We start from the raw sequence: 54654 nt of genomic DNA on the forward strand, positions 1-54654 counted from the left end.
TTTTTTGCCCTATTTTTATTTTGTGGCTTCGGTCATGGGGGGTTGTGTGCTGGCCGGTTCCGCCAAAATAGATTCGTTGTCGCCCCCGGGTTGGCGCGGCCGACCCAGTATTCCAGAGGCAGTCGTCGCATACGGAGAGGCCGCGGCGTACTGGATGCCCCGCTTTCGCGGGGCATGACAGTTGTGCCGGAAGCTCGAACTCAGGCTACGCCCGCGCGCGCCCGTTGGCTTTGCCAACAGCGACGCCGTTGAGCTTCTTCTTTTTGGCGGCCTTCGCACCCGCCTTCTGCGCTTTGCGCTCCGTGCGCTCCTTCACCTTGGCGCGCTCGGCCCGCGCCTCGGCGCGCAGCTTCTTGCGCTTCTTCTCGCAAGATTCGCACTTGCAGCCGATCGGCTTCAGGTAGGCTTTGAAATAATCGGTGCCGTAGTCGTAGTTGATCTCATCGCCCGGCTCGATGTTCTTGATGGCGCGGATGAAGACCTTGCGCTCGCGCGGCCGGACGTCGGATTCGGCGTTGGGCCGGCACGAATGATTGATGTAGCGCGCGAGGTTCTTGCGCACCGAGCCGTCGATGGTCCAGCGGCCGTTGAGCTCGAACAGGTATTTGTTCTCTATGTCGTCGTGCTCGGGAATCCGGGAGTCCAGGATCGGTCCGTAATAACGGATGATCCGGGTGCCCTTCTTGATCGGCTTGGTGGCGAAGAGGCCGAGCCCGGTTTTCGAGCGGCCGACGCGATAAGGTTTGTTCGACGAGGTGGCTGGCATGATCACGAAAAACGAGGACGCGAACGAGGCTGAAAGAGCCCAAGCGAAGCCGCTCTTCTAGAACGATTCCGCGCCGCTGTCAGGTGCCTGTCGAGACTGTTTGAACCTTGCCCACAATCAAGACGTCTGATGGTACGGAGTTCCCGCTCGGTCAAAGGCGTCGTCATGTTCCGCATCACCACCGCAGCCATGGCCATGTTGCTGATGTGCAGCGGTCTCGACCGCGCCGACGCCCAATCCCTGGGCAGCCAATATAGCTCGACGGCCCCGAAGGATTGCCGCCAGATCGGCAAGTCCAGCGAGCTCGACGGCAGCACGACTCGGGTCTGCAAGGGCAAGGATGGCCTCGTGGTCCTGATCGCCGAGGACGATCTTCGCGAAATCGTCTCCGTCGGCCGCAATCGCAAGGCCGCGGCCGAGGAACCGGCGGCAAAAGTCTGGTTCGCTCCGTTCAACTCGTCCGAGATCACCGTCGAATGGCGCACCGCTGGGGCCAAGCCGTTTGCGATGATCCAGCGCTGGCACATCGCCGATGGCACCGATCCCGACAAGCAGGGGCGGCCGAACACCAAGGCCATGCTGATCGTGACCCGGCTGCCACCCGGCCCAGTCTGCCACGTCGCCTATGTCGACGCGATCGCCAACCCGAACGCCAATGAGCTCGCGCGCAAGGCCGCGGACGAGTTCGCCCGCAGCTTTACCTGCGGCAAGGACGAGGTGAAGATCATCGGCGCACGCGGCCGCGCGGTCGAGCTCGCGACGATGCGCTAGGCTTTCGTCTTGGCGCGACCACCGCAAAGGTTGCGTTCGTCCCGGCTGAATCAGGGACCCGGCGGCTTCCCCGTCACGGGCGACATCAGCATCGCCTCGAGCAGGCGTTCAGGCGTCGTCCCCTCGGGCAGGCGGCCCAGAATATCCTCCAGCCGCCCATCGAGCAGCAGCATGGTAAAACCGTGTACCATCGACCACGCGCGCGAGATCGCGGCGCCCTGATGGAGCGTCAGCGCGTCGCCGCTGATCTGCTCCTGCCGCATCATGCCGACGGCATTGGCGAGCCCGGCGAAGGACGCCTCGGCGGCCTCGTGCAGCGACGGCCTGGAATAGTCGAGGCGCTCGGTGCGGAACATGATGCCGTACATGCCGGGATGAGCCTGGGCATAGGCAACATAGGCCTTCGGCCGCGCTAGCGCGCGCTCGAGCGGGGTGGCGGCGGCGTCGCAGGACGACGCCATCGCCGCATTGAACTGGCGGAAGCCGACTGCAGCGAGCTCACTGAGAAGCCCGGTGAGGTCGCCGAAATGATGGGTGGGCGCGGCGTGTGAGACGCCCGCCTCGCGCGCCACCGCGCGCAATGTCAGGCCGGCGAGCCCGTCACGCTCCAGCACTCGTTCGGCGGCCTGGAGCAGCGCCTCGCGTAGCGCGCCATGGTGATAGGGCGCCTCGGCCTTGACGCTCGCCGGCCGTCGGGCGGGACGCGCCGGCGCGCTCGCCTTCTTTGGGGTGCGCGCACCGCGCGCGGTTTCTGTCCTGATTTCTCTCTTGCCCATGCGCCAGCTATAGGACGCAATATTGACAGTGTAAAGATTTCACTTGACCAAGCCCCCTCGCACGGCTATTTGATCTTGACGATGTAAAGATAAGGAAGGATATGCCGTGCAGCAGGACGCCGTTGCCGAACGCCGCCACAACCTCGGTCCGATCCCGTTCGAAGCCGACGCGCCCTTCCTGAAAATCGTCGGTGAATTGCCCCGCGAGCTGAACGGCACGCTCTATCGCAACGGCCCCAATCCGCAGTTTGACTCGCCTGGCGCGCACTGGTTCGTCGGCGACGGCATGCTGCACGCCTTTCGCCTCGAGAACGGCCGCGCCAGCCATCGCAATCGGTGGGTCCGGACGCCGAAATGGCTGGCCGAGCACGATGCCGGCCGCGCGTTGTTCGGCGGCTTCGGCCGCAAGCTGCCGGATGCCCCAACGAACCTGACCGACGGCGGCGTTGCGAATACCAACATCATCTTCCATGCCGGCAAGCTGCTTGCGCTGGAGGAGTTGCATCTGCCGACCGAGATCGAGCCCGGCACGCTGGCGACGCGCGGCTATCACAATTATCAGGGCCGCATCGCCGGCACCTTCACCGCGCATCCGAAGATCGATCCTGTGACCGGCGAGCTGGTGTTCTTCGGCTACAATGCCGCGGGACCGCTGACGCCCGCCCTCTCCTACGGATCAATCGATGCGTCCGGCAAGGCGACGCGCTTCGAACGATTCGAGGCGCCCTATGCCAGCATGGTGCACGACTTCATCGTCACCGAGAACCATGTGTTGTTTCCGATCCTGCCCATCACCGGCAGCATGGAGCGCGCGATGAGCGGGCGGCCTCCCTATGCCTGGGAACCGGACAAGGGCGCCTATGTCGGCGTGATCAAGCGCAAGGGCAGCGCAAAGGACATCGTCTGGTTCCGCGCTGAAGCCTGTTACGTCTTCCACGTCATGAATGCGTGGGAGGACGGTAACCGCATCATCGCCGACGTCATGCAGTTCGAGGAAGCGCCGCTGTTTCCGCATCCCGACGGTCGGCAGACCGATCCGGAGAAGTCGCGCGCCCGCCATTGCCGCTGGACGTTCGATCTCTCAGGCGACACCGACCGCTTCCAGCAGACCTATCTCGACGATCTCACCGGCGAATTCCCGCGCATCGACGACCGCCGCGCCGGATTGAAGAGCGGTCACGGCTGGTACGCCTGCGCCAATCCGAAGCTGCCGATGTTCGGCGCGCTGTCCGGCGTCGTCCATGTCGACGGTCATGGAAGGCGTCTCGGCCATTACCTGCTGCCGGTCGGCGACACCATTTCCGAACCCGTCTTCGTCGAGCGGTCGCAGGATGCCGCGGAAGGCGACGGCTGGCTGCTGGCGGTGGTCTGGCGCGCGCGGGAAAACCGCAGCGACCTCGCCGTGTTCAACGCCACGGATGTCGAGGCCGGTCCCGTCGCGCTGGTGCAACTCGGCCATCGCGTGCCCGACGGTTTTCACGGCAATTGGGTCGGCGCGCGGTAGCTCTCCTCTCGACATCGCTGATGTCACCAAAAAGGTCTCTCATGCATATGCCCTCGATCGCCGCGGACCGCCTCGCTGTCCTGATCCTGGTCCTGATCTGCGCCGGGATCACGCTCCAGATGATCTGGCCGCGGCGGGGCGGCCAAACCATTTTCAACGGCGGCATCTTGCTCGCCTTCGTCCTTTCGATCGCCTGTGCGTTACCTGTGCTGTCGCACCTGCCCTGGGCCGGATTCATCGACGGGGTGGCCGACCAAGTCGTTGCAACACTTCAGTTTTTAGAAGTCGCTTACGTCATTTTGACACTGTAAAGATTTTGCTTGACCCCGCCTCGCTCCTGACTTATTGATCTTTACACCGTAAAGATAAAGCCAGACCGAGGCGGACCATGGCGATTTTCCTGATCCTCGCGCCCTACGGCGCTTTCACCTTCCTGATGCTGATGACATCGGCCACGATCAGCGTCTTCGTAGCCTCGGCAATCTGTCTCGCTACCGTCGCGATCGATGTCGTGCGCGGCCGCTCGGTGAAGATCCTGGCCGTGGGCTCGGCACTGCTATTCGCCGCGATCGGCCTCCACCTCGCGCTGTTCGACCCGGCGCTCGGCACGCTCGGTGTCAAGCTGTCGGTCGACATCGGCATCTTCGTCATCTCGCTGGGCTCGATGCTGGTCCGCCGTCCCTTCACGCTGCAATACGCGCTCGAATCCGTGCCGGCCGAGATCGCGGCAATGCCCGGCTTCCACTATGCCAATTACGTCATCACCGGCGCTTGGACCGCGGCTGCGCTGCTGATGGCGGCCGCCAATCTCGTGCTGCTCTATGTCCCCGGCCTGCCGCTCTGGTCGAGCCTTGCGGTCGCCTTCGCCGCCCGCAATAGCGCGATCTACTTCACAAAGTGGTATCCCGAATATCGTCAGATCAAGTACGGTGCGCCGGCCAGCGCAATGCCCAACTCCCGCTGAACAGGATCGACGATGAAGGACGTATTCGCCCGCCTCGCCTCCGACCTCTTCTCCGCCATCGTCTTCCTGGTCATCTATCTCGTTACCGACAACGTCGTCCTGGCAACGTCGGTGGCGATTGCCGGAGCGATCGCGCAGGTGATCTACGCGCGCGTCAAGGGGCAGCAGCTCAATTACATGACCTATGCGAGCGTCGCGCTCGTCGTCGTGCTCGGCACGGTCACGCTGCTGACCAACGATCCCCGCTTCATGCTCGCAAAGCCCTCGATCGCGCATTTCGCGATCGGCGCCATCATGCTCAAGCGCGGCTGGATGCTGCGCTACATGCCGCCGATCGTCGCCGAGACCGTTCCGGAATATGTGACGGCTGCAGGTTATGCCTGGGCCGCGCTGATGTTCGTGATCGGCGCCGGCATGATCGCCGTCGCTTCCACAGGCGATCTGAAGCTGTGGGCGTTCTACATCACGGTGGTCGCGGGCGGCGCCAAGATCCTCGCCTTTGCCGTGCAATATGTCGTGCTCCGTCTCATCGTCACCAGCCGACGGCGCGCCGCCGCCCGCGCCTGAATGCCTCCAACGGAGCGTTAGGCGCGGGCGGCGAGTTGCGCTATACGCTCGGCCGGGACTGGTCCGCGGATCGTCGCGGTCCGCCGGGATCTTGGGAGACGCGAATGGCCGTCGACGGCAACTGGACTCTGACCCTGACGACACCCATGGGCGAGCGTAAGGCGACGCTGAGCCTGACGGCTGCCGGCGGCACGCTCACGGGGACGCAGGGTGCAGAAGGCGATACAACCGAGATTTTCGACGGCACCGTCAGCGGCGATGCGGTCAACTGGAAGGTCTCGATCACCAATCCGATGCCCTTGACGCTCGAATTCATCGGAACCGTCTCCGGCGACAGCATGAGCGGGGAGATGGGCATCGGCCCGATGGGCAGCTTCCCGTTCACCGGCACGCGCGCCTAAGCCGCGCGGCAACCGTGCGCGCGCTCGGTCTCATCGCGGCGACGATCCTGTGTTTCGCGACACAAGCGGCGCGCGCGGACGATGCCGAACCGGCGTGGCGCGCAAGCGCGCTCGCCATGGTACCGGCGGGCTATTTCGCCGGCGCGGCCTATCGAACCGAAGGTTCGACCGGCTACCTCGCCGTCTATGCGGCCTCGTCGAACGATCCGAAGTCACCTGCAAGCGTGTTCGTCGCGCGCCAGGCTCTCGTGGTCGCGCTGACGCCGGATGCGACGCGCGCAGTCTCGGCCGAATTGAAGCCGCGCAGCGGGCCCGATCCCGAAAACGACGACACTGAGTTCGCAAAGCTGCACGCCGATCTCGCCGCCAAGCGCTCAACGCTCCCCGACGGCACCGAGCCCTGCGATCTCGGCGCCTGGTCCGTGGACAAGGATCCTGGTGGCCTCAACGTGCGTGCCGAACCATCGATCAAGGCGCGTGTGCTCGGCACGCTTCCGCCGCCCTACCGGCTCAAGCTCGGCAGCAGCGAGAACACGCCCGATGGCGGCTGGCTCACCGAATTCCGCATCATCGGCTTCAAGAGCGGCTGGTTTCTGATCGAAGGCGCCAAGCCGCCGGGCAAGGACTACGAGGACGACAAGAAATATCCGCGCAGCGCGCCAAAGCCCTATGCCGGACGCGGCTGGGTCGCCTCCAACAAGGTCGGCGCGTCCTACGCGAATGGTGCAACGCGCATGGGCGGCCTGTTCCAGGCGCCGTTCATCGATGCGAAGTGGATGCCGGCCCAGCGCGAGCTCGGCGGCCCGATCGACACCGATGGCGGGCCGAAGCGCATCCTTGCGTGTAGCGGTCTCTGGGGTCTGGTCGAGAGCCAGGACGGCGTTCGCGGCTGGTGGCGCGGGCTGTGCTCCAACCAGGTCACGAATTGCAGTTAGCACGCCAAGGCATCCGCATCGTCATGGCCGGGTTTGTCCCGGCCATCCACGTCTTCCTCGCCGCACCAAGAACGTGGATGCCCGGGACAAGCCCGGGCATGACGATCGTGGTGGGATGCATGCACAATCACTCGCACGCAGGTGCGAGTGAGGCAGCTAGCCCAGATTCAGCTCCTTGAAGAAGTCATTGCCCTTGTCGTCGATGATGATGAACGCCGGGAAGTCGACGACCTCGATGCGCCAGATCGCTTCCATGCCGAGCTCGGGATATTCGAGCACCTCGACCTTCTTGATGCAGTGCTCGGCGAGGTTCGCCGCGGCGCCGCCGATCGAGCCGAGATAGAAGCCGCCATATTTCTTGCAGGCCTCACGCACGGCCGGCGCCCGGTTGCCCTTGGCGACCATCACCATCGAGCCGCCGGCGGCCTGGAACTGATCGACAAAGGAGTCCATGCGACCAGCAGTGGTCGGGCCGAACGCACCGGAGGCGTAGCCCTCGGGCGTCTTGGCGGGGCCCGCGTAATAGACGGGATGGTTCTTGAAATAGTCCGGCAGCGGCTCGCCCTTGTCGAGCCGCTCGCGCAGCTTGGCATGCGCGGAATCGCGCGCAACGATCATGGTGCCGGTCATCGAGACCCGCGTCTTGGTCGGGTACTTCGAGAACGTGGCCAGGATATCCTTCATCGGCTGGTTGAGGTCGATCTTGACGACCTCGCCGCCGAGCGACTGCTCGACCTCAGGCAGATACTGCGCCGGGTTGTGCTCGAGCTCTTCGAGATAGACGCCGTCCTTGGTGATCTTGCCGAGCACCTGGCGATCGGCCGAGCATGACACGCCGAGCCCGATCGGCAGCGAGGCACCGTGACGCGGCATGCGGATCACGCGCACGTCGTGGCAGAAATATTTTCCGCCGAACTGCGCGCCGACGCCGAGCGACTGCGTCATCTCCAGGATTTCCTGCTCCATCTCGATGTCGCGAAACGCGTTGCCGTCGGGCGAGCCGTGGGTCGGCAGCGCGTCCAGATAGCGAGCCGACGCCAGCTTCACCGTCTTCATGCAGAGCTCGGCCGAAGTGCCGCCGATCACGATGGCGAGGTGATAAGGCGGGCACGCCGCGGTGCCCAGCGTCAAGACCTTCTCCTTCAGGAAGGCGAGCAGCCGGTCCTTGGTCAGCACCGAGGGCGTGGCCTGGAACAGGAAGCTCTTGTTGGCGCTGCCGCCGCCCTTTGCCATGAACATGAACTTGTAGGCGTCATCGCCTTCGGCGTAGATCTCGCACTGCGCCGGCATGTTGTTGGCGGTGTTCTTCTCCTCGTACATCGACAAGGGCGCGACCTGCGAGTAGCGCAGATTGCGGCGCAGGTAAGCATCGCGCGCCCCTTCCGACAGCGCCGCCTCGTCGTCACCATCGGTGATGACGTTGCAGCCCTTCTTGCCCATGATGATCGCGGTGCCGGTGTCCTGGCACATCGGCAGCACGCCGCCGGCGGCGATGTTGGCGTTCTTGAGGAAGTCCAGCGCGACGAACTTGTCGTTCGGGCTCGCCTCGCCATCCTCCAGGATCGCGCGGAGCTGCTTCAGATGACCCGGCCGCAGATAGTGGTTGATGTCGCCAAAGGCCGCTTCCGACAGGGCCCGCAACGCCTCACGCGACACCACCAGCATGTCTTTCCCCAGCACCTTCTCGACCCGCACGCCCTCGGCTGTGATCTTCTTGTAGGGCGTCTCGTCCTTGCCCAGCGGAAACAGCGGCGTGTGCTTGTAAGGCGGAACGGGCTTTGCGGGGTCGGGGAAGGCGGTGGGAGCGTTCATGGGCTGGAATCTCAGGGTTTTGGGGCCCTCGCATGGGCCCCTTTCATAGAAGCGTTCTAAGCTTTTTTGCCGCAAAGGGAAGGCGCTCTGGTGCGGTCGGGCATCCCGATTCGGCGCATGGGAGCTATTTTCGGCGGCTGTCGGCGGACACCAGGCCCTCATGATGCCAGTGAAGACCCTGGGTGCACCCCTTGCGCTACGCGCGGGACGACGATTGAATGCGCCCGCTAAGGGGCTTTTCATCATGACATTGAACTTGCACGTCCGCGGCGCGATCCTGGTCGTCGCCGCCATCACCGGCCTTGTGACCCTCGCCTCTCCGGCCCGCGCGGACCGCTGCGATGACAGCGCCAAGGAGCTGGCGAACCAGGTCGATCGTCTCAAGGTGAATTTCCGCGCCGCCAACGTGGTCTACCTGACGCACCCCGCGGCCAAGGAATTGTCCGTGGCTTGCCGTGGCGACAAATATTCGATCGAGCTCTATGCCAAGGGCGATCGCAAGCCCAAGCCGGAGTTCTTTGCGCTGGTGGGGTCGATGGCGGCGATCGTCTTCACCGTGACCAAGGACGATACGACGACGGGCGCGACACGGTGCCTGAAGCGGATGGGACTCTTGCGCGGCGACAAGATCAGCATGCGTTACCGGCGTCTCAACATGGAATGCACCCGCACCAAGACGGATGCGTCCATCGCGATCACGCGCGGCAAGGACGAATAGGCGGGGCGACCCCGCTTTTTCCACGCACTCCGTCATTGCGAGCGAAGCGAAGCAATCCAGGCTGTCTCTGCGGTGACAGACTGGATTGCTTCGTCGCAAGGGCTCCTCGCAATGACGAGGAGAGGTCCGAGAGCGCATCCCACCGCACCGGATCCCTTGCATTTTAACGATTGGCTTGAAGGAAATTTCGCTCCTCGCGGCGCAGGGTCAATTGTTTCCATATGTGAGGATTTGTGGATGAGCGTTTCTACCGTTGCGCCGCCGCCGATCGCGATCGTGGTGCCGAGCTACGACACGACCAAGCAGCAGGACGATCAGATCAAGACCAAGGACAACGACCCGACCTATAAGCCGCCGCCGCCCGCGCCGCTGCCGCCGGGTCAGGGTACGCGGATCGATCAGCTCGCCTGATTGGCCGCGTCGAAGATGAAATGCCCGATCCGGTCGATCGGGCTTTTCGCGTGTCCGGCCGCATCTTCGCCGGATAGCGGTACCAATATCGTGCGCGGCTACCCTGAGACCTGCGCATGATCGCAAGACTACTGTTGCAGAGCACGATCACCACGGCCGCCATGGGCGCGCTGCTGTTCGCGTCCGCCGGGACCCTGCATTGGCCTTCGGCCTGGGTGTTACTCGCGACCTCCGCCCTGCTCGGCCCGCTCGGCGGCTGGTGGCTTTACCGGGTCGACCCCGCACTGCTCGCCGAACGCCTGCGGCCAGTCCTGCAAAAGGATCAGCCCGCTGCCGACAAGGTGTTCATGACCGTCTTCGTCGTCACGATGCTGGTCTGGCTGGCGGCGATGGGGCTCGATCGGCGTACGCTATCCTCCGACATGCCGATGACGCTGCAGATGCTCGGCCTCGCCCTGTTCCTGCTCTCGACGCTGTTCATCCTCTGGGTCTTCCGCGAGAACTCGTTTGCGGCACCCGTGGTGAAGCTGCAAGCCGAGCGCGCGCAGCGCGTGATCTCGACGGGACCTTATGCCCATGTACGCCATCCCATGTACAGCGGCATGATCCTGTTCTTCGCCGGCGTGCCGCTGCTTCTGGGCTCATGGTGGGGACTTATGATGGTGCCGCTGTTCCTCCTATTGTTTGCCATCCGCATTCGCATCGAGGAGCGCACGCTGCGCGAGGGCCTGCCGGGCTATGCCGACTATGTGACACGCGTGCGCTATCGCCTGTTTCCTGGCGTATGGTGAGCGCGCAACACCCCCTCGGCACCTCCGGACCGGCTAACCATCCAATTCGCGGTAGCGGCGGAAGATGCCCTGCTCGTTGAAGGCAATGCGGCGGCGGCTTTCGAGATAGGCCTTGATGTTCGGCCGCGTCGCGACGCGCCCGTGCAGGCCGACGAGGCCCGGGATATCGGCCTCGAACGCCTTCATCCGCATCGGAAACGCATAGCGTAGTCCCGCGACGAGCTGGAACAGCGAGAGATCGAAATGGGTCAGCTTGCGGCCGGTGACATAGGCGCCGCCATTGTCCTGAAGGAGCTGCTCGAAGTAACCGAGATATTTCGGCACGCGCTCGCCCCAGAAGTCGGCGGTGCGCTTCTTTGCCGGCGGTTTCTGATCTTCGTAGTAGAGCGAAGGCCCGAGCGGGTGATGGGTGTCGTGAATCTCGACCACGAAATCGGTGATCGTCAGCTGGAGCTGATGCACCCAGAGTTGACCCGCCTCCGACTTCGGGGCGAGGGCGTGGCGGGCGCCGAGATAGAGCAGGATGTTCGCGGTCTGGCCGATGACGAGCTTGCCGGCTTTGAGGAACGGCGGCGCAAAGGGCGGCGTGCCCTTGTGCGCGTCCATCATCTTCATCATCGCAGCTGTGCCGCGTGGGCCACGCGCCACGTCGACGTAAGCCGCGCCCGCCTCCTCCAGCGCCAGCCGCACATATTCACCGCGGCCCTGGATCTCGGGCCAATAATAGAGCTCGTATTTCATGGAAACTGTCCGTGATTGCGTTGCGGCAAGTCTAGCACGCAACCACGAACTCCATGCCGGTGGCGAGAGTTCCGCGCCTCAATTCGACGCGAAGCAATACAGCAGGCCGTCGCCGCCGGTGCTCTTCAGATCGGCCTGCGAGCAGCCGCCATCGGGACCGCGCGAAGGATGCGAGCTGTTCCACGATTTCGACGGCTCGTCATCGCGCAGGCCTTGACGGTCGGCGTGGCCAACGACCGCCGCGCCTTGCGTGCTCGACGTCCAGTTCTTGCAGGTCTTGTCGTCACCCGCGGGAAATGCGCTGCCGTCGGCTTGCGAACCCGTGAGAATGTCGTGCCGGTTCGGCGTGTCGCCGCGGCCGTTGATGACCTCGCCCTTCTCGCTGAGCGCGGTCTGCTTGGTGAGGTTGTTGGCCGCCCCGTGCAGGTCGGCAACGTCCTTGGCGATCACAGCGCCCTTGGCGTTCTGCCACGGTCCCTTGCCGATGCGGTCGCGCGCGTTGACGGCCGGCTTGCCGTCGGCCGCCTGCGTGGAGAGATAGGCGCGCCAGGTTTTGCTGCCGGCGCCGCCGGCCTGGGCCAGCTTCTGGCACTGCGCATCGGCCCCCTCCAGACCGCCGAGATCGGCGCCCTTGCCCGGCCCGTTGGAGGTGACGAAGAACGTCATGCCGGCCGATTGCGCCTGCGCCGATGGCGCCGCCAGCAAGGCCGCAGCGAGCGCGAGGCCTGAAATCGTCACGGTTCTCTCAATGCGGATCATCCTGTCCTCCCTTTGTGTTGTCGTTGGCCGCCAGATTTCAACCCGACGCAGGCCCACTTATTCCGATGCCGCGATGCGAGACGCCCAAAGAAAATGGCCAAATGCAAGAAGCACGATGTCCTGGTTTTTCATGTCGTCTGCGATCAGTTGGTCAGCGGGATCGCCGACGATTCCCAGCCGCTTCCCGACTGCCATGTCGATTAATTGCTTCCCGGGACAAGGGTGCCGGGCGAGCATACCCAATGGGCCGATCCTCAAGTGATCGTCCAGGGTAGGACGCGGGGGACTGTGGCGGGACCGTTCAGGGCGGTATCCGCGATCACATCGGGGCTGCGCAGGGCGCGGCACAAGGGGGAGATCGTCATGCACCGGACCACCATCCGCCCAATCACGACAATTGCCGGCCGTGCCACCCTTTGCTGCCTTGCCGTCGGTCTTTCCATCGGTCCGAACTGCGCCTTGGCCGCGGAACTGCTCAAAGCCCGACTTGCGCAAAACCTCGGACCGATCTCCGGCATTGCGATCGTCGCCAAATCGAAGGGAATCTTCGAAAAGAACGGACTGGACATCACGGTCTCGAACTTCACGTCCGGCAAGCAGTGCCTGGACACGGTGATCGGGGGTGGCGCCGACGTTGCGACGACGGCCGAGGCGCCGGTCACCGCTTCGGCGATGGCAAACCAGCCCATCGCGTTCGTCGCCGGCATGGAATATTCCGATCTCAAGACGCTGGTCGCGGCCAAGGCCGGCATCAAGACCAAGGAAGATCTTCGCGGCAAGCGAATAGCCTTCACTGCCGGCACAGGCAGCGAGGTTTACACGGCGACCTTGCTGAAGTCGGTGGGATTGACGCCCAAGGATGTCACCCTCGTCAATCTGCGGCCGCAGGAGATGCTGCCGGCACTTGCAGCCGGAAGCATCGACGCGTTCGACACCTGGGAGCCCCACGTCGCCAACGCGAAGAAGGCCCTGGGCGAAGCCGTTACTGAGGTCGATACAAAGGGCACCTACTCCGAGACGTTCAATATCGTCGTCATGAAGTCCTATCTGGACGCCAACCCCGTGCTGGTTGAGAAATTCATCGCTGCACTGATCGATGCCGAGATCTGGATGAAGGCACACCCGGATGAAGCAATTACGACAGTGGCGGACGCAGTCGGAATGAAGCGGGACGAACTCGCCCCGATCTGGGCCGACTATGTTTACCGGGTGCGTCTCGATGACCGGCTGATCGAGATTCTGAAGACCCATTCCGCATGGCGCCTCGAGAGCGGCAACCATCCTCCGGGAGCGGCGATGCCCGACTTCAGCAAGATCATCGTCACCGAGCCACTGAAAAAGGTCGACCCCGCACGCGTCACCCTGTCGTGGAAATAGGCACCCGCGCGGCCATGCAGGAAGCCACTTCAGCGGGACGCGATATTGCCATCCGCGCTGGCGGTCGCGCTCGGCGGCCGAATTCAGTTCGGCTTCGCCGCCTCAATATTCTGGTCGGGGCGCTTTCGCTTCCCTTGTTCATTGGGCTCTGGGAACTGATCTCCCGTTCGGGGACCGTCAACATGGTGCTGTTTCCACCGCCGACGGTGGTTGCTGCGGCCGTGCTTGAGTGGATACGAAGCGGACAGTTCTTTAGCGATCTGTTGGCCAGCCTCTTTCGCGTGACCACGGGATTCATCATAGGCGGCGCGCTCGGCATCCTGCTCGGTGTTCTCACCGGCCAATTCCCCGTTATCTCGAGCTTGCTGTCCCCGCTATTCCATATCTTGCGGCCTATTCCGCCGATTGCGTTCGTGCCGATCGTCATCCTCTGGTTCGGTCTGTCGGAGGCGGGAAAATTGTTCCTCGTCGTATGGGGCGTATTCTTCACGGTATGGCTTTCGACTCACATCGGCGTGCAGAAGGTCGACCGTGGTCTAATTCGGGCCGCGTTGATGCTCGGCACGCCCCGACGGCAGATGCTGCAGGAGATCGTACTGCTGGGCGCGCTTCCCTACATTGTGGTCGGGTTGCGCACCGCCGTCAGCATCTCCTTCTACACGCTTGTCGCGGCTGAACTGGCCGGCGCTTTCGCCGGCATTGTCTACAGGATCGAGATTGCGCAGCAGAATTTGCAAACGGGCCAGGTCATGGGCGGGCTCGCAGCGCTCGGGTTGATGTCGTTCATAGCCGACCGGCTGTTTGCGGCTCTTGCCGAACGTATCGTCTGGTGGCGCTGATGTCGGGATCTCGATCGGGTATGAAACTGGTGCTGGCAAGTTCGCCTGCCTCCGTCGAATCGGCGCGGAAACAACCGGCCATTCAAGTCTCGAACCTGAGCATCGTCTTCGACACCAAGCGCGGGCAAATCATCGCGGTCGATCGCGTTTCGTTTGACGTGGCGCCTGGCGAGTTCGTTTGCATCGCCGGTCCCTCCGGCTGCGGCAAGTCGACGGTGCTCAATACGATCGCCGGGCTGAAAGTGCCGTTCGAAGGCGAGATCCTGGTCGAGGGCGCGCCCGTCTACAGTCCGCGTCCCGATGTCGGCATGGTGTTCCAGCAGCCGCATCTCTTTCCCTGGAAGTCCGTCCGCAGCAACATCGCCCACGGTCCCAGGATGCTCGGGAAGTCCAGGACGGAAGCGTATGCCATCGCCGACGATCTGATCGCGATGGTCGGCCTCAAGCGTTTCGCCGACGCTTACCCGAACACGCTGTCCGGCGGCATGCAACAGCGCGTGGCGATCGCACGAGCGCTGGCCAATCAGCCCCGTGTGCTGCTGATGGACGAGCCCTTCGGGGCGCTCGACGCGCAGACCCGCGCGGTGATGCAAGACAATCTGCTGGCGCTGCGCGACCGGATCAAGGCGACAATCGTATTCGTGACGCACGACATCGATGAAGCCATCGTGCTGGCCGACCGCGTTCTCATCATGAGCGCGGGACCCGGCCGCATCCTGCGCGAAGTCGCGGTCAAGCTGCCGCGCCCACGGTCGAGTTCTGTCATGGTCGAGCCAGCTTATCTGTCGCTCAAGAAGGATTGTCTCGACGTCATCCGCGCGGAAGGGTTGCGGGCGTTCAATCAGTCGGACGCGGACTGACGACGCGGAGCCCGCGGGTCTGAGGCGACGCAGCGGGCTGGCATGGTTCTTGAATAGTCGATGCCGGGTCTCACCTGCGGAGCCGGCCATGCACAGGGCGAACAGCGCGATAGCGGCAGGTGTGATGCTCGCGGAGTCGGACGATCTCGTCAGACCGCTGCCCGGCTTGCTGGATGGTCTCAACCGGGCTGATTGCAATCGCTTGCGTGCGATCGGACGCGAAAAGATCCTGGAAGCCGGCCAACTGGTTTGGTCTCAGGGCGACGCACAGGCCGGGATCTACCTGATCAGCGAGGGACGCATACGCAGCTACTATGCTGCACCGTCGGGGCGGGAAGTCACGCTCGCCTATTGGTTTCCCGGCAACTTCGTCGGAGGGCCCGACATATTCGGGACGGGCCCGCACATGTGGACATCGGTTGCGGCCGAGCGCAGCCGGTTGACGTTCATGCCCGGACCGGCGCTGCGGCGGCTTGCGCTGGAATGGCCGACGATTGCCGTCGCCTTGCTGGATGCCCTGGCATTCAAGGCGCGATGCTATTCGGCGATGGCCCAGATGCTGGGGACGCGCTCGGTGACCGAGCGGTTGCACAGCCTGCTGATCTTCCTGTCGCATGTCTACGGCGTGAAGCGCGACAACGAGGTCGTCGTCGGCATGCCGTTCACCCACGGTGATCTCGCCAACCTCATCGGATCCACCCGCCAATGGGTGACCGTGCAACTCGCGCGGCTCCAGGACGAAGGCGTGATCAGATACGAAAGATCCGTGATTTCGATCCTGGATGTTTCTACGCTCGGGCAGGCAATGGGATAATGTCCGCCCTTTAGCCGCCAGACTTCAATTCGAATGCCGATCCGTCTGCGCCAGCCTCGAATCGCCGTGCCAGTCCGATCAGCGCGCGATCGTGCCAGGCCGGCGCCAGCAGGGTCACGCCCATGGGCATGCCGTTTGGCAATTTCGCATTCGGAACGGCGACGCCGCAGAGATCGAGTAGATTGGCAAAGTACGAGTAGTAGCCCAGACGATTGTTGAGGGTGATCGGATCGCGATGCATCTCCTCAAGTGTGAACGGCCGCGGTGCAGTCGGAACCACCAGGGTGTCGATGCCGGCAAAGATTGCTTCGGCGTCGCGGCGAAGCCGGTGCAGCCGGTGAATGGCGCCAAACGTGTCGATCGCCGAATAGCCGGCGGCTGAGCCCAGCACGGTCCTCGTGACATCAAGCAAGGAGCCGGATTCGACGTCGATGAGCGAAGCGATGGCGGAGTGCCGCTCCGCGACCCAGGGACCGCTGAACATCAACTCCCCGGCCTGGCGGAATGGGGCGAAGTCCACCTCGATCGCCGTTCCTCCGATATGAGCAAGACGTTCGCAGGCGCTCTCGTAGAGTTCGCCGCATTCCGACATGCCGAAGCATTCGAGATCTGCTGGCGCAACGCGGCCGAACCGGAATGATGCCGCCGCCCCGTTGGCGGGGAAAAAGGTTCTGGGCAGGCGGCTGTAGGGATCTTCGAAATCAAACCCTTCGATGATGTCGAGGATTGCTTCGCCGTCGCTGACGGTATTGCAGAATACCGACACGCAATCGATCGTCGGACAATTCGGCACCAGGCCACGTGATGACACCAGCCCAACGGTCGGCTTAATTCCGACGACGTTGTTGAATCCGGCAGGTATGCGCCCCGAGCCGCCGGTATCGGTGCCGAGCGCAAAGGCGACGTGCCCGGCCGCCACGGCGACCGCGGAGCCGGAACTGGAGCCGCCCGCAACATAGCGCGCATCGGCAACCGACGCGCAGGGGCCATGGGGCGAGCGCACGCCGGATAGGCCTGTGGCGAACTGATCGAGATTGGTCTTTCCGAGGCAAATTGCGCCGGCTGCGGTGAGACGTTCGACGCTATGAGCAGAATGCCAGGGCGTGTAGCTGAACGCCGGACATGCGGCAGTGGTCGGCATTCCCGCGACGTCGATATTGTCCTTCACACCAAATGGAATGCCGAGCAGCGGAAGATCCTCGCCCGTCCGCGCGCGCGCCACCAGCTTATGGCATTCTTCGAGTGCCTCCTGCCGCGGACGAAGATAGATCCAGCAATTGCGGTCGCGCTCGGCCTCGATCCGGTCATACGCGGTTCCGATCGCCTCCAGCAGCAACGACGAACTCCTGGCAATGCCTTCGTAGTTTGTCCTGAGGCGCGCGACACACTGGCTCACGGAATATCTCCACATCCAACCGGCAGGCGCGAAATTGCGGCAGCGCTGCGCGGCCAACAAGCAATTAAGTGCTTCGCCCAAATGGCCGCCTGACCGGAAACGCGCCGCTCAAACAAAAAGGGCGCCGTGCCGAAGCACGACGCCCTCGTTTGTCGCTATACGCGCGATCAGTTGGTCTGCTGGATCGCCGACAATTCCCAGGCGCCGCCCGGACGTCGGGCAAAGGTCCAGACTTCGGTGGCCTCGCCCGGCTGCTCGCTGCCGGCGACAATTGCGCCGGTATTGCGATCGAGCGTCTTGTCGGTGAGCGCGAAGCGCAGCGCCACCGTTGCGTAATCGGTCTCGCCTTCGCGCCAGGCTTCCGCGAGGTCGCCCTGCAGCAGCTTCACGCCGCTGACCTTGTTGACGACATTGCGCGCGCGGTTCTGGCCAAGGTCCTGCTCGAAATAGGAGACCATTTCCGGCGTCGCCAGCGTGTGCAGCTTGGCCACGTCCTCATTCGACCACGCGGTCTGGACATCGCCGAGCAGGCGCTCGAACGCTTCATAGTCGTCCGGCTTGATCTCGAGCGGCGCGTTGTTGGCACCGAAGCCGAAGCCGCCGCCAAGACCGCCACCAAGGCCACTACGATTGTTCGCCTGCGGTCCCGGACCGGCACCGGCGTCAGCGTTGGCATAGGCCGCCTGCGGGGTGTGGCGGCGCTGCCACCAGGACATCGCCAGCCGAACCACGACCACCACGAGCACGATCTGGATGATCAGGCCGATGATCGACGAGAGGCCGCCGAGCCCGCCGAACAGGCCACCGCCGAACAGCATGCCGAGCAGGCCCGCGCCGAGGAACCCGGCCGCAAGGCCGCCCAGGAAACCGCCGCCGCGGCCGAACAGGCCGCCGCGCGCAGGTGCGGCGGCAGCCGAATTCATGCCTGCGCCCGGCTGGGTGTAGGTCCGATTGAACTGCGAGGTCGAGCCCGGCGCGGTCGTGGTCGACGGCGGGGCCGAATAGGTGCGCGAACCGCGCGAACCCGACGACATACCGCCACCGACGCGCGCGTCGGCGGACGAGATCGCCAGCGCAGTCGGCAGCGCAAGCGCCAGCACGACGGCAATCGTCTTGAAGAGACTGCGGGAGCGTTGCGAGAAATTCATGTTGGTTTCCCAGATCCCCGGCATGGGGACGTGCCCCTAAGATGGGCAGCCTTCCGTAAAAAGGAAGCCACTATCGGAACTTATGGCTGCGGCCCTCAGTCGCGGGGATGTGGCAAAAGCCCATCTTTGGCGGCAGCTTGGCCGCGTGTGCGAAGGAGCCGCGGTCGCGGGTTACCGGCGCTTTTGCGACAGCAAATTCCGCTTTTCCGTCGTCATCGCGTTGAGGCCCTTACCCCGCCTTCGCCATCGTCTCCTTCACGGCCGCCACGAGCTGGCTGAGCGTGAACGGCTTGGGCAGGAAGTCGAACTGCTGGCCTTCGGGCAGGCTCTTCTCGAATGCGTCTTCGGCGTAGCCGGAAACGAAGATGAACTTGATGTCGGGGTTTTTCTCGCGCATCGCCTTGAGCAGCGTCGGGCCGTCCATCTCCGGCATCACGACGTCGGACACGACGAGATCGATTCCGCCGCTCTGCTCTTCCAGCACCTCGAGCGCCTCGACGCCGTTCTCGGCCTCGACCACGGTGTAGCCGCGCGAGCGCAGCCCGCGTGCGTTGAGCGCGCGCAGACCCTCCTCGTCCTCGACCAGGAGGATGGTGCCCTGTCCGGTGAGATCGGTGCGGGGCTTGGCGTCGGCTGCGGACGCCGCCTCCTTCGCGGCACCATTGCTGGTGCCAACGACCGGCGCCGGCTGCTCGACCTGCACCTCCGGCTCGGCATGATGGCGCGGCAGGAAGATGTGGAAGGAGGTGCCCTGCCCCGGCTCGGAGTCCACGTAAATGAATCCGCCGGTCTGCTTGACGATGCCGTAGACGGTGGAGAGCCCGAGGCCGGTGCCCTTTCCGACCTCCTTGGTCGAGAAGAACGGCTCGAAGATCTTGTCGCGGATGTCGGCGGGAATGCCGGTACCGGTATCGGCGACCTCGATCCGCACATAGTCGGCGGCCGGCATGCCCTTGTAGGCCAGCCTGGCCGCTTCCTCGGTGGTGACGTTGGCGGTGCGGATGATCAGCTTGCCGCCGTCGGGCATGGCATCGCGCGCGTTGACCGCGAGGTTGACGATGACCTGCTCGAACTGGGAGACGTCGACCTTGACCGGCCAGAGATCGCGGCCGTGGATGGTCTCGTGCTTGACCTTCTCGCCGATCAGGCGACGCAGCAGCATGGCGAGATCGGAGAGCGCATCGCCCAGGTCGAGCACCTGCGGCCGCAGTGTCTGCCGGCGCGAGAACGCCAGCAACTGCCGCACCAGCGTGGCGGCCCGCGTCGCGTTCTGCTTGATCTGCATGATGTCCTGGAACGACGGGTCGGTCGGCTTGTGCGCGTTCAGCAGGAAATCGTTCGCCATCATGATGGCGGAGAGCACGTTGTTGAAGTCGTGGGCGATGCCGCCGGCGAGCTGGCCGACAGTCTCCATCTTCTGCGACTGGTTGATCTGGTTCTCCAGCGCGCGCCGCTCGGTGGTCTCGAGCATGTGCACGATGGCGACTTCGGCGTCGTTCTCGGCCGCATCCACCGGCGTGACGAAGAACTGGCCCCACCGCTCTCTGGTTCCTTCGAGCGCCACTTCGACCGGCGCGACGTCGGCCTGGCCCTCCGCGGCCTGGTTGATGGCCGCGATCAAAAGATGCCGGTCACGCGAATTGACCGCACGGAAGATCGACTTGCTGGCGCTGTCGAGCCCCAGTGCCTGCCCCAGCTTGGCGTAGCGCGCATTGGCGCGCACGACATTGCCGCCGCGGTCGACCGTCGCGATCGCCATCGGGGTATGGTCGAAGAAGCGCATGAAGCGCACTTCGGCGGCGCGGTCGGGATCGCTGCGCTCGTCGCGGGCACGGCTGATCACCAGCGTGCGCGACGGGCCCGGCGCGCCGTCGGCGCCAAAGGCGAGCTTGTGATAGAGCCGCACCGGCATGGTCTTGCCAGTACGCATGCGCAGGTCGATGTCGAAGACTTCCGTCTTCACCTCGCCCGGCACCGCGACGATCGCCGTCAACAGCGAAGCGCCGTCGCCGGAGACGATGTCGGTGAGCTTCAGCCCGCCCGAGCCGATCTCGGCAAGGTCGTAGTCGAGCCAGTTCGCCAGCGTCGCATTGACATAAGCGAGCTCGCCGGCCGGATTGACCGAGAAGAAACCGCAAGGCGCGTGATCGAGATATTCGATCGCGTGCTGGAGTTCCTGGAACACGTCCTCCTGGCGCTCGCGGTCGCGGGTGATGTCGGCGATCGACCACACCGCGTATCTCGTCTCGCGCTTGCCGGTGCCGAGGGGCCGCACCCGCATGCGCAGCCAGCGGCCCTGGCTGCCGTCATTGCCGGAGATGCGCACCTCTTCCTGCTGCCGCTTGCCTTCGCGCGCGGCTTTCAACAGGCGGAACACCGCCTCGGAGACGTCGGGGTTGCCGATGAAGACGCGCTCCACGGGGCGCACGTCCTGCGGGCCGGCGGCGCCGGTCAGCGTCAGATAGGCCGCATTGGAATAGACCACATGGCCGCGCGGGTCGGTGACGGCGAGGCCGTCGAAGGCGTGGTCGGCGATGCGCCCCATCACGGGATCGTCGAGATTGCGGTCGACGAAGCGGATGATGCCGGCGGCGAAGGCGAACAGGTTGAAGAGGCCGACCATCGCCAGCACGGCGAGGATGCCGAGGATATAGGGCTGGGCCTGCGCGCGCCCGAGCGTCATCAAGCCGACGGCAACGGCGACGAGGCCGGCGGCCACCAGCAGCACCAGCGCAATGCTGCCCGAGCGCGGCGACGGCTCGTGCGCCGCAACGGGCTCGCGTGTGAGGTCGTGTTCGGTCTCGGCAGTCATCTCAAGCTGGCACAGCCTGTCGGCAGAGAATCAACGCGCTACAGGGCGCGCAGGGTCCTCCCTGCCTGAATCGGACCCGCAGGCGCAAGGGCAGCAGGGGCGAAAGGTACGCTGATTCCCAGATTACGGCCATTTCCAGTACTTTTCAGGGGTTTTATTGCCGGCTGGCACCAAATCCGCTCTTCAGACGCATGACGTAGCCGATGACTTCGGCGACCGCATGGTAGTGCTCGGTCGGGATTTCCTCGTCGATCTCGACGGTGGCATAGAGCGCGCGGGCGAGCGGCACGTTCTCGACGATCGGGATATCGTGCTCGCGCGCGATCTCCCGGATCTTGAAAGCGAGGTTGTCGACGCCCTTGGCGACGCAGATCGGGGCCGACATACCGCGCTCGTAGGACAGCGCGATCGAATAGTGGGTCGGGTTGGTGATGATCACGGAAGCCTTGGGAACCGCCGCCATCATGCGCTTCTTCGAGCGCTGCTGGCGCAGCTGCCTGAGCTTGCCTTTGATGTGCGGGTCGCCTTCGGACTGCTTGAACTCTTCCTTGATCTCCTGGAGCGACATCTTTTGCCGCTGGAACCAGCTGCGATACTGGAAGAAATAGTCGCCGATGGCGATGATCGCGAGCGCCGCGACCACCGCGCCGAGCAGATGAATGGTCAGGCTGGTGGAGGCGCCGAGCAGGGCGGCCGGATCGAGCCTGACCATCGCCTCCATGCGATGCCGTTCCGGCCACAGGATCGTGGTCATGACCGCGCCGAGCACGATCAGCTTGCCGAGACCCTTGAGGAAGTTCGCCGCCGCTTGCTTGCCGAATATGCGCTTGAGGCCTTCGGCAGGCGACAGCTTGCTGAATTTGGGCTTGAGGGATTCGGCCGACCAGACCAGGCGGTGCTGCAGCATGTTGCCGGCAATTGCCGCCAGCACCAGCATCAGCAGCGGCACGCCCATTGACGCGAGCACAGCGACTTCGATCTGCTGCATCAGGGCGAGCAGCGCCCTGCCGTCGGTCTTGATCATCCAGGAATTGGCGAGCAGGTTGCGCATCGGCGCCAACAGCCCGCTGCCGACCGATCCCGAGAAGCTCGAAACCACGAGCGTGGCGCCCGCGATCATGAACCAGGTGTTGATCTCCTGACTCTTGGCGACGTCACCGCGTTCGAGCGCCTCTTCGAGACGTTTTTGCGTCGGGTCTTCTGTTTGACTCTCTGGATCGTTGTCTTCCGCCATCGATCACCCGGTCACTTGAGTGGCATCATCTGGTGCATGACACCGATGAAATAGTCGAGATAGGTGCCCATCATCGCCGTGAGCACGACGGCGAGCACCAGGAAGCCGGCGAAGATCGAGAGCGGCACGCCGACGAAATAGACTTGCATCTGCGGCATCAGCCGCGCCAGCACGCCGAGCCCGATGTTGAAGACGAGGCCGAACACCAGGAATGGTCCGGAAAGTTGCAAGCCCAGGCGGAACGCGGCGGCAAAGGCGCGCGTCGCCAGCGCGGCGACATCGCCGCTCGACACAGTCTCGCCCGGCGCGAAGATCGTGTAGCTGTCGTTCAGCGCCGCGATCACCAGATGATGGCTGTCGGTGGCGAACAGCAGTGTCACCCCCAGGATCGTCAGGAAGTTGCCGACGAGCACGCCCTGCTGTCCCTGTGTCGGATCGACCGAAGTGACGAAGCCGAGCCCCATCTGCTGCGCGATCACGGCACCGGCAACCTGCAGCGCCGATAACGTCACCCGCGCGGTCGCCCCCAGCACGATGCCGATCACGATCTCATGCAGCATCAGGACCAGCAGCGGCGCGATCGAGCCCATATCGACCTGATAGGCGTTGCGATGCAGCGGCAGGATGATCAGCGTGAGCAGCAGCGCGATCGACAGTTTGATCCGCGTCGGGATATTGGTCTCGCCCAGGCCGGGCAACAGCATCACCATCGCGCCGACCCGGGCAAAGGCGAGCATGAAGGAGGCGGCAAGCGCCGGCAGCAGCGAGACGTCGATGCGCATGACGGGCGCATTGTGCCTCAGCCGCCGATGATTCGCGACGATATCCGCAGCATGTGGGAATGCAGTGCGTCGGCCATGAACGGCAAGGCCAACAGCATTGTGGCAAAGATGGCCAGGATCTTCGGCACGTAGATCAGCGTCTGCTCCTGGATCTGCGTCAGCGCCTGGAACAGCGACACGACGACGCCGACCACGAGGCCGACCACCATCAGTGGCGACGACACGATCACGATGGTCCAGATCGCATCACGCGCGACGTCGAGGGTTTCCGGTCCGGTCATTTCGCAGTTCCTTTGTCTTATTCCTCGCCTCCCATCGCTCTTGCGAGCGATGCGAAGGTCTATCCCCGTCATTGCGAGCGTAGCGAAGCAATGCAGACTGCCACCGCGGAAGGATTCTGGATTGCTTCGCTGCGCTCGCAATGACGGTTGGGGCGGGCGCGAGCGCCAAAAATCAGATCGGCATCTTCATGATGTCTTCATAGGCCGCGATCACGCGGTCGCGGACCGAGACCAGTGTGGACACGGCGACGTCGGTGTCTGCGACCGCCGTCACCACGTCCATCACGTTGGCCTTGCCCGCGGCCATCGCCACCGTCTGCGCATCGGATTTGCGGCCGGACTCCAGGACGCTGCCGACAGTGTCTTTCAGAAGAGAGGCGAAGGACTGCCCGCTCGGCTCGCTGCCCTTGCCGGCACCGCTGTTCTCCAGCACGCGAGCGAGGTTTGCATAGGCGTTGGCGGCAATTGTCGGTGTTGCCATGGTTCAAATGTCCTGTTCAGCTCTTGAGGATGTCGAGGGTGCGCTGGATCATCCGGCGCGTCGCGCTGATGATGTTGAGATTGGCCTCGTACGACCGCTGCGCGTCGCGCATGTCGGTCATCTCGACCACCGAGTTCACGTTGGGATATTTGACGTTGCCGGTCGCATCCGCCGCCGGATTGTTCGGCTCGTATTTGGTACGGAAATTGGACTGGTCGGGCTTGATCCTGCCGAGGGTGACGACCTGCGCGTCGAGTGTACGGTCGAGCGCAGAGGAGAAGGTCGGCACCTTGCGCCGGTAAGGATCGCCGCCGGCGGTCGGCGCCGTCGAATCCGCATTTGCGATGTTCTCCGAGATCACCCGCATGCGCCCGGCCTGCGCCCGCAGACCGGAGGTCGCGATCGCCATCGAGCGGGCAAAGTCACTGCTGTCATTCGCCATGATGCGCTTCCTCTAGCTCTAGCCTTTGCCGATCGCGGTCTTGAGCAGGTGCAGGCTCTTCGAATACAGCGAGGTCGCCGCCGCATAATCCATCTGGTTGCTGGCGGCCTTCATCATCTCCTCTTCGAGATTGACGGCGTTGCCCGCGGGGCGGGTCTCAAAACCCGCATTCCTGTTCTGGTCGAATCCGGAGGCCGCGCCTGACGGCGCCATGTGGGAACCGCTGGTGCGGGTGAGCTTCAAGGGCCCCATCGAACCCGTGACGGCGCCGGCTTTGTCCAGCTTCGGCTCGACCAGGTCGCGCGGCCGGAATTTGGGCGTGTCGGAATTGGAGACGTTCTCGGACAGGACGCGCTGGCGCTCCTGGTGCCACTGCATCTTGGTGCGAAGCGCCGAGAGCACCGGAAGATCGTTGATGGACATCGTTGCGGCTCCTTCCGCCTCGCAGGACCCATGGTCCGAAGCTAGGCAGAATTTGCCGCCTGTATGGTTAACAGCTGGTTAAGGAGATCGCAGGCAGTTGTTCCCCGCCGGGACACCGATGCGTGTACCCCGTGATTCTACGCCTCCAAAAGCGGCATTAACCCAACCGCTTGGCGGCGCATGCACAGGCCAAGAAGTCGTTTTGGATCGAGCGATTCATGGGTTATTAAGAGTTGGGGACGGCAAAACTTGCCGTGGGACGTTAAGAAATCGCAGTTTGGGGTAACGTAAGCCGGTGGTTGGCGCATCTGACCACTGGCCCGAGAAAAGCGCCATTTGTCGGGGACAAGTATGCAAGGCAGCCCTATCACCTTCATCGTCGCGTTCATCGTCGTTCTGGCGTTGATCGGCGTCGCTGCATGGCTGGTTCGCCGATTCGCCACCAGCCGGCTCGGCGCCAACACCCAGCGCGGCCGGATGCCCCGGCTCGCCGTGATCGATGCCGCCGCGGTCGACGGCCGCCGCCGTCTGGTGCTGGTCCGGCGTGACAATGTCGAGCATCTTCTGATGATCGGCGGCCCCACCGACATCGTCGTCGAACCCAACATCGTGCGCGCAGCGCCCGGCCGCGACCAGCTCCCGCAGCGCCCCAATGCGGCCGAGCCGCCGCGTCTCGCGCCGATGCATGATACCAGCAGCTGGGCCGACGAAGCACCGCGGCCCGAGCTGCTCGATCATCCCGAACCGCAAATGCCCGAGCCGCCACCGCGGCCCACGCGCCCTTCCTTTGCCGACGAAGTGCGCCGGCCGGCTCCCGCGCTGGCGGAACGCCGCAACGAGCCCCCACTCGCAGGCTTCGCGTCCGAGCCGATCGCGCCGCGCCCCGAGCGCGAGCTGCGTCCAGAACCTATTCCGCCGCGCGTTGCGCGCAACGAACCCCCTCTGATGCCGCGTCCGCCGCGCCAGAGCGAGCCGATGAAGGCGCCTCCAGTGCGCGCCGAGCGCCAAGCCGCGCCACCTCCGCCCATGCCGCAGGCTCCACCCGTTCCGCCGCCGGCGCCCGCTCCGGCGGCGCCATCGAGCGCCGAGCAGAATCTCGCCGAGATGGCCCAGCGGCTCGAAGCTGCGCTGCGCCGCCCCGCCGGCGAGACGCTTGCCCCTCCGGTCGCCCCGGAGCCCCCGGCCGCTCCTCCGCGTGTGGCCCGCAGCGAGCCGTCGGCACCACCGGCCCCTTCCGCAAAGCCGGCTCCGGAAAAGACCAGCTTTGAAAATCTCGAAGACGAGATGGCCTCGTTGCTCGGCCGTCCGAAGCCGTCTTCGTGAGGCTGCCGGCCCTCCCGCGTAGAGTTTTTTTTCTTTCTGTCCTGATCGGCGCGGCTTCGCTCGCGATGCCGGCGCATGCGCAGGACATCAGCATCAATCTCGGCGGCGGCGGCGCTGGCGGTGGCGGCGTCACCGAGCGCGCGATCCAGCTGATCGCGCTGCTGACGGTGCTGTCGATCGCACCGTCGATCCTGATCATGATGACGTCGTTCACGCGCATCGTGGTCGTGCTGTCGCTGCTGCGCACCGCGATGGGCACCGCGACCGCCCCGCCGAACTCGGTGATCATCGCGCTGGCGATGTTCCTCACCTTCTTCGTGATGGGGCCCGTCCTGCAAAAATCCTACGACGAAGGCATCCGTCCGCTGGTCGCCAATCAGCTCGGCGTCGAGGACGCGCTTCAGCGCGCCTCCGTCCCCCTGCGCGGCTTCATGCAGAAGAACGTGCGCGAGAAGGACCTCAAGCTGTTCCTGGATCTGTCCGGCGAGCCGCCTCCCGCCACTCCCGACGAGCTCGGCTTACGCATCCTCGTCCCCGCCTTCATGATCTCGGAACTGAAGCGTGCCTTCGAGATCGGGTTTCTGCTGTTCCTCCCCTTCCTGATCATCGACCTCGTCGTCGCGTCCGTGCTGATGTCGATGGGCATGATGATGCTGCCGCCCGCGACCATCTCGCTGCCGTTCAAGCTGATCTTCTTCGTGCTGGTCGACGGCTGGTCGCTGGTGGCAGGGAGCCTGGTGCAGAGTTACGGGGGATAGCCGGCCTGGGGAGCGGTCACCGCCGCCCCCATCCCCTCTGACCCAAGGCTTGTAAGCCGACACTTCAGCTTACCAGCGCAAGGCGGAAAGGCTACCACCGTGAGCGCGTTCGGCGGTTCGTGACATACCGGAATATGCTCAGGTTGCGCATTCAACGGGCCGTTGATATGATGGTTATCATTCATTGATCCGAAGCGGCTTATGACCAGCAACGTCGAAAACCGTCCGCTCGCTCGAGTCGTGCCGCTCGGTCTTCAGGTCGCCGTTCTTGCTGCGTTGTCTGCGAGTGGCACGTTGGCCACCAACATTCTGTTGCCTTCGCTACCGAGTATCGCCGTCGCTGTAGGCGTCTCCAGCGCTCAGGTAACGTCAGCTATCACCATATTCCTCGCCATGTTCGCGGTCGGACAACTTGTTGTCGGTCCGTTGTCGGATCGTTTCGGCCGGCGCGTACCCGTGATGATCGGGTTTGCTGTATTTTTCGCAGGTAGCATATGGTGCGCTTTAGCCAATGATTTGGCGGCACTATTGATCGGTCGCGTTGTGCAGGCCGGTGGCGCGTGTGCCACGTCTGTCCTTTCGCGAGCTATCGCAAGAGATCTTTTTCAGGGCGAAAAGCTAGCGCGCGTGCTCACTTTTGTTATGATTGCGATGGCAGCGGCGCCCGGATTCTCGCCCCTGGTCGGTGGCGCGCTGGATCATTTTTTTGGCTGGCGTTCAGCATTTGTATTCGTCGGAATCTTCGCCGTCGTCGCCGCTTCGGCATTTCTTGCGGCTTTCGGAGAAACGCACCACGCGCCACGCGCCGCGTTCGATTCCTCGACGATCGCCAAGAACTACTGGTCGCTATCGACTGACCGCCGTTTCGTGGTTCCTGCCGCAACTGTTAGCCTCATCTTAGGTGCGCTGTTTGCAATGTTTTCGGCGTTGCCGCGTGTCTTGATAGAAGGCCTCGACTTCACACCCATGCAACTCGGCCTGTTCTTCGCAGGCACTGTCATGATCGTCTTTAGCGCTGGCATTATCGCTACAAAAATTGTTCCGCACCTTGGTCTCGACCGATCGATTTGCATCGGCCTCGCGCTGGCCTGTGTCGGTGGCGGCATGGTGTTGGTATTCGCGCTTTTCGACGGGCGCTTTTTGCCATTTCTTGTCGGCGCATGCGTATTCCTGCTAGGCATGGGCATGGTCAATCCGCTCTGCAGCGCGCAAGCTCTTTCGCCATTCGGCGATCGCGCCGGTGCTGCCTCGGCCCTTTTGGGTTTCTGGCAGATGTTGGCCGCGGCACTGGGGGTATCGCTTGCGGCAGTGATCGCAAGGAACCCCATGATCGGGCTTGGTCTCGTGCTAGTGCTTGCCTCGACCTTGGGCTCGGCAATTTATCAGGTGCGGGTAAAACTCAACTGAGCCCGTTAAGATCGCTTGCTGGCCCTTAGCTGCTTCCCTGTTTCTACGCCCTAAGGTGTTTCTCACAATGGGCCTGGAGCCCTCAGCCGATTAGCAAAGGCAAACGGGCCATGTCCGGTCTCGAAGACTGAACGGGCGGCCACCTCTGCGCGGATTGTTCGTGTTTATGAGTACGCGCCCCTGAGCGATAGTCTCGGGCCCCTGCCCATCACTGCCAGGAGCTTGCTCAGCGGGCATCTGTCGCGAGGCCCAGAAGGAGCAGCGATCCTACCGCGTCATCTTGATCTGCCGCACGACGGGAATCGTGGGCAGCGAGCCGGTGTGGTCGGACTCGTCCTTGGCCTGCGGAGAGGCCGGCGCACGTGCAGTGGCGTCGGGGAAGCGCTGCTTCATCTCGCGCAGGAAACCGTCGAGCGTGTCGACGCTGGCAGCCAGCTTGGCGATATCGGCAAACTCCGCGCTCGAGGCGCCGGTCGGTTTGCTCGCGATGTCGAAGGCGAGCCGATCGGCGCTCTCGCTCATCAGCGGCGCATATTTCTCGCGGAAGCGCGACACGCCGATCGAGTCGTCGGCGAGCGCATAACCGACGGCTGCGCGGATGATGTCGCTTTTCTCCACCGCGTTGAGCGGCTTGAAGTCGCGAAAGCGCTCGCCGTAATAGAGCTCGATCTGCTCGGCGGACTCACGCCAGCGCCGCGCCGCCCAGAAGATGTCGGATCGCAGGCGCAGCACCTCGCGCCCCGTAACGTTGGAGACGATGTCGAGCGCGAGATCGTGGCGGCCGACGTCGCTCTGCGCACGCGCCTCCAGCAGCAGGCGTTGCTGCCTGAGTTCGCCTGAGAGGTCGCTGATACGGCTCGCGCGCAACGCCGTGATCGCCATGTCGGGTCTGCGGTTGGCCAGATAGATCATGGAGAGGCGCGCGGCGACTTGCGCACGCGCCGCGCCTTCGAGGCGATGGTCGACCTGGTATTGCAGGAGCTCGGCGGCTTGGTCGAGCAGATCGATCGAGGCGAGACGGTCGGAGAGGCGTCGGATCAGTTCGTCGCCGCGGCGGCCGATCGGGGTCAGTTCGCGGAACTCGTAGAACATCCCGAGCGCTTCGATCGGCGGCAGCTCGTCGCCCTTGGGTCCCAGGAAGATCTGCGTGAACAGGTCGGAGGCGAGGTCCTGCGCCTGGCGCGAGGCGTCCGCGTTCGGCTGCAGCTTTGTCGCGGTGCGCGCCGCGGTGAGCGCGTCCCGGTAGCGCCCGTTCTCGGCAAACATTTGCGACAGCATCTGGAGCGTCTTGACCTCGATCGAGTCGCCGCGCCAAGTCATCGCGAGCGTTTCGAGCTCGCGCAACGCGTCTTCCTTGCCGATCTCGTCGCGCTTCTGTCGCAGCGCGACCTCGAGCTGCTTGGCCTCGGCCGCAGCCGGCCGGTCGGACGAGCCGACCGCGAATTTGTAGTCGTCGAGCGCATCCTTGTCGTGGCCGAGCGCCTCGGCGAGCCTGCCGCGCAGCACGGCGAAGCCGGGCGCGGCCTCGGGCGAGACGCCGACCACCTCGAGCTCGCTGCGGCGCTTGGAGGCGCCGGCATAGTCCTTCACCTCGAGCGAAGCGCGCATCGCTTCCATCGTCACGATGCGCTGGATGTCGAGCGGCAGCGACGCGATGGCGAATTCGACGTTCTTGAACTTCTCGCGCGCGTCCGCCCATTTGCCCTGGCGCGCATAGGCAAGCGCCTTCCAGAGCTGGGAATCGTGGCTGTTGCCGATCACGGGATTGGCGAGGTCCTTCAGGCCCTGCGCCGGCCGGCCGATCAGGATGCTCGCGATCGCATGCATGATCAGCGCACTGCTCTCCTCCTTGTTGAGGGGATCGGCCAGCATCAATTCGGTGACGGCCTTGGCCTCGTGATACATCGCGCGCGACATGTAGAATTGCGCGAGGTCGAGCCGCGGCAGCGAACGCATCGCCGGCTCGACGTTGGAGATCGCGGTGATCAGCTCGTTCTGGCGCGCTATGAAATTTTCCGACTGGCCCTTGCGCCAGCCTTCGGGGCTGAAGACGGGGCGCACTGCGGTCGGCGCACGCTCGGCCGAGATGTCGACCGGCGACAGCGTCAGCCCCCCCTTCTTGCCGAGGATGACCTTGTCGGCCCCGACCTCGACGCCGACATCGTCGGAATTCGGCCGGATCGCGATGCCATGTGCGGATTCCAGCAGCGCGAGATCAACGAGGTCCTGCCGCTTGATGAAGCCGCGCACCGGCCGCTGCGCGGTGATGACATAGAGCGTGTCGCCGGCATCGGGATCGGTGAGCTTGTGCAGGAGCCCCGGATTGGCGAAGGGGATCGCGATGTTGGCAAGCGCCGGGTCGGTGATGTTGCGCGAGATCATCAGCGGCAGCGGCGTCGCCTGGATCTTGTCGGCGAGGGTCAAGAGCCAGTTGGTCTGCTTGCCGACCTCCTCGCTCGACAGCGAATAGACCAGGGGCCGGGTGAGACGGATACGCACCGCCTGTCCCTTCTCGAGCGGGACGCGGCCGACTTCCCCGATCATCGCACCGCCCTTGGTGCGGATCGCCTCGACGTCGATCGGCTTCGCCGTATCGAACACCAGCCAGACGGTGTCGCCACGGCGGAACGCCGCCGCAGGCGTTGCGACCTGAAGCGGGAAGGTCACCCGCAGGCCGTCGCTGTCGCGGCGCACATCGACGCTGGCAGCAGGCGGCTGCGGCGCCGCAGGCGCCTCTGCTGGAGCAGCCTTGACCGGCTCCTTGACCGGCTCTTTGGCAGCTTCCTTCACGACCTCTTGCGGCGCTTCGGCCATGGCCGGCTTGGCAGGCGCGACCGCAGTTTCTGCAACTGGCGCGACGATCTTTGAAACTTCCTTGGGCGCTTCCTTGACCGCTTCCTTGGGCGCTTGCGCAACGTGCGCAGCTTCGGCCGCAGGAGCGGGCATCGATTTCGGCGCTTCAGAGGGCGGCATGGCGGCGGGCGCTTCCGCCTTCAGCTCGGGCTTGACGTCGATCCTGGCTTCGCGCGCGATCGTCTCGGACGTCGGCGGCGCGATCTCGCGCTGCGCATCCTTCGGCTTCTCGGCCGCGGGCTTTTCGGGGACAGGCGCCGGTCCATGCGCCGCGGGCTTGGCCTGCGCGATCGCAGCCTCGGCCGAATTGGCCATCTTGCCCTTGTCCGGTTGGAAGGAGATGTCGACGACGTAGTTCTTCTCGTCGCGGAACGAATGCACGTCGGAATCGCCGATCAGTGCGATCTCGACACTGGTCTGGTCGATGTCGGCCTTCTGCTTGATCGAGGCGACGTTCGGCGGCGCTGCGACGACCGCGTCCGCCAGATCGAAATTGAGGTTGGCGTTAAAGGCGAGCGTGAGCTTCTGCTCGTTGAGCACGGAGGACACACCGACGCCGTCGGGCATCTCGAACACGAAGCGGACGAAGGTCGGCTGCACCGAGGCGCGCACGCGGATCTGCGGACGCTTCTTGCTCTCCGCCGCGGCGCGCTGGGCGCGCAGCGCGCGTTCGGCGACGCGCGCGCGCTCGGCGAGTTCCTTGACCACGTCCATCGGGAGGCTCGGCGGTGGTCCCTTCCAACCCTCCGGCAAGAGGTCGATGAAGGTTCGCTCGCCGGCATTCATGGTGTTGACGGTGACGCGCCGCGCCAGCGACAGGCGGATGGCGCCGCCGTCGGGATCGCGGCGGGCGGAGTTGACGTAGTCGGGCGCACCTTCCGGGACACGGTCGACCGGAACGTCGACCGCCCGGTCGAAGCGGATGACGAGAATGGAGCCGGCCGTCGTCACCTCGGAGGGGACGTCCTCCCCGAGCTTGATCACGAGACGGGCAAAGCCGCCGCCGGCCGAGAAAGTCGCCTCGCCCCGGATAGCATCGGCCGCCCGGGCAGGCGCCGTGAAGCCGATCAGCAGGCTGGCTGCCAGCAGCGGCGCCGCGCGGACATGACGCGACAGCCTCCGCGCCAGGGCGCGGGCTCGCGACACAAATCCAGCGGCAGCCTCTCGCGCCATTGGCGGCATTACTTCCGGTTCGACGGTCCACGCCGGCATTGCTGCCGGCCCCTGCCCCAGACTGTAGATTTTGGCAATTAAGGACTTCTTAAGTATGAGCCCTCAATTCGGCTTTTGCGTCGGCTTGCCGTCGATCTTGGGCAGCTCGCCGGCCGAGGCGGACTGATCGCCCCCGCCATTGGCCCGACGGGCCATCTCGACCGTCAGCCGCTCGGCGGCCTCCGGGGACATCAGTCCCATGATGTCCGACATTTTTCGCGGCGCGATCTGCGAGGCGATCTCGATCAGCACGCCCATCTCGAGCCGGTCAAAGACCCGCGCGGCGTCCTTCGGCTTCATGCCCTCATACATGGTCACGAGGCCCTTCATGCGCTGGGCTTCGGCCGCCTTCTGCTCGGCCTGCGTCGCGGAGATACGGGTTTCCACCGCCTTCATCTCCTCGACCTTGTTTTCAATGCGCTTCTCGGCGGATTTCAACAGGCTCTCGCGGATGTCGATCTCGCGCTGGCGGGCCTCGATCTCCTGGCGGCGCGACTGCAGGCGTTCCAGGATCGCGCGCTCCGAGGCGGAGATCTGCGGCTGGGCCTCCTCCTTGACCGCGGCGCCTTCGGACTTGGTGTCGGGTGCAGCCGGCTTCGGCGCCTCCTTCGGCGCGCCATGGGTCGAGCCGGTGATATCGGGATCTTCGCGGCTGGCCGGGAAGTTCAGATTCTCCTGTGCCCAGGACTTTTTGGTCTGGCTCGGCTTGTAGTCGAAGACATAGCCGCCGTTGAGCACGAGGCCCGCGACCTTCAGCGTGGCGAGGCCTGCGACGGCAACCAGCACGATCGGAATGACGCGGATGTTGCGAAAGGACTTCATACCTGGCTTTATGCGGCAAGGCCGTTGGATCGTCTGCGTTCGGAGAAGGCTTCGGCCGCAGCCGCGACCGCCTTCGCCGACGAGGGCTTGGCTGCGGGCGCGGCGACCATTTCCGGGTTCGTCACGGGGCGCGCGGCGATCGCGATCTTGGAGAGGCGCCGCACCACATTGTCGGCTTCGCCGAGCTGCTTGTAGAGCTGCTCGGACATCTGGGTCGCCGACGCGAGCTGGCTGCCGAGGTTCTCGTTGACGTCGCGCACGGCGAGCTTCAGCCCGCCGATCGCGCGCTCGGCGATCTCGGTTGCGGTGATCAGTTCGCCGATGACCGCCTTCAGCGAATGCTCGTCCGCCTTCAGCCGCGTCAGTCGCTTGTTGAGCGTGACGCAGTAGACGATGGTCAGCATCAGCAGGATAGCCACCAGCGTCTCGATCGCCATTCCTAGGGAGTGGTTCATGGGGCCTCCATCATCTTGTTCTGCTCGTCGACCTTTTCGAACATCGCAAGTGTCGTACTTGGCTTGCGCAAGGGTTTCGTCACCCGTATCGCGACGCGATCGCCGACCCGGCCCATGCGCCCTTCGGTGATGGTGACGTCGCCGCAACGAACGGTGACGTTGGCATCCGCACGCATGTCCAGCGGCAGCGTGTCGCCGACCTTCAGCCGCATCAGCTGCTTGAGCGGAATGTCGGCTTCGTAGAGCACGGCGTCGACCGAGATCTCGGCCTGGACGATCTCGGTGGCGAAATGGCCTTCCCATATCTGGTCGCGGCCGAACTTTTCGCCCATGAACATCTGGAGCAGGACGCCCCGGATCGGCTCGATGGTCGCGTAAGGCAGCAAGAGCTCGATGTTGCCGCCGCGATCTTCCATGTCGATGCGCAGGCGCACCAGGATCGCGGCGTTGGCGGGACGGCTGATCGCGGCGAAACGCGGGTTGGTCTCGAGCCGGTCGATGGTGAAGGTCACCGGCGACAGCGGCCGGAACGCCTGTTCGGCATCGGTCATGACGACTTCGACCAACCGCTTGACCAACTCCGTCTCGATCGTGGTGTAGGGCCGGCCCTCGATGCGCAGCTGGCTCGAGCCGCGGCGGCCGCCGAGCAGCACGTCGATCATCGAGTAGATCAGGCTGGAATCGACCACGGCCATGCCGAAATTGTCCCACTCTTCGGCCTTGAAGACGGTGAGGACGGCGGGCAGCGGAATCGAGTTCATGTAGTCGCCGAAGCGCACCGAAGTGATGCGGTCGAGCGAGACTTCGACGTTGTCGGAGGTGAAATTGCGTAAGGAGGTCGTCAGCAACCGCACCAGGCGGTCGAAGACGATTTCGAGCATCGGCAGACGCTCGTAGGAGACCATCGCCGAATCGATGATGGCGCGAATGCCGGAATGATCGTCGAGCGTGACGTCGCCGACCGCGAAGCCGAGGAGGTTGTCGATCTCCTCCTGCGACAGCACCCGTTCGCCGGAATTCTTGCCGGCGCCGAGATCGCGGCTGCCATCCTCGACCATGGCCGCCCATTGCAGGGCCATGGTCTCGGACAGTTCGTTTTCGGCAGCAGCCTTCGCGGCCTCGGCGGGATCCTCGGAATCGAGCGAGGCCTCCCATTGGGCGGCAATTGCATCCTGGTCTGGTTGGTCGGTGCCTGCCATGATCCCTAGCCCGTCATGCTCACTGGATCACGACTTCCTTGAACAGCACCGCGCTCACCTGGACCGGTGCGACCGCCGCGTTGACGCGCTTGGTCAGCTCTTCCTTGAGGCGAAAGATGCCGGCGGAACCGTTGAGGTCGGAGGAGCGGAGCTCGCGCGCATAGGTCTGGAAGATGTCTGTGATGCGCGGCATCGTCGGCTTGATCGCCTCGACCTGCTTCTCTTCCTTCAGCTCCAGCACGATCTTGAGCTTCAGATATTGCACGCGCTCGCCCGGCGCGCCGGCGAGGTTGACCATGATGTCGGGAACCTCGACGAAAGACGGCGGCTTTGGCGGGGGCGCCGCCTCGGCGTGATGCTCGTCGTCGCCGTGACGGAAAAAGAAGAACCAGGTCGCGGCACCGCCGCCAAGAGCGGCGAGCAGGCCCACCGCCATGATCATCAGCTTGAACTTGTTCTTGGGCGGAGCGGCTTCCGCGCCCTCAGCGGCTGCGCCGCCTTCCGCTTCATTCTCTGCCATGATCGCCGCGCTCGCTCATCTCTCAAAAGGGGTCGAAAGAGCGAAGCTCCTGGCAGACAGTGACGCGATACAAATGCCCCAGCGCAGTGCTCCTCTTATGCGCAAACGCTACGGTAATAATGGTTAACGGAACCTTTCGATTGGGCCTTCGCTAGGAAAAATCTGCCGGGCAAACATGGCTAACAGACCCTTTCTGCCGCCTCCCCGCGCCCTCGAAAAATAGACAAGATGTTGAAATTACAAATTTTTCCGGCTTGGCACGAGTTTCGCTGAGAAAGGATCGAGACCTAGGGTTTGGGAGAACCCGAGGTCTCGTTCACGGGATCGGCCAATGCGCTTGGGAGAGCGAGCTGGCGGATCTCACTCAGGGGAGATTTCCGATGCAGAACGCGCTTCTGATCGGCTTGTCGCGACAGATGACGTTGGAGCGGCAGATGGATGTCATCGCCAACAACGTCGCCAACGCCAACACCAACGGCTTCAAGGCCGATCATTCGCTGTTCGAGGAGTACCTCAACTCGAACGCGCGTGAGGACAATTTCGTAGGCTCCGACCGCCGGGTCTCCTACGTGCAGGACCGCGGCACCTTCCGCGACGTCGGCCAGGGGCCGATGGAGCCGACCAAGAATCCGCTCGACATGGCGATCAGCGGCAACGCCTATTTCGCGGTTCAGGCCAATGGCGCCGAGCGCTACACCCGCGACGGCAAATTCTCGCTCAACAGCACCGGCCAGCTCGTCAGCTCCGACGGCAACCTCGTGCTGGGCACCAGCGGCCCGATCACCTTCCAGCCGACCGACCACGACATCAACGTCGCGCCGGACGGCACCGTCACGGTACTCGAGGGCACGGCCAAGAACGACTCGATCCGCGGCAAGATCCGCATGGCCTCGTTCGACGATCCGGCCAAGCTGACCAAGCTCGGCGCCAACCTTTACGACATCGGCTCCGCCGTCCCGCAGGCCGACACCAAGTCGACTGTGCAGCAGGGCTATGTCGAGAAGTCGAACGTGAACTCGGTCGGTGAGATGAGCCGCATGGTCGAAGTCATGCGCAGCTACACCGCCATCGCCAACCTGCTCCAGCAGCAGAGTGACATGCACAAATCGGCGATCGAGAAGCTCGCCGACGTTCCGGCCTGATTGAGGGAGAACTGACATGCAGGCGCTTCACACCGCAGCAACCGGAATGGCGGCACAGGAACTCAACGTTCAGGTGATCTCCAACAACATCGCGAACCTGCGCACCACCGGCTTCAAGAAGCAGACCGCGGCGTTCCAGGACCTGATCTACGAACACGTCCGCCGCGTCGGCGCACAGTCGTCCGACCAGGGCACCATCCTGCCGGTCGGCGTCGATATCGGCGGCGGCGTAAAGACCGTCGGCACGCCGCGCAGCATGACCCAGGGCACGCTGTCGCAGACCGGCAACGACCTCGACATGGCCATCACGGGCGAAGGCTTCTTCAAGATCCTGATGCCCGACGGCAGCTACCAGTACACCCGCGACGGCACCTTCCAGATGGACAATCAGGGGCGCATCGTCACCGCGCAGGGCAACCCGGTGCAACCGACGATCACGATCCCGAACAACGCCTCGGGCCTCACCATCAACGTGCAGGGCCAGGTCTCGGTGACGCTGCCGGGTTCGTCGACCTCGGCCGTCCAGGGCCAGATCGGCCTGACCCGCTTCATCAACAAGGCCGGCCTCCAGCCGGTCGGCAACAATCAGTTCACGGAGACGCCCTCCTCCGGCCCGCCGCAGGACGGTACCGCGAGCTCCGAAGGTTTCGGCAACATCACCCAGAGCAGCCTCGAGCAGGCCAATGTCGACGTCGTCTCGGAAATGAGCGACCTGATCGCCGCCCAGCGCGCCTACGAAATGAACGCCAAGGTGATCAGCGCCGCCGACCAGATGATGCAGTCGACCACGGCGCTGTTCCGCTGAGGTAATGACGATGATCCGCACCACTCTCGCCACGATCTCCGCTCTCCTCGTGCTGGCGCTGCCCGCACGGGCCGCCGACGATTTCATCGCGACGCCGACGCTGCGCGCGAGCATCACCGTGACCTCGGACGTGGTGCGGGTCGGCGATCTCATCGACAATGCCGGCTCGGCCGCGCTGATCCCGGTCTACCGCTCGCCCGATCTCGGCACCACCGGTGCGCTGCCGGTCGCGCAAGTGCTGGCGGTGTTGCGCGCAAAGCAGGTAATCGGCGTGATGACCGGCGACATCAAGGAGGTCCAGGTCACCCGTCTCGCCCGCACGCTCGTGAACAAGGACCTCGAAACCGCGGTCGCCTCGGCGCTCGAGCGCCGCTTCGGACTTGGCGATGCCGCCAACATCACCGTCACGTTCGACCGCGGCATCGCAGACATGCGGTTGGATGCCTCCAACACCGGCGCGCTGCAGCCGGTCGCAACCCGCTACGACGCCCGCAGCGGCCGTTTCGACATCGCCTTCGAGATCAACAAGGACAACGATCCGGCGCCGACCAAGCTGCGTTTCACCGGCAACGCGATCGAGACGGTGGAGGTGGCGGTTCTGACGCGCGATATCGATCGCGTCGATCTCCTGAAGGCGTCCGACGTCGCGATGGAGCGCCGGCCGAAGGCCGAGGTCACCGGTGAAGCCGCCTCGCGCGATCGCACGCTCGGCATGCAGCTCCGCCGGCCGATGCGGGCGGGGACGCCGATCCGCGTCGCTGACATCGTCAAGCCCGACTTCGTGCAGCGCGACCAGAGCGTCACCGTCATTTATCAGGTCCCCGGAATCTACCTCACCACGCGCGGCAAGGCGATCGAGAGCGGCGCCGAGGGCGACACCATCAGCGTGCTCAACCTGCAGACCAAGCGCACGCTGAGCGGCGTCGTCACCGGCCGCGGCCAGGTGACGGTCCAGGGCGCCAGTCAAGCCGCGCCGATGCCGGCCGCGGTCGAACAGACCTCGTCGCTCAAGCGTGAGGAAACGCCCGCCCCGGTTGATACCGCAGCCCTCGTCCGGAACCTGGTCCAGGCCCCGGCATCCCCGGCCCAGATTGCGCAAGCCCAGATCCCGCAAGTTCGCGTCTCGCAAGCTCCAGCCAAGTCAGAGTAAGTCATGTCCAGGTTCAGTTCGGCTTTTCGTCCCCGTCGCATCGCGATCTCTGCCCTGCTGCTGGCGACTTGCGCGCTGGCGAGCGGCTGCTCCTCGATCGACCGTCTGTCGCAGATCGGCGAGCAGCCGAAATTGTCGGCGATCGACAATCCGACGACGCAGCCCGGTTACAAGCCGGTGCAGATGCCGATGCCGAAGCCGGAAGTCGCCTCCTACAATCCGAACTCGCTGTGGCGCAACGGCAGCCGCGCCTTCTTCAAGGACCAGCGCGCCCATCAGGTCGGCGATCTTCTGACGGTGGCCGTGAACATCACCGACAAGGCCAATATCGAAAACGACACCCAACGCAGCCGCACCAACAAGGAAGATTCCGGAATCACCGACTTCATCGGCGCCAAGACATTGGGCGCCCAAGCGCAGAAGGTGTTGCCCGGCCGCATCCTCACCGCCGACTCGACCGCGTCCAGCGAGGGCAAGGGAAGCGTGGACCGCAAGGAAGCGTTGCAGACCAACGTCGCGGCCGTCGTCACCCAGGTCCTGCCCAACGGCAACCTCGTGGTTGAAGGCAAGCAGGAGATCCGCGTCAACTACGAAATCCGCGAGCTCATCGTCGCCGGCATCGTCCGTCCCGAGGACATCCAGAGCGACAACACCATCGATTCCACCAAGATCGCGCAGGCCCGCATCGCATATGGCGGCCGCGGCCAGATCATGGACGTGCAGCAACCGCGCTACGGCCAGCAAGTCATGGACGTGCTGCTGCCCTTCTAAGCCTCTCCCGAGCTCCCACATCGTGTTCGCGAACCTAGGCGCGAACGACGATGTACGACGCGGCCCTCGCTAGCTCCCCTGGCGAGGGCCGCATGTATTTTGGCGATGGCTGCATACAGCGCTCAGGCACGCGCGATTGTAGCGACGCCGCTCCCCCTATCCGCCCTCTCAATTGTCATCGCCCGCGAAGGCGGGCGATCCAGTATTTCGAGACGTCAGTGATGAGCCGAGAAGCCGCGGCATCCTCGATTCCCCGCCCTCGCGGGGAATGACTGCGGGGAGTACCGCGGCGCCTACGTAAACTCCGCCTCCACCGTCCCCAGCCCGTCCAGCTCCATCCGCACCTTGTCGCCGGCTTTCAGCCACAGCGTCTTCACCAGGCTGCCGGTGAGAACGAGCTGTCCCGCGTGAAGACCCTTGCCCTCGGCGGCGAGATGGTTGGCGAGCCAGGCGAGTGCGTTGTGGGGATGGCCGAGCACGTCGGCGCCGGTGCCGTGGCTGACCTCTTCGCCATTGACGATGGCGCGGCCTTTGACGACCTTCAGGTCGGGCACTGACGAGCGCGGCACCACCTCGCCCAGCACGCAGCCGGCGGCGAAGAAATCGTCGGCGATCAACGTCGGCGCCCCCATCGTTTCCCACTTCACATAGCGGTCGTCGACGATCTCGATCGCGGGATGATAGGCCTCGACGGCTTCGCCGACCCATTCGGCCGTGAACGGCGCCTCGCCGGCTGCGAGATTGCGCTTCAGCCGCACCGCGATCTCGCACTCGACGCCGACGCGGACATAGTCGGCAGCCGCGAGCCGGACGCCGCTGTCGTGCACGCCCTTCTGGAACACGCCGCCGCCGCATGGGTGTGGAATGCCGATGTAATCCTGCATCACCTGGCTGGTGCAGCCGATCTTGTAGCCGACAAGCGGGCCCGCATGCGGCAGCAGCAGATCGTGCAGCGCGCGCTGGACCTGATAGCCCTCGGCTTCATCGGCGGGAGGAACTTCGAGCGCCGCGAGCGGCGCATGGTTGCGGCGCGCCAGCGCGATCGCCTTTGCGGCTGCGAGAATTCTGTCCATCGGCGCCGGCTCCCACGCTACGCAATCAGAGGCGGCACTTCAGCATCCCGGCCGGGGCGTGACAAGCGCGGGCCGAAGAACGGCCAAGGGTGCCCTCAGTCCTTGACCAAGCCGAGCCGAATCAGGCTCTCGGCCGTCGCGAGGATCGCTTCATCGTTGGAACGGGCCTGCCAGCCGAGCAGCGACCTCGCCTTGACGCTGGTGGAATGCCTGACCCTTCCGAGCATCGGCACCACGGCGCGCAACAGCGGAATCCGGTTCGCGGCGAGCCGCACCAGCCAGTCCGGAGCCTGGAGCCGAGAAACCCGGCGCGCGGCCGGTCCGAGTTCCTCCCGCAGCAACTTGGCGATGTCGAGGATCGACATCGTCGCGCCGGAGACCGCGATGAAGCGCTCGCCGTTGGCCTCGGGCGCCGTCATCGCCCGCAGGTGCAGCTCGGCGACGTCGCGCACGTCCACCACGCCGAAATAGACCCGCGGCACCGCCGGCATGGCGCCGTCGAGCAGCGATTTGACAATTTCGATCGAGCCGGAGAAATCCGGCCCCAGTACGGGGCCAAAAATGCCGGCGGGGTTGACGACGGACAATTCGAGCCCGCCGCCCTCCCGCGCGACAAAGTCCCAGGCCGCCCGCTCGGCCAATGTCTTGGACTTGACGTAGGGCTGCACATCGGCGCCGTCGAGATTAGTCCAGTCGGACTCGTCGAACGGCTTGTCGCGCGGCGGATGGCCGTAACCGATCGCGCCCAGCGACGAGGTGATGACGACGCGCCTGACGCCGGCCTCCCGTGCGGCACGCAGCACCCGCAGCGTGCCGTCCCGGGCCGGGATAATCATCTCGTTCTCGTCCGCGGGCACGCTGGTCGACAAAGGCGAAGCGACATGCAGCACGTAGTCGCAGCCCGCAACTGCCTCGCGCCAGCCTTGGTCTGCCGTGAGGTCCGCGGTGAAGAGGGACAGGCTGTCGGGCGAGGCCGCGCCGCCCTCGCACAGCATCGCCCGCACCTCGGCTTTCCGGTCCGGCCGGCGCACCGTCGTCCGAACCTCGTGGCCGTCGGCCAGAAGTTGCAGGACGACATGAATGCCGACGAAGCCGGATCCGCCGGTGACCAGAACGGTGCTCATTGTCAAATTTCCCTTTGCTCGGGACCGGCGAATTGGTTCCGCGCAGGCCCTGCCCAGCGCCGCATCTGGTCACTATCTGCTGCCGAACAAGTAGAATGGATTTCGAGACCGGTATGGAAAACCTGACAAGCATTTGCGAGGGCGACTGCGATTGCAGCCCCGACCCCACCCTGCTCGCCGACTTCAAGCGGACCATCCATGCCCTCGGCGGAAAATGGAAGCTGGAGATCCTGTTCGCGCTGATGAACGGCGCGGTTCGTTTCGGCGCTTTGCGACGATCGATCGGCGGTATCACCCAGCACATGCTGACCGTGCAGCTGCGCGAGCTCGAGCAGGACGGGCTGGTGTCGCGCACCGCCTTCTCGGAGAAGCCGCTGCGGGTCGAGTACGGGCTGACGGATGCGGCTTACGGCCTGCTGCCGGCGTTTAAGGAAATGTTGAGCTGGTCCAGGCTTTATGGGGATGCGCGCCTTGCAGCGTCGCATCAGGCCTGATTGCAGCGAGGCGTGAAGCTGCTGGATCAGTGCCTCAGCATTCGAGTCGATGTCCTTGATGCGACTCGCAAAACCTCCCGCACCTGAAGTGAAGGCTGTTTCTCATCCGAACTCACGTGAGCTCGGAGGAGTTGAGCCTAGCCCATTGATCGCGATTCACTTTTCGAGATTGCGCTCGCGCGCCGAACGCCCGGTTGCAAGCGACAGGCAAAACGCCAATCACGGCGCGAAAAGGCGCGCCTTGCGTTCAAAAAACAAAGAGCCGCATCGCTGCGGCTCGGACTCTATTCGTCGCGATAGACCTTCTCGCGTTTCTCGTGGCGCTCCTGCGCCTCCACCGAGAGCGTCGCGATGGGACGGGCCTCGAGCCGCTTCAACGAGATCGGCTCGCCGGTGTCCTCGCAATAGCCGTAGGTGTTGTCCTCGATACGCTGGAGCGCGGCGTCGATCTTGGCGATCAACTTGCGCTGGCGGTCGCGGGCACGGAGTTCGATGGCGCGGTCGGTTTCGGACGATGCCCGATCGGCGAGATCGGGGTGGTTCACGTTCTCCTCCTGCAGGGCTTGCAGGGTGAGCTTGGACTCTTTGAGGATCTCATCCTTCCAGGCGAGGAGCTTCAAGCGGAAGTACTCCTTCTGCCTGTCGTTCATGAAAGGCTCTTTTTCGGTCGGTCGGTAGTTTTTCAACTTTTCCAAGGGCGGCCTATCTGTCTAAGCAACGACTCGTACGCGGAACGGGGTCCGCTGAGCGGGGCGTTATATAGCGGCCTCCTGTGACAGACAATGTTTCCCTGATCGCCCGACCGGCGCCCCCAAGCCCTTGCACAGGAAGGTTTATCCTGGAGGGCCTGGGGGCGGCCGAAGGCCTAGTAGCCGACCGTGAAACGCCGCCTCTCATGGGCCGGCCGCTCGATCTCGTCGGCGAGCGCGATGGCGTAATCCGCGAAGCTGATCCAGCTCTTCCCGTTCGCATCTGCGAGAAGCTGATCGGTGCCAAGCCGGAACTTGCCGGTGCGCTCCCCCTCGATGAACAGGGCGGACGGCGAAATGAAGGTCCAGTTCAGCTCCTTCTCCTGCCGCAGCAGCTCGAGAAAGGCCGAGCCCGCCTCCGCCTCGGCCTTGTACTGAGCCGGAAAACCGGGAGTTGTCACCAGTTTGACGCCCGGAGCCACCTCCAGGCTGCCGGCTCCGCCGACGACGAGGTAGCGACCGACCTTCGAGTCCTTGGCCGCGCCGATCAGCTTGAGCGCGTCGCTGGCCAGGAAGTGCACGGAACTCACGGCGACGTCGTGCCCGGCCCACAGCTTGGCAAGGCCTGGCTGGTCGAGCACGTCCCCCTTGGTGGGGGTGACATTCGGCAGGGCCGCGATCTTCTCGGGGTTGCGGGCGATGGCCGTGACCGCGTGGCCGCGGCGGGACAGCTCCTTGGTGATCTCCGACCCGGCCCGGCCCGAGGCGCCGGCAACTGCGATTTTCATGGAAGGCTCCTTTGCTTCTGTGGTAACTATGGGTAACTAGATATCGCAAAGAGCGCTGGTGTTAAGAGAGCACTTTGCGCTTACCTGATTACACAGGAGTAACCGGCAGCGGCCGGCAAATCAGCGGAATGGATTGCGAGGACTCGACGATGAAGCCAGACGTCTATGCAGCGAACTGCCCCACGCGACAGATCCTCGACCGCGTCGGCGACAAATGGGCGGTGCTGATCCTGCTGCTGCTGCGCGAGGAGCCGATGCGCTTCAATCAGTTGCGCCGGACGATCGAAGGCATTTCGCAGAAGATGCTGAGCCAGGTTCTCAAGTCGCTCGAGCGCGACGGATTGCTCAAGCGTCACGCGATCGCAACCGTGCCTGTGACCGTGGAATACTCGATCACGCAACTCGGCGTAACGCTCGCCGCCGCCGTCGATCCCCTGCGCGATTGGGCCGAGCAGAATCTGAAAGACGTGCTCGCCGCCCAGCGCCGCTACGATTCGCAGTTGAAGGATGAAGCGGCGTAAGACGCTAGGCCTGCCCGGCCTTGGCGAGCTCGACCTCGACGCGCAGCTCGATCTCGGACAGCACCGAATCCAGGCCTGGATCGCCGGAGGACGATTTCAGGTTCGCCGCAGCGTCACGCAGCCGCATCACGGTCGAGGCGTCGAGCTTGCCGGAGAGAAGCCCCATCTTGAGATCGTCGAGTACGTCGAGCGCGGTCTTTCCGCGCACGACCGAGCGCTTGCGACGTTCGACCGGATCCTCCTCGATGCCTTGCAGCGCGAGCAGCCCGTCGATGTTGGCGGCGGCCTTCGGTGCGGCGGCGCCTCGCGTCTCCGGCGCCGACGAGGTGTCGGGCAACACGAAGGTGCCGGAGCTCGTCCGCCTGGCCTGGCTGGCCGGCGTTCCAAGCGTGGTGCCGTTCGGTCCGTAGATGCGCATCGGAAGCAATCCGGGTGATCGATGCGCCACATTCGCCGTTTTATGGTTAACGGCCCGTAAACAGCCCGGCAAAATCTGCCGACAGGCGGCAGTTTCGCTCCTCAGGGACAACACAGGCTGAGGTCGCTCGAAACAGATTTACTCAACCTATTCAGCTACCTACCCCCACTGCCCCGAGTTGGCACAGCGCTCGCAAGGACAGCGTCGGACCAGCTCGTCATGGGAGTGTCGTGATGGTCCTTTGATTTGAGGAGCCTCGGGGAGCAGAGGATGCCAAGCGTTCGTTGGGTGAGACTTGTGGGGGTGGCCTGCGCCGCGCTGTCAGCGCTGGTGCTCTCGGTCAATTCTGCAAGCGCGACATCGCGCATCAAGGATCTCGCCAACATCGAAGGCGTGCGGCAGAACCAGCTCATCGGCTACGGCCTCGTCGTCGGCCTCAACGGCACCGGCGACACCCTCAACAACATCCCCTTCACCAAGCAGTCGCTGCAAGCGATGCTCGAGCGCATGGGCGTCAACATCCGCGGCGCCACCATCCGCACCGGCAACGTCGCCGCCGTGATGGTGACAGGCAATCTGCCGGCCTTCGCCACCCAGGGCACGCGCATGGACGTCACCGTCTCCGCGCTCGGCGACGCCAAGGATCTGCGCGGCGGCACCCTGCTGGTCACGCCCCTGCTCGGCGCCGACGGCAACGTCTATGCGGTCGGACAGGGCTCGCTCGCGATCTCGGGTTTCCAGGCCGAGGGCGAAGCGGCGAAGATCGTCCGCGGCGTTCCGACAGTCGGCCGCATCGTCAACGGCGCCATCATCGAGCGCGAGATCGAGTTCGCGCTCAATCGGCTGCCGAACGTCCGCCTTGCGCTGCGCAATGCCGACTTCACCACGGCCAAGCGAATCGCCGCCGCGATCAACGACTATCTCGGCGTCAAGACCGCCGAGCCGATCGATCCCTCGACCGTGCAGCTTTCGGTCCCGCCGGAGTTCAAGGGCAACGTCGTCGCCTTTCTCACCGAGATCGAGCAGCTCCAGGTCGATCCCGACCTCGCCGCCAAGATCGTCATCGACGAACGCAGTGGCATCATCGTGATGGGCCGCGACGTCCGCGTCGCCACCGTCGCGGTGGCGCAAGGCAACCTCACCGTCACGATCTCCGAGAGCCCGCAGGTCAGCCAGCCCAACCCGCTGTCGCGGGGACGCACCGTGGTCACGCCGCGCACCGGCGTCAGCGTCACCGAGGACGGCAAGAAGTTCGCCGTGGTCAAGGACGGCGTCTCGCTTCAGCAGCTCGTCGACGGCCTCAACGGTCTCGGCATCGGCCCGCGCGATCTCATCAGCATCCTGCAGGCGATCAAGGCCGCCGGTGCGATCGAAGCCGACATCGAGGTGATGTGATGCAGACCGGCATGGTCAACACCGCCCGCGTCGCCAGCTCCGCCTTCTCGGTGGAGAGCCGCAACGGCCGGCCGGACTTCGATCTCGCGGCGGCACTGCAAAAGGTCTCGCCGAAGCAGCAGGCCAAGGCGCAGAAGATCGCCACCGACTTCGAGGCGATGTTCCTCAACAGCATGTTCTCGCAGATGACCTCGGGCCTGAAGGGCGAAGGCCCGTTCGGCGACACGCCTGGCACCGGCGTGTGGCGCTCGATGCTGACCGAGCAATATTCCAAGAACTTCGCCAACGCCGGCGGCGTCGGCATCGCCACCGACGTCTATCGCACCCTGATCATGCAGCAGGCAAAAACGATCCGCACGGCATAAGGTCAAACGAGATGAACCACTTCAACGCCTCGCGTCAGCCGGTGCAAGCGCAGCGCCCGAACACCACACCCGGCAGCGCCGAGGCGCGCAAGATCGCCGAGCAGTTGATGGACGCGATGAGTGCCCTGCTCGGCCTGATCGAGCGCGAGACCGAGCTCGTACGCGCCGGCCAGGTCCGCGAGGCGATGACCCTCGAGAGCAAGAAGCAGGAGCTGTCGCGAAACTATGTCGGCGCCGTCACCCAGTTGAAGGCGAACCAGGCCCAGCTCGCCAAATCCGCGCCCGAGCTGCTCTCGACGTTGCATCGGCACCACGATGCATTCCGCGCGATGCTGCAGGTCAACCTCACCGTCCTCGCAACCGCTCACGCCGTCTCAGAGAGCGTCGTGCGCGGCGTCAACGCCGAGATCCAGAAGCGCAACGTGCCGAACACCTACACGGCCGCGGGACGACGCGCCGCGCCGGGCCCGCGCCACATCACGCCGCTCGCGGTCAGCCGCTCGCTCTGAGCGCGCGCAACAACAAGCGACAATTTTACGAAAAACCGCGCGGCAACATCGTCGCGTGGTTAGGCACGTTTCCTTACCGGATGTTCAATCCCGGTGTTCCATGGTTGCGTATTGAGAGGGGTTGGGATTTGACTCACGTGAGGCAACCAGGAGGCTGCCATGAGTACAGATTTCAGCATCAGGCCGGTGGGGATACCGGCCGCCGTGCAGATCGTAACGACGTCGAATGCGGCGGCGAACGAGGCCGTGCAAACCGATCTGCCCGTGAGCCAGACAGTGGCCGCCGGCGATGCCAGCGCGCCTGCACGCAATGATTTGCGAAGCAGCGAGAACGTCTCGCGCCAGGTCGTGTTCGACCAGGCGGCGGCATCGTTCGTTTTCCAGGTCGTCAACGACAGGACCGACGCGGTGGTCAACCAGTTCCCCGACGAAGCAATGCTGCGCCGGCGGGCCTATTTCCATGCGCAGGATTTGAAGTCCGAGCCCTCACGTCCGGCAACCACAGACCGCAGCGCCTGACTATCAGGCGTCGAGCTTCGCAAGGGCAACATCGAGATCGCTCGAACCGGTCGCGAGATCGGTGACGACGTTCTTGATCTGCACCTTGCCGCTATCCGTCAACTTGAATTTGGTATTGCCGAGGCGAAACGAGCCGTGCTCGATCACGGACGGCCGGACAGACCAGCGGCGATATTGCGGTTGATCTCGATCAGCGGACGGAAGTGATCGAGCTGCGGGCTCATCTGCAGCGCGGCGGTCTGACTCAGCACGAACACGCTGATATTGGCGATCTTCTGCCGGACGTCGATCGGCTGCGGATTGTTCTCGCGCATGGCCTCGCTCAGGAAAATCGTCCAGAGCTTGCGATTGAACATCAGGGCCTGCGTGGTCTGCTCGCTGAACGGCTCCGCGCTGTTGATCGCATCCTGAAGCTTGTTCGCGGCCTTGAGCAGGGTCTGCGCTTCGATGTCGCGAGGAGATGCGGTGGTCGTTGCAACACGCGCGTAGGCCGAGGCAGCGGAATTCGACATCAATCACACCCTGGAGGTTACCTAGCCCGTTGAACGCGCTTAAGGATTTCTTTCCCAACCCTAGGCAGCACCGCTTAAGATTTGCTTACATGTGTGCTTGGAAGCACTCCGGATTATTACGGGTCTCGGAGTTCTTCGTCATCGTGAAGCTAGACGCGCATGTGCACGCTGTAAACGCGTCACGCGTGGTGCGCGTCCATCTCAGCTAATCCTGCCTTAGCGATCTCCATAAAATAAACGGCGGAGCGTGAGCCCCGCCGCGAAATCGATGAGCAAGCTTGCGCCGCGAAATTAGCGGAGCAGCTGCAGCACGCTCTGTTGCGACTGGTTGGCCAGCGACAGCGCGGAGACCGCGATCGACTGGCGGGTGGAGAGCGCCTGGCTATTCGCCGCTTCCTCGTTGGTGTCGGCCAGCGTCAGGTTGGACGAGCCGGTCTGCAGAACGTTGATCAGGTTCTTGGAGAAGTCCTGACGCACCTGCACGATCGAGAGGTTGGAGCCGAGCGCAGAACCTTCCGAGCGCAGCGTGCTCGAGGCAGCGTTGAGGCTGGCGAGCACCCTGTTGGTGGCGCCGTTGTCGATGAAGTCGATACCGTTGACGAGGTTGCTGAGACCGAGGCCCGCCGCGTTGAAGACCACGCCGTTGATGCCGAGTGTGGAGCTGCCAGTCTCGTTGAAGATCAGCTTCAGCGTATCGCCGTTGAGCAGGTTCACGCCGTTGAAGGACGCATCCTGCGAGGTCGTATCGATCTGCGCCAAAATGTTGTTGAACTGGTTGACCAGGTTTGAGCGCGCGGTCTGCGCGACCGGATCCTGGATCGGCGGCTGGGCGGTCGTGAAAGCGATCACACCCGTGATCGTGCCGGCGACCGCGCCCCCGGCGGTCACTGAGCCTAGCGTCGAGGAGGCATACTCGTTGACGGTGGTGATCGTGAGCACGCCGTTGGCGTCGATCGTCGCGGTCAGATGGTTCGCCTGCAGCTGAGAATTCAGTTGATCGAGCGTCTTGACGGTGCCGTTGGTACCGTCACCAAAGGTCACGTTGACCGGCGTGCCGCCGTTGAACGAGGTAAAGGTCAAGGTCTTGCCCGAGATGCTGCCCGCTCCGGGCGCGCGACCGGCCGTGAAGGCCGTGCCGGTACCGGTCGGACCGGTCAGCCCGAACGAGGACAGCGCATTGCCGGTTCCCGTGATCGACAGATCGGCCGTGGTGCCGGTGCTGAGCTTGAGCGCGCCGTTGACGACGGTGGACAGCGACGAACCGCTGGCCGCAGCCACGGCGGCGCCGCTGACGATGCCGGCACCCGACGCCAGGTCGATCGCGTTCAGCGAATCCTGAACGCTGGCGCCCTGGAGATAGACGACGGAGTTGCCGTTATTGTCCGTCACGATGTTGCCGATCTTGGTCGACCCCGTCGGAGCGGCAGCAGGGACGGCCGCGTTCTTGAACGAGACCGTCTTGCCGTCGACGTTCAGCGTGGAGCCGTCATGGATGAGCGTGCCCAGCGTCGTGGGGCTCGTCAGACGCGCCTTGCTCACATTGACATTGCCGGAGCCGGTCGCGGTCGTAAGGCCAAGCGCCTTGAGGAAGTCGGCCTTGCCGGTGATGCTGAGGTCCGCGCCCGTGCCGGTGGTGAGGGTGAGCTGGCCGGCGGCGACGGACGCCACGGCGCCCGACGAGAGCGATAACGTCGCAGTGCCACCCGTGATGGCCGCCTTTTGCACGCCGGTCGCAAGATCGATCGCGTCCATCACGTCCTGGACGTTTGCAGCCGGGACTGCGTTTGTCCCGAGGTAAACGGTCGAATTGCCATTGCCGTCGGTAACGACGTTGTTGTTCTTGCCGGAACCGGCGGGAACGCTGGCCACCGCGGGCGCAGCGCCGGCCCGGAACGTGATGGTCTTGCCGTCGACGATCAAGACGTCGCCGTCCGACGGCGCACCGTTCGCCGCAATGGTGGTGCCGCTCGGCGCGCCCAGCAGCGTCAGGCCCACGGCCAGGCTTGCTACCGTGCCAGCACCGTCGGGAGCGGCATTGCCGGTCAGGGCTTGCGAAATGCCGCCGAGCGTGGTCGTGCCAGTGATCGGAGTCGTACCGCCGGCAGTACCGTTGGTGACGACATTGCCGGTTGCGGTTGCGTAGGTGTAGCTCGTGGTGCCGCGAAGATCGGCTGGCGTAGCCCCCGGGATCGTGGTCGTGATGTTGGACTTGGTCGAATAGCCGACCGTGGTCTGCAGCGCCTGGTTGGCGATCGACTTGGCGCTGTCGATCAGCTTTTGCAGCGAGGTGATGCCGGTGTTGGCGGCCTGCAGCACCTGCACGCCGTTGTTGATGCCGTCGAGCAGGTTGCTGATGTCGCTCGCGCGGTTGTCCAGCCCTTGCGCGGTGAAAAAGTTGGTAGGGTTGTCGAGCGCCGTGTTGACCTTCTTGCCGGTCGAGAGGCGCTGCTGCGTCGTGGCCAGCAGGTCGGCCGTCGACTGCAGTGACAACAGGTTCTGGCGAACGGACGCCGAGAGAACGATGTTGGACATTGGCTGGTCTTCCTCTTGAACCGGGTACGAATCGGGGCTCGCAGATCTGGAAAGCGGGCTTTTGTCCACTTTTAGGGGCTGTCCTTTAAAGTATGGTTAACGACGGTTTAAGGGATACGGTTAATGCCGAGTTAGCGCCCCCTTCCTGGCACCGGCTGCACGTCTGCACGGTCACCGCACACGCAAAAAAGCGGCGGAGCCGAGGCCCCGCCGCTGTATTTGTCTTGTGATTTCAGTGGCTTATTAACGGAGCAGCTGGAGCACGCTCTGCTGTGAGGTGTTGGCCAGCGACAGCGCGGAGACCGCGATCGACTGGCGGGTCGACAACGCCTGGCTGTTGGCCGCTTCCTCGTTGGTGTCGGCCAGCGTCAGGTTGGACGAGCCGGTCTGGAGCACGTTGATCAGGTTCTTGTTGAAGTCCTGACGCACCTGCACCACCGACAGGTTCGAACCGAGGGTCGAGGCTTGCGAGCGCAGCGTGCTTGAGGCCGCGTTGAGACTGGTGAGCACCCGGTTGGTCGCCGCGTTGTCGATGAAGTCGGTGCCCCGTACCAGCGAGGCCAGACCCAGCCCCTTCGAGTTGAAGGTCACACCGGTGATGCTCAGGCTCGACTTCGCAGTCTCGTCGAACACCAGCTTGAGCTGATCGCCGTTCAGCAGGTTCACGCCATTGAAGGACGAGTCGACCGAGGTCGTGTCGATCTGCGACAGGATGTTGTTGTACTGGGCGACCAGGTTGGAACGGCTCGCCTGGGCAACAGCATCGACCGTCGGCGCGGTCGCGTTGGTCCAGGTCAGGGCCGTCGTGATCGTGCCGCCGATCCCGCCGCCAGCGACAGCCGATCCGATCGTCGAGGATGCGTAGTCGTTGATCGCGGAGACCGTGAGCAGGCCATTGGCGTCGATCGTGGCGGCCAGGTTGTTGGCCTGAAGAGCCGTGTTGAGCTGATCGAGCGTCTTGACCGTGCCACCGGTGCCGTCGCCGAAGGTGACATTGACCGCCGTGCCCCCGTTGAAGGAGGCGAAGGTCAAGGTCTTGCCCGAGACACCGCCGGCCGACGCCGAGCGGGTCGCCGAGAAAGCGGTGCCGGTGCCGGTCGAGCCGGTGAGGCCGAGCACGGACAAGGCATTGCCTGAGCCGGTGATCGACAGATCCGAGTTCGCGCCCGTCGAGATGTGGAGCGAACCGGCAACCAGCGAGGACGCGGTCTGGCCGCTGGCCGTCGCCAGGGTTGCAGCACCCGAAGCGATGGTTGCTGCCTGCACGCCGGTGGCGAGATCGACCGCGCTCAGGATGTCGGCGACGGTGCCCTTGTTCAGGTAGACGATCGAGTTGCCGTTGCCGTCGGTGACCACGTTGCCGGTGACGCCGGATCCCGTCGGCACGTTTGCAGGAAGCGGCGTGCCGCCGTTCTTGAACGTGATGGTCTTGCCGTTGACGTTCAGGGTCGATCCGTCGGTGATCAGCGAACCAAGGCTGCCCGAGACAGTTGTGCGGGCCGCCGTCAGGGTCGCGTTGCCGGAGCCCGTCGCGGTGGTCAGGCCGAGCGCCTTCAACAGGTCAGCCTTGCCGATGACGCTGAGATCGGCGCCGGTCGAGCTGTCCAGCGTGATCTTGCCGGCGGTGATGGCAGCCGGGGTCTGGCTGGTGTTGTTGGCGTTGATGGTGGCAACGCCGGCCGCGATCGTGGCACCGCGGGTGCCCGCCGCAAGGTCGATCGCCTTCAGGACGTCGCCGACCGTTGCGGTCGAGTTCGCCGCACCGCTGCCGAGGTAGATGACCGAGTTGCCATTGCCGTCAGTCGCGATGCTGCCGGTACCGCCGCCATCGACGCCGTAGCCGCTCGGCAGGCTGTTGGTCGATCCCGTGACGCCCGGAGCGGCGCCGGCCTTGAAGGTGATGCTGTGGCCGTCGACCGTGAGGGTCGTGCCGTCGGTGAACTGGGTGGCGCCAATCAGGCCCAGGCCGCTCGTTGCACCAGCCAAGCCGTCACCGTAGAGCAGCGTGCTCGCGGTGATGGCCGCCGCACCGCCGCCGTTGTTGTCGTTGACCGCAGCGGTTCCGACATACGCAGCGGCCGTACCACCAAGCGTGGTCGTCCCGGTCGCCGCGGTGACGCCGCCGCCAGCGCCGGAGAACAGCACGTTGGATTGCGCGGTCGCGCTGGTGTAGGTCGTGGTGCCGCGCAGGTCGGAAGCGGTCGCGCCCGCAATCGTGGTCGAGACGTTCGACTTGCTGGAGTAGCCGACGGTGGTCTGCAGCGCCTGGTTAGCGATCGACTTGGCGCTGTCGAGCAGCTTCGACAGCGAGGTGATGCCGGTGTTGGCGGCCTGCAGCACCTGCACGCCGTTGGCAATGCCATCGAGCAGATTGTTGATGTCGCTGGCGCGGTTGTCGAGCGACTGGGCCGTGAAGAAGTTGGTGGGGTTGTCGAGCGCCGAATTCACCTTCTTGCCAGTCGAGAGGCGGGACTGGGTGGTGGCGAGGAGGTCGGCGGTGGACTGGAGCGAGAGCAGGTTCTGGCGAACCGACGCAGAGAGAACAATACCGGACATAACTCTTACCCTTCTGGTTTACGCGTCTTCGTTCGATCGCTTCGGATCGAGTGACGGGCACAGCCTGAGGGGACATGGCTAACAAAAAGTGAAACCTGGTCTCGCATCGTAAGCGCCGGTTCACCATAAGGCTCCAGGAGCACGCGGGATCAGCGACGATCACCCTGAAACTCCTCGCTTTTTGCGGCGTTTGCCTCTCGTTAACCATAACCAACGGTTACTTTTCGAAGCTGCCAGTTTGCCTCTCCATCGGAGCGCGCAAAAAGAAAGCGGCGGGGCCGAAGCCCCGCCGCCATGTCTTGATTGCGATGTCAGCCGCTATTAGCGGAGCAGCTGCAGCACGCTCTGCTGCGACTGGTTGGCCAGCGACAGCGCGGAGACCGCGATCGACTGGCGGGTCGACAGCGCCTGGCTGTTGGCCGCTTCCTCGTTGGTGTCCGCCAGCGTCAGGTTGGACGAACCGGTCTGCAGCACGTTGATCAGGTTCTTGTTGAAGTCCTGACGCACCTGCACGATGGAGAGGTTCGAACCGAGGGTCGAAGCTTCCGAGCGCAGGGTGCTCGAGGCCGAGTTCAGGCTGGTGAGTACCTTGTTGGTCGCGGCGTTGTCGATGAAGTCGGTACCCTGCACCAAGCCGGCCAGACCCAGACCCTTCGAGTTGAAGGTCACGCCGGTGATGTTGAGGTTGGACTTGCCGGTTTCGTCGAACACCAGCTTGAGCTGGTCGCCGTTCAGCAGGTTGACGCCGTTGAACGAAGCATCCAGCGAGGTCGTGTCGATCTGCGTCAGGATGTTGTTGTACTGGGACACCAGGTTGGTACGGGTGGCCTGGGCAACAGCATCCGCAACCGGAGAGGTGGCGTTCGACCACGTCAGCGCCGATGTGAGCGTGCCACCGATGGTGCCACCCGCAGCAGCCGAACCGATCGTCGAGGAGGCGTAGTCGTTGGTCGCCGAGACCGTGAGCAGGCCATTGGCGTCGATCGTGGCGCTCAGGTTGTTGGCCTGAAGAGCCGTGTTGAGCTGATCGAGCGTCTTGACCGTGCCGCCAGTGCCGTCGCCGAAGGTGACGTTGACCGCCGCGCCGCCGTTGAAGGCGGAGAAGGTCAAGGTCTTGCCCGAAACGCCGCCCGACGCCGCAGAACGGCTTGCCGTGAAGGCGGTGCCGGTGCCGGTCGAACCGGTCAGGCCGAGCGAGGACAGCGCATTGCCCGTGCCGGTCACCGACAGATCCGCATTGGCGCCGGTCGAGATGTGCAGAGCGCCCGCGACGATGGAAGACGCCGTCTGGCCGGTGGCCGTGCTCAGGGTTGCCGTACCGCTGGCGTTGGACGCCGTCTGCACGCCGGTGGCGAGATCAACCGCGGTCAGGATGTCGGCGACGGTGCCCTTGTTGAGGTACACGGTCGAGTTGCCGCTGCCGTCGGTGACGACGTTGCCGGTGACGCCAGAGCCGGTCGGCACGTTCGCAGCAGCGGGCGTACCGCCGTTCTTGAACGTGACGGTCTTGCCGTTGACGTTTAGCGTCGAACCGTCGGTGATCAGCGAGGCAAGGCTACCCGTAGCCGTCGTGCGGCTCGCGGTGACCGTTGCATTGCCGGAACCGGTGGCACCGGTCAGACCGAGAGTCTTCAGCAGGTCGGCCTTGCCGTTGACGCTGAGATCGGCGCCCGTCGAGGTTTCGAGGGTGATCTTGCCGGCTGTGATCGCCGATGGGGTCTGGGTGGCGTTGGTCGAGATCGTTGCAGCACCGGCGGCGACGACAGCGTTCTTGACGCCGCTGGCGAGGTCGATCGCGGTGAGGACATCACCGACGGTCGCCGTCGAGTTCGCCGCACCCGAACCAAGATAGATGATCGAGTTGCCACTGCCGTCAGCAGCGACATTGCCGCTGATGCCGTAGCCGCTCGGAACAGTCGCCGCGGTCGGAGCAGCGC

General features: G+C 64.3%; 57 protein-coding genes (1 of these 57 running past the window's edge). 27 read left to right on the forward strand and 30 right to left on the reverse strand.

The window, feature by feature from the left end; genetic code table 11:
- Positions 1 to 205: 205 nt before the first annotated feature.
- Positions 206 to 766, reverse strand: coding sequence for an SET domain-containing protein (locus AC0L21_RS06020; RefSeq protein ID WP_473259203.1), 561 nt, complete (start codon positions 764 to 766; stop codon positions 206 to 208).
- Between the two features lie 165 nt (positions 767 to 931).
- Between AC0L21_RS06020 and AC0L21_RS06025 the strand changes: the two genes are divergently transcribed.
- Complete coding sequence (locus AC0L21_RS06025; RefSeq protein WP_473259450.1) at positions 932 to 1537, forward strand: hypothetical protein; 606 nt, start codon at positions 932 to 934, stop codon at positions 1535 to 1537.
- 50 nt (positions 1538 to 1587) lie between these two features.
- Here AC0L21_RS06025 and AC0L21_RS06030 read toward each other — a convergent pair whose 3' ends face one another.
- Entirely contained in the window at positions 1588 to 2313 is a 726-nt protein-coding gene (locus AC0L21_RS06030) for a TetR/AcrR family transcriptional regulator (RefSeq protein ID WP_473259206.1), read from the reverse strand.
- A gap of 106 nt (positions 2314 to 2419) precedes the next feature.
- Between AC0L21_RS06030 and AC0L21_RS06035 the strand changes: the two genes are divergently transcribed.
- The 6 genes from AC0L21_RS06035 to AC0L21_RS06060 all read left to right on the forward strand — a co-directional run bounded on the left by AC0L21_RS06035 (position 2420) and on the right by AC0L21_RS06060 (position 6684).
- A complete protein-coding gene (locus tag AC0L21_RS06035) occupies positions 2420 to 3817 on the forward strand; it encodes a carotenoid oxygenase family protein (protein ID WP_473259209.1) in 1398 nt (465 codons plus the stop codon).
- 41 nt (positions 3818 to 3858) lie between these two features.
- Positions 3859 to 4128 (forward strand): hypothetical protein, encoded by a 270-nt coding sequence (locus AC0L21_RS06040; protein ID WP_473259211.1) that lies wholly within the window; start codon positions 3859 to 3861, stop codon positions 4126 to 4128.
- Between the two features lie 77 nt (positions 4129 to 4205).
- Positions 4206 to 4781, forward strand: a complete 576-nt coding sequence (locus tag AC0L21_RS06045; RefSeq protein ID WP_473259213.1) for a hypothetical protein — start codon at positions 4206 to 4208, stop codon at positions 4779 to 4781.
- Positions 4782 to 4793: 12 nt separating this feature from the next.
- On the forward strand, positions 4794 to 5348 hold the full coding sequence (locus tag AC0L21_RS06050) for an inner membrane-spanning protein YciB (protein ID WP_473259215.1): 555 nt from the start codon (positions 4794 to 4796) through the stop codon (positions 5346 to 5348).
- A 104-nt stretch (positions 5349 to 5452) separates the two neighbouring features.
- Positions 5453 to 5749, forward strand: coding sequence for a hypothetical protein (locus AC0L21_RS06055; RefSeq protein WP_473259217.1), 297 nt, complete (start codon positions 5453 to 5455; stop codon positions 5747 to 5749).
- Positions 5750 to 5763: 14 nt separating this feature from the next.
- Complete coding sequence (locus AC0L21_RS06060) at positions 5764 to 6684, forward strand: SH3 domain-containing protein (protein WP_473259218.1); 921 nt, start codon at positions 5764 to 5766, stop codon at positions 6682 to 6684.
- A gap of 156 nt (positions 6685 to 6840) precedes the next feature.
- On the opposite strand, the gene AC0L21_RS06065 is transcribed toward AC0L21_RS06060, so the two are convergent.
- Positions 6841 to 8496: a fumarate hydratase gene (locus AC0L21_RS06065; RefSeq protein WP_473259221.1), complete on the reverse strand. Its 1656-nt coding sequence runs from the start codon at positions 8494 to 8496 to the stop codon at positions 6841 to 6843.
- 244 nt (positions 8497 to 8740) lie between these two features.
- Here AC0L21_RS06065 and AC0L21_RS06070 point away from each other — a divergent pair, with 244 nt between their 5' ends.
- From AC0L21_RS06070 to AC0L21_RS06080, 3 genes are all read left to right on the forward strand, one after another.
- A complete protein-coding gene (locus AC0L21_RS06070; protein ID WP_473259223.1) occupies positions 8741 to 9214 on the forward strand; it encodes a hypothetical protein in 474 nt (157 codons plus the stop codon).
- Between the two features lie 237 nt (positions 9215 to 9451).
- On the forward strand, positions 9452 to 9625 hold the full coding sequence (locus AC0L21_RS06075; RefSeq protein ID WP_473259226.1) for a hypothetical protein: 174 nt from the start codon (positions 9452 to 9454) through the stop codon (positions 9623 to 9625).
- 116 nt (positions 9626 to 9741) lie between these two features.
- A complete protein-coding gene (locus tag AC0L21_RS06080) occupies positions 9742 to 10416 on the forward strand; it encodes a methyltransferase family protein (protein WP_473259228.1) in 675 nt (224 codons plus the stop codon).
- Between the two features lie 33 nt (positions 10417 to 10449).
- Here the strand turns inward: AC0L21_RS06080 and AC0L21_RS06085 are convergent, their stop codons facing one another.
- The 3 genes from AC0L21_RS06085 to AC0L21_RS06095 form a co-directional block, all read right to left on the reverse strand.
- Positions 10450 to 11157, reverse strand: coding sequence for a glutathione S-transferase (locus AC0L21_RS06085; protein WP_473259230.1), 708 nt, complete (start codon positions 11155 to 11157; stop codon positions 10450 to 10452).
- A gap of 78 nt (positions 11158 to 11235) precedes the next feature.
- Entirely contained in the window at positions 11236 to 11916 is a 681-nt protein-coding gene (locus tag AC0L21_RS06090; protein WP_473259234.1) for a lectin, read from the reverse strand.
- Between the two features lie 57 nt (positions 11917 to 11973).
- Positions 11974 to 12159: a hypothetical protein gene (locus tag AC0L21_RS06095; RefSeq protein ID WP_473259236.1), complete on the reverse strand. Its 186-nt coding sequence runs from the start codon at positions 12157 to 12159 to the stop codon at positions 11974 to 11976.
- Positions 12160 to 12279: 120 nt separating this feature from the next.
- Here AC0L21_RS06095 and AC0L21_RS06100 point away from each other — a divergent pair, with 120 nt between their 5' ends.
- From AC0L21_RS06100 to AC0L21_RS06115, 4 genes are all read left to right on the forward strand, one after another.
- Positions 12280 to 13293 (forward strand): NrtA/SsuA/CpmA family ABC transporter substrate-binding protein, encoded by a 1014-nt coding sequence (locus tag AC0L21_RS06100; RefSeq protein WP_473259239.1) that lies wholly within the window; start codon positions 12280 to 12282, stop codon positions 13291 to 13293.
- Positions 13294 to 13307: 14 nt separating this feature from the next.
- Positions 13308 to 14132 (forward strand): ABC transporter permease, encoded by an 825-nt coding sequence (locus AC0L21_RS06105; RefSeq protein WP_007602162.1) that lies wholly within the window; start codon positions 13308 to 13310, stop codon positions 14130 to 14132.
- 20 nt (positions 14133 to 14152) lie between these two features.
- Positions 14153 to 14992: an ABC transporter ATP-binding protein gene (locus AC0L21_RS06110; RefSeq protein ID WP_473259453.1), complete on the forward strand. Its 840-nt coding sequence runs from the start codon at positions 14153 to 14155 to the stop codon at positions 14990 to 14992.
- 88 nt (positions 14993 to 15080) lie between these two features.
- The gene (locus AC0L21_RS06115) at positions 15081 to 15806 is read left to right on the forward strand and encodes a Crp/Fnr family transcriptional regulator (RefSeq protein WP_473259242.1); all 726 of its coding nucleotides are present in this window, start codon (positions 15081 to 15083) and stop codon (positions 15804 to 15806) included.
- Between the two features lie 10 nt (positions 15807 to 15816).
- Here AC0L21_RS06115 and atzF read toward each other — a convergent pair whose 3' ends face one another.
- The 9 genes from atzF to flgB all read right to left on the reverse strand — a co-directional run bounded on the left by atzF (position 15817) and on the right by flgB (position 24805).
- On the reverse strand, positions 15817 to 17202 hold the full coding sequence (atzF, locus tag AC0L21_RS06120) for an allophanate hydrolase (protein WP_473259244.1): 1386 nt from the start codon (positions 17200 to 17202) through the stop codon (positions 15817 to 15819).
- A gap of 167 nt (positions 17203 to 17369) precedes the next feature.
- Positions 17370 to 18374 carry a Tim44 domain-containing protein gene (locus AC0L21_RS06125; protein WP_473259246.1) on the reverse strand — a complete coding sequence of 335 codons (1005 nt, stop codon included), beginning with the start codon at positions 18372 to 18374 and terminating at the stop codon, positions 17370 to 17372.
- A gap of 205 nt (positions 18375 to 18579) precedes the next feature.
- Positions 18580 to 21162: a cell cycle histidine kinase CckA gene (cckA, locus tag AC0L21_RS06130; protein WP_473259248.1), complete on the reverse strand. Its 2583-nt coding sequence runs from the start codon at positions 21160 to 21162 to the stop codon at positions 18580 to 18582.
- Between the two features lie 154 nt (positions 21163 to 21316).
- The gene (flhB, locus tag AC0L21_RS06135; RefSeq protein WP_473259250.1) at positions 21317 to 22396 is read right to left on the reverse strand and encodes a flagellar biosynthesis protein FlhB; all 1080 of its coding nucleotides are present in this window, start codon (positions 22394 to 22396) and stop codon (positions 21317 to 21319) included.
- Between the two features lie 11 nt (positions 22397 to 22407).
- The gene (gene fliR, locus AC0L21_RS06140; RefSeq protein WP_007602155.1) at positions 22408 to 23178 is read right to left on the reverse strand and encodes a flagellar biosynthetic protein FliR; all 771 of its coding nucleotides are present in this window, start codon (positions 23176 to 23178) and stop codon (positions 22408 to 22410) included.
- 17 nt (positions 23179 to 23195) lie between these two features.
- Positions 23196 to 23459 (reverse strand): flagellar biosynthesis protein FliQ, encoded by a 264-nt coding sequence (fliQ, locus tag AC0L21_RS06145; RefSeq protein ID WP_007612284.1) that lies wholly within the window; start codon positions 23457 to 23459, stop codon positions 23196 to 23198.
- 172 nt (positions 23460 to 23631) lie between these two features.
- Complete coding sequence (fliE, locus tag AC0L21_RS06150) at positions 23632 to 23940, reverse strand: flagellar hook-basal body complex protein FliE (protein WP_007612285.1); 309 nt, start codon at positions 23938 to 23940, stop codon at positions 23632 to 23634.
- A gap of 16 nt (positions 23941 to 23956) precedes the next feature.
- Positions 23957 to 24382 (reverse strand): flagellar basal body rod protein FlgC, encoded by a 426-nt coding sequence (gene flgC / locus AC0L21_RS06155; protein WP_106944403.1) that lies wholly within the window; start codon positions 24380 to 24382, stop codon positions 23957 to 23959.
- An 18-nt stretch (positions 24383 to 24400) separates the two neighbouring features.
- Positions 24401 to 24805, reverse strand: a complete 405-nt coding sequence (gene flgB, locus AC0L21_RS06160) for a flagellar basal body rod protein FlgB (protein WP_473259253.1) — start codon at positions 24803 to 24805, stop codon at positions 24401 to 24403.
- A 351-nt stretch (positions 24806 to 25156) separates the two neighbouring features.
- Between flgB and AC0L21_RS06165 the strand changes: the two genes are divergently transcribed.
- From AC0L21_RS06165 to AC0L21_RS06175, 3 genes are all read left to right on the forward strand, one after another.
- Positions 25157 to 26128, forward strand: a complete 972-nt coding sequence (locus AC0L21_RS06165; protein WP_473259255.1) for a flagellar biosynthetic protein FliO — start codon at positions 25157 to 25159, stop codon at positions 26126 to 26128.
- Positions 26125 to 26886: a flagellar type III secretion system pore protein FliP gene (gene fliP / locus AC0L21_RS06170; RefSeq protein WP_007612290.1), complete on the forward strand. Its 762-nt coding sequence runs from the start codon at positions 26125 to 26127 to the stop codon at positions 26884 to 26886. The genes AC0L21_RS06165 and fliP overlap by 4 nt, the downstream gene beginning before the upstream one ends.
- Positions 26887 to 27087: 201 nt before the next feature.
- On the forward strand, positions 27088 to 28293 hold the full coding sequence (locus AC0L21_RS06175) for a multidrug effflux MFS transporter (RefSeq protein WP_473259258.1): 1206 nt from the start codon (positions 27088 to 27090) through the stop codon (positions 28291 to 28293).
- A gap of 267 nt (positions 28294 to 28560) precedes the next feature.
- Here AC0L21_RS06175 and AC0L21_RS06180 read toward each other — a convergent pair whose 3' ends face one another.
- The 5 genes from AC0L21_RS06180 to fliL all read right to left on the reverse strand — a co-directional run bounded on the left by AC0L21_RS06180 (position 28561) and on the right by fliL (position 35354).
- The gene (locus tag AC0L21_RS06180) at positions 28561 to 32319 is read right to left on the reverse strand and encodes a tetratricopeptide repeat protein (protein ID WP_473259261.1); all 3759 of its coding nucleotides are present in this window, start codon (positions 32317 to 32319) and stop codon (positions 28561 to 28563) included.
- A 102-nt stretch (positions 32320 to 32421) separates the two neighbouring features.
- On the reverse strand, positions 32422 to 33180 hold the full coding sequence (locus tag AC0L21_RS06185; RefSeq protein WP_473259264.1) for a MotE family protein: 759 nt from the start codon (positions 33178 to 33180) through the stop codon (positions 32422 to 32424).
- A gap of 8 nt (positions 33181 to 33188) precedes the next feature.
- Positions 33189 to 33635, reverse strand: coding sequence for a DUF6468 domain-containing protein (locus AC0L21_RS06190; protein ID WP_106944397.1), 447 nt, complete (start codon positions 33633 to 33635; stop codon positions 33189 to 33191).
- A complete protein-coding gene (fliM, locus tag AC0L21_RS06195) occupies positions 33632 to 34834 on the reverse strand; it encodes a flagellar motor switch protein FliM (protein ID WP_007602134.1) in 1203 nt (400 codons plus the stop codon). The genes AC0L21_RS06190 and fliM overlap by 4 nt, the downstream gene beginning before the upstream one ends.
- 19 nt (positions 34835 to 34853) lie before the next feature.
- On the reverse strand, positions 34854 to 35354 hold the full coding sequence (gene fliL / locus AC0L21_RS06200; protein ID WP_473259271.1) for a flagellar basal body-associated protein FliL: 501 nt from the start codon (positions 35352 to 35354) through the stop codon (positions 34854 to 34856).
- A 380-nt stretch (positions 35355 to 35734) separates the two neighbouring features.
- Between fliL and flgF the strand changes: the two genes are divergently transcribed.
- From flgF to flgH, 4 genes are read left to right on the forward strand one after another with little or no spacing between them, the layout of a single operon-like run.
- On the forward strand, positions 35735 to 36496 hold the full coding sequence (gene flgF, locus AC0L21_RS06205) for a flagellar basal-body rod protein FlgF (protein ID WP_473259274.1): 762 nt from the start codon (positions 35735 to 35737) through the stop codon (positions 36494 to 36496).
- A gap of 16 nt (positions 36497 to 36512) precedes the next feature.
- Complete coding sequence (flgG, locus tag AC0L21_RS06210; protein ID WP_007602131.1) at positions 36513 to 37301, forward strand: flagellar basal-body rod protein FlgG; 789 nt, start codon at positions 36513 to 36515, stop codon at positions 37299 to 37301.
- 10 nt (positions 37302 to 37311) lie between these two features.
- The gene (gene flgA / locus AC0L21_RS06215; protein ID WP_473259277.1) at positions 37312 to 38451 is read left to right on the forward strand and encodes a flagellar basal body P-ring formation chaperone FlgA; all 1140 of its coding nucleotides are present in this window, start codon (positions 37312 to 37314) and stop codon (positions 38449 to 38451) included.
- A 3-nt stretch (positions 38452 to 38454) separates the two neighbouring features.
- Positions 38455 to 39222 (forward strand): flagellar basal body L-ring protein FlgH, encoded by a 768-nt coding sequence (gene flgH / locus AC0L21_RS06220; RefSeq protein ID WP_027567596.1) that lies wholly within the window; start codon positions 38455 to 38457, stop codon positions 39220 to 39222.
- A 293-nt stretch (positions 39223 to 39515) separates the two neighbouring features.
- On the opposite strand, the gene AC0L21_RS06225 is transcribed toward flgH, so the two are convergent.
- Both AC0L21_RS06225 and AC0L21_RS06230 read right to left on the reverse strand, forming a co-directional pair.
- A complete protein-coding gene (locus tag AC0L21_RS06225) occupies positions 39516 to 40295 on the reverse strand; it encodes a 2-keto-4-pentenoate hydratase (RefSeq protein ID WP_473259281.1) in 780 nt (259 codons plus the stop codon).
- Positions 40296 to 40390: 95 nt separating this feature from the next.
- A complete protein-coding gene (locus AC0L21_RS06230) occupies positions 40391 to 41419 on the reverse strand; it encodes an SDR family oxidoreductase (RefSeq protein WP_473259283.1) in 1029 nt (342 codons plus the stop codon).
- Between the two features lie 95 nt (positions 41420 to 41514).
- On the opposite strand from AC0L21_RS06230, the gene AC0L21_RS06235 reads away from it, so the two are divergent.
- The gene (locus AC0L21_RS06235) at positions 41515 to 41913 is read left to right on the forward strand and encodes a winged helix-turn-helix transcriptional regulator (protein WP_473259285.1); all 399 of its coding nucleotides are present in this window, start codon (positions 41515 to 41517) and stop codon (positions 41911 to 41913) included.
- Positions 41914 to 42197: 284 nt separating this feature from the next.
- Here AC0L21_RS06235 and dksA read toward each other — a convergent pair whose 3' ends face one another.
- Together dksA and AC0L21_RS06245 are read right to left on the reverse strand one after the other, a co-directional pair.
- Positions 42198 to 42563 carry an RNA polymerase-binding protein DksA gene (gene dksA, locus AC0L21_RS06240; RefSeq protein ID WP_008554760.1) on the reverse strand — a complete coding sequence of 122 codons (366 nt, stop codon included), beginning with the start codon at positions 42561 to 42563 and terminating at the stop codon, positions 42198 to 42200.
- Between the two features lie 215 nt (positions 42564 to 42778).
- On the reverse strand, positions 42779 to 43390 hold the full coding sequence (locus AC0L21_RS06245; RefSeq protein WP_473259287.1) for an NAD(P)-dependent oxidoreductase: 612 nt from the start codon (positions 43388 to 43390) through the stop codon (positions 42779 to 42781).
- Positions 43391 to 43539: 149 nt separating this feature from the next.
- Here AC0L21_RS06245 and AC0L21_RS06250 point away from each other — a divergent pair, with 149 nt between their 5' ends.
- Complete coding sequence (locus tag AC0L21_RS06250) at positions 43540 to 43911, forward strand: winged helix-turn-helix transcriptional regulator (protein ID WP_007602122.1); 372 nt, start codon at positions 43540 to 43542, stop codon at positions 43909 to 43911.
- A gap of 4 nt (positions 43912 to 43915) precedes the next feature.
- Here the strand turns inward: AC0L21_RS06250 and AC0L21_RS06255 are convergent, their stop codons facing one another.
- Positions 43916 to 44329: a flagellar assembly protein FliX gene (locus tag AC0L21_RS06255; protein ID WP_007602121.1), complete on the reverse strand. Its 414-nt coding sequence runs from the start codon at positions 44327 to 44329 to the stop codon at positions 43916 to 43918.
- A 270-nt stretch (positions 44330 to 44599) separates the two neighbouring features.
- Between AC0L21_RS06255 and AC0L21_RS06260 the strand changes: the two genes are divergently transcribed.
- The 4 genes from AC0L21_RS06260 to AC0L21_RS06275 all read left to right on the forward strand — a co-directional run bounded on the left by AC0L21_RS06260 (position 44600) and on the right by AC0L21_RS06275 (position 47117).
- Complete coding sequence (locus AC0L21_RS06260; RefSeq protein WP_473259289.1) at positions 44600 to 45724, forward strand: flagellar basal body P-ring protein FlgI; 1125 nt, start codon at positions 44600 to 44602, stop codon at positions 45722 to 45724.
- On the forward strand, positions 45724 to 46089 hold the full coding sequence (gene flgJ, locus AC0L21_RS06265) for a flagellar assembly peptidoglycan hydrolase FlgJ (RefSeq protein ID WP_063995718.1): 366 nt from the start codon (positions 45724 to 45726) through the stop codon (positions 46087 to 46089). The genes AC0L21_RS06260 and flgJ overlap by 1 nt, the downstream gene beginning before the upstream one ends.
- 11 nt (positions 46090 to 46100) lie before the next feature.
- A complete protein-coding gene (locus tag AC0L21_RS06270; RefSeq protein WP_473259292.1) occupies positions 46101 to 46598 on the forward strand; it encodes a hypothetical protein in 498 nt (165 codons plus the stop codon).
- Between the two features lie 159 nt (positions 46599 to 46757).
- On the forward strand, positions 46758 to 47117 hold the full coding sequence (locus AC0L21_RS06275; RefSeq protein WP_473259294.1) for a hypothetical protein: 360 nt from the start codon (positions 46758 to 46760) through the stop codon (positions 47115 to 47117).
- A 3-nt stretch (positions 47118 to 47120) separates the two neighbouring features.
- On the opposite strand, the gene AC0L21_RS06280 is transcribed toward AC0L21_RS06275, so the two are convergent.
- The 5 genes from AC0L21_RS06280 to AC0L21_RS06300 all read right to left on the reverse strand — a co-directional run.
- A complete protein-coding gene (locus AC0L21_RS06280; protein ID WP_473259296.1) occupies positions 47121 to 47264 on the reverse strand; it encodes a hypothetical protein in 144 nt (47 codons plus the stop codon).
- On the reverse strand, positions 47261 to 47629 hold the full coding sequence (flaF, locus tag AC0L21_RS06285) for a flagellar biosynthesis regulator FlaF (protein ID WP_473259299.1): 369 nt from the start codon (positions 47627 to 47629) through the stop codon (positions 47261 to 47263). Before flaF ends, AC0L21_RS06280 begins: the two co-directional genes overlap by 4 nt.
- Positions 47630 to 47920: 291 nt before the next feature.
- On the reverse strand, positions 47921 to 50161 hold the full coding sequence (locus AC0L21_RS06290) for a DUF1522 domain-containing protein (RefSeq protein ID WP_473259302.1): 2241 nt from the start codon (positions 50159 to 50161) through the stop codon (positions 47921 to 47923).
- Between the two features lie 243 nt (positions 50162 to 50404).
- Complete coding sequence (locus AC0L21_RS06295; RefSeq protein WP_473259304.1) at positions 50405 to 52717, reverse strand: DUF1522 domain-containing protein; 2313 nt, start codon at positions 52715 to 52717, stop codon at positions 50405 to 50407.
- Between the two features lie 321 nt (positions 52718 to 53038).
- Positions 53039 to 54654, reverse strand: partial view of a DUF1522 domain-containing protein gene (locus tag AC0L21_RS06300; RefSeq protein WP_473259306.1) — the 3' portion only. Its footprint extends 664 nt past the window's final position; only the last 1616 of its 2280 coding nucleotides appear in the window; its start codon lies off the right edge, out of view — the gene reads right to left on this strand; the stop codon is at positions 53039 to 53041.

Source organism: Bradyrhizobium sp. WSM4873, from assembly GCF_055811355.1.

What these genes read in the sequence shown, in the direction of transcription:
- AC0L21_RS06020 (WP_473259203.1), bottom strand. Translation starts at nt 766, where the DNA reads ATGCCAGCCACCTCGTCGAACAAACCTTATCGCGTCGGCCGCTCGAAA.
- AC0L21_RS06025 (WP_473259450.1), top strand. Translation starts at nt 932, where the DNA reads ATGTTCCGCATCACCACCGCAGCCATGGCCATGTTGCTGATGTGCAGC.
- AC0L21_RS06030 (WP_473259206.1), bottom strand. Translation starts at nt 2,313, where the DNA reads ATGGGCAAGAGAGAAATCAGGACAGAAACCGCGCGCGGTGCGCGCACC.
- AC0L21_RS06040 (WP_473259211.1), top strand. Translation starts at nt 3,859, where the DNA reads ATGCATATGCCCTCGATCGCCGCGGACCGCCTCGCTGTCCTGATCCTG.
- AC0L21_RS06045 (WP_473259213.1), top strand. Translation starts at nt 4,206, where the DNA reads ATGGCGATTTTCCTGATCCTCGCGCCCTACGGCGCTTTCACCTTCCTG.
- AC0L21_RS06050 (WP_473259215.1), top strand. Translation starts at nt 4,794, where the DNA reads ATGAAGGACGTATTCGCCCGCCTCGCCTCCGACCTCTTCTCCGCCATC.
- AC0L21_RS06055 (WP_473259217.1), top strand. Translation starts at nt 5,453, where the DNA reads ATGGCCGTCGACGGCAACTGGACTCTGACCCTGACGACACCCATGGGC.
- AC0L21_RS06065 (WP_473259221.1), bottom strand. Translation starts at nt 8,496, where the DNA reads ATGAACGCTCCCACCGCCTTCCCCGACCCCGCAAAGCCCGTTCCGCCT.
- AC0L21_RS06070 (WP_473259223.1), top strand. Translation starts at nt 8,741, where the DNA reads ATGACATTGAACTTGCACGTCCGCGGCGCGATCCTGGTCGTCGCCGCC.
- AC0L21_RS06075 (WP_473259226.1), top strand. Translation starts at nt 9,452, where the DNA reads ATGAGCGTTTCTACCGTTGCGCCGCCGCCGATCGCGATCGTGGTGCCG.
- AC0L21_RS06080 (WP_473259228.1), top strand. Translation starts at nt 9,742, where the DNA reads ATGATCGCAAGACTACTGTTGCAGAGCACGATCACCACGGCCGCCATG.
- AC0L21_RS06085 (WP_473259230.1), bottom strand. Translation starts at nt 11,157, where the DNA reads ATGAAATACGAGCTCTATTATTGGCCCGAGATCCAGGGCCGCGGTGAA.
- AC0L21_RS06090 (WP_473259234.1), bottom strand. Translation starts at nt 11,916, where the DNA reads ATGATCCGCATTGAGAGAACCGTGACGATTTCAGGCCTCGCGCTCGCT.
- AC0L21_RS06100 (WP_473259239.1), top strand. Translation starts at nt 12,280, where the DNA reads ATGCACCGGACCACCATCCGCCCAATCACGACAATTGCCGGCCGTGCC.
- AC0L21_RS06105 (WP_007602162.1), top strand. Translation starts at nt 13,308, where the DNA reads ATGCAGGAAGCCACTTCAGCGGGACGCGATATTGCCATCCGCGCTGGC.
- AC0L21_RS06110 (WP_473259453.1), top strand. Translation starts at nt 14,153, where the DNA reads ATGAAACTGGTGCTGGCAAGTTCGCCTGCCTCCGTCGAATCGGCGCGG.
- AC0L21_RS06115 (WP_473259242.1), top strand. Translation starts at nt 15,081, where the DNA reads ATGCACAGGGCGAACAGCGCGATAGCGGCAGGTGTGATGCTCGCGGAG.
- AC0L21_RS06125 (WP_473259246.1), bottom strand. Translation starts at nt 18,374, where the DNA reads ATGCCGGGGATCTGGGAAACCAACATGAATTTCTCGCAACGCTCCCGC.
- cckA (WP_473259248.1), bottom strand. Translation starts at nt 21,162, where the DNA reads ATGACTGCCGAGACCGAACACGACCTCACACGCGAGCCCGTTGCGGCG.
- flhB (WP_473259250.1), bottom strand. Translation starts at nt 22,396, where the DNA reads ATGGCGGAAGACAACGATCCAGAGAGTCAAACAGAAGACCCGACGCAA.
- fliR (WP_007602155.1), bottom strand. Translation starts at nt 23,178, where the DNA reads ATGCGCATCGACGTCTCGCTGCTGCCGGCGCTTGCCGCCTCCTTCATG.
- fliQ (WP_007612284.1), bottom strand. Translation starts at nt 23,459, where the DNA reads ATGACCGGACCGGAAACCCTCGACGTCGCGCGTGATGCGATCTGGACC.
- fliE (WP_007612285.1), bottom strand. Translation starts at nt 23,940, where the DNA reads ATGGCAACACCGACAATTGCCGCCAACGCCTATGCAAACCTCGCTCGC.
- flgC (WP_106944403.1), bottom strand. Translation starts at nt 24,382, where the DNA reads ATGGCGAATGACAGCAGTGACTTTGCCCGCTCGATGGCGATCGCGACC.
- flgB (WP_473259253.1), bottom strand. Translation starts at nt 24,805, where the DNA reads ATGTCCATCAACGATCTTCCGGTGCTCTCGGCGCTTCGCACCAAGATG.
- AC0L21_RS06165 (WP_473259255.1), top strand. Translation starts at nt 25,157, where the DNA reads ATGCAAGGCAGCCCTATCACCTTCATCGTCGCGTTCATCGTCGTTCTG.
- AC0L21_RS06175 (WP_473259258.1), top strand. Translation starts at nt 27,088, where the DNA reads ATGACCAGCAACGTCGAAAACCGTCCGCTCGCTCGAGTCGTGCCGCTC.
- AC0L21_RS06180 (WP_473259261.1), bottom strand. Translation starts at nt 32,319, where the DNA reads ATGGCGCGAGAGGCTGCCGCTGGATTTGTGTCGCGAGCCCGCGCCCTG.
- AC0L21_RS06185 (WP_473259264.1), bottom strand. Translation starts at nt 33,180, where the DNA reads ATGAAGTCCTTTCGCAACATCCGCGTCATTCCGATCGTGCTGGTTGCC.
- AC0L21_RS06190 (WP_106944397.1), bottom strand. Translation starts at nt 33,635, where the DNA reads ATGAACCACTCCCTAGGAATGGCGATCGAGACGCTGGTGGCTATCCTG.
- fliM (WP_007602134.1), bottom strand. Translation starts at nt 34,834, where the DNA reads ATGGCAGGCACCGACCAACCAGACCAGGATGCAATTGCCGCCCAATGG.
- fliL (WP_473259271.1), bottom strand. Translation starts at nt 35,354, where the DNA reads ATGGCAGAGAATGAAGCGGAAGGCGGCGCAGCCGCTGAGGGCGCGGAA.
- flgF (WP_473259274.1), top strand. Translation starts at nt 35,735, where the DNA reads ATGCAGAACGCGCTTCTGATCGGCTTGTCGCGACAGATGACGTTGGAG.
- flgG (WP_007602131.1), top strand. Translation starts at nt 36,513, where the DNA reads ATGCAGGCGCTTCACACCGCAGCAACCGGAATGGCGGCACAGGAACTC.
- flgA (WP_473259277.1), top strand. Translation starts at nt 37,312, where the DNA reads ATGATCCGCACCACTCTCGCCACGATCTCCGCTCTCCTCGTGCTGGCG.
- flgH (WP_027567596.1), top strand. Translation starts at nt 38,455, where the DNA reads ATGTCCAGGTTCAGTTCGGCTTTTCGTCCCCGTCGCATCGCGATCTCT.
- AC0L21_RS06225 (WP_473259281.1), bottom strand. Translation starts at nt 40,295, where the DNA reads ATGGACAGAATTCTCGCAGCCGCAAAGGCGATCGCGCTGGCGCGCCGC.
- AC0L21_RS06230 (WP_473259283.1), bottom strand. Translation starts at nt 41,419, where the DNA reads ATGAGCACCGTTCTGGTCACCGGCGGATCCGGCTTCGTCGGCATTCAT.
- AC0L21_RS06235 (WP_473259285.1), top strand. Translation starts at nt 41,515, where the DNA reads ATGGATTTCGAGACCGGTATGGAAAACCTGACAAGCATTTGCGAGGGC.
- dksA (WP_008554760.1), bottom strand. Translation starts at nt 42,563, where the DNA reads ATGAACGACAGGCAGAAGGAGTACTTCCGCTTGAAGCTCCTCGCCTGG.
- AC0L21_RS06245 (WP_473259287.1), bottom strand. Translation starts at nt 43,390, where the DNA reads ATGAAAATCGCAGTTGCCGGCGCCTCGGGCCGGGCCGGGTCGGAGATC.
- AC0L21_RS06250 (WP_007602122.1), top strand. Translation starts at nt 43,540, where the DNA reads ATGAAGCCAGACGTCTATGCAGCGAACTGCCCCACGCGACAGATCCTC.
- AC0L21_RS06255 (WP_007602121.1), bottom strand. Translation starts at nt 44,329, where the DNA reads ATGCGCATCTACGGACCGAACGGCACCACGCTTGGAACGCCGGCCAGC.
- AC0L21_RS06260 (WP_473259289.1), top strand. Translation starts at nt 44,600, where the DNA reads ATGCCAAGCGTTCGTTGGGTGAGACTTGTGGGGGTGGCCTGCGCCGCG.
- flgJ (WP_063995718.1), top strand. Translation starts at nt 45,724, where the DNA reads ATGCAGACCGGCATGGTCAACACCGCCCGCGTCGCCAGCTCCGCCTTC.
- AC0L21_RS06270 (WP_473259292.1), top strand. Translation starts at nt 46,101, where the DNA reads ATGAACCACTTCAACGCCTCGCGTCAGCCGGTGCAAGCGCAGCGCCCG.
- AC0L21_RS06275 (WP_473259294.1), top strand. Translation starts at nt 46,758, where the DNA reads ATGAGTACAGATTTCAGCATCAGGCCGGTGGGGATACCGGCCGCCGTG.
- flaF (WP_473259299.1), bottom strand. Translation starts at nt 47,629, where the DNA reads ATGTCGAATTCCGCTGCCTCGGCCTACGCGCGTGTTGCAACGACCACC.
- AC0L21_RS06290 (WP_473259302.1), bottom strand. Translation starts at nt 50,161, where the DNA reads ATGTCCAACATCGTTCTCTCGGCGTCCGTTCGCCAGAACCTGTTGTCA.
- AC0L21_RS06295 (WP_473259304.1), bottom strand. Translation starts at nt 52,717, where the DNA reads ATGTCCGGTATTGTTCTCTCTGCGTCGGTTCGCCAGAACCTGCTCTCG.